58 protein-coding genes, 2 pseudogenes and 1 riboswitch (2 of these 61 running past the window's edge) are annotated in these 55,442 nt (G+C 67.8%); of the genes and pseudogenes, 35 read left to right on the top strand and 25 right to left on the bottom strand.

Going from position 1 to position 55,442, the window contains the following annotated elements:
• The 5 genes and pseudogenes from ABZV58_RS18300 to ABZV58_RS18280 all read left to right on the top strand — a co-directional run.
• A protein-coding gene (locus ABZV58_RS18300; RefSeq protein WP_355001313.1) for a hypothetical protein crosses the window boundary here: on the top strand, window positions 1-712 show its 3' portion. Its footprint begins 32 nt before the window's first position; 712 of the gene's 744 nt are visible here — the last part of the coding sequence; its start codon lies beyond the left edge, outside the window; the stop codon is at window positions 710-712.
• A gap of 22 nt (window positions 713-734) precedes the next feature.
• Window positions 735-1,037 (top strand): hypothetical protein, encoded by a 303-nt coding sequence (locus ABZV58_RS18295; RefSeq protein WP_355001312.1) that lies wholly within the window; start codon window positions 735-737, stop codon window positions 1,035-1,037.
• Window positions 1,038-1,137: 100 nt separating this feature from the next.
• Window positions 1,138-1,449, top strand: a complete 312-nt coding sequence (locus ABZV58_RS18290; protein ID WP_355001311.1) for a type II toxin-antitoxin system Phd/YefM family antitoxin — start codon at window positions 1,138-1,140, stop codon at window positions 1,447-1,449.
• Entirely contained in the window at window positions 1,446-1,820 is a 375-nt protein-coding gene (locus ABZV58_RS18285; RefSeq protein ID WP_355001310.1) for a hypothetical protein, read from the top strand. The genes ABZV58_RS18290 and ABZV58_RS18285 overlap by 4 nt, the downstream gene beginning before the upstream one ends.
• 153 nt (window positions 1,821-1,973) lie before the next feature.
• Window positions 1,974-2,278: pseudogene (locus ABZV58_RS18280) on the top strand (transposase); the annotation flags it as partial.
• A gap of 137 nt (window positions 2,279-2,415) precedes the next feature.
• Here ABZV58_RS18280 and ABZV58_RS18275 read toward each other — a convergent pair.
• Window positions 2,416-3,687 (bottom strand): annotated as a pseudogene (locus tag ABZV58_RS18275) (molybdopterin-dependent oxidoreductase); the annotation flags it as partial.
• Between the two features lie 141 nt (window positions 3,688-3,828).
• Window positions 3,829-4,611 carry a GTP-binding protein gene (locus tag ABZV58_RS18270; RefSeq protein WP_355001309.1) on the bottom strand — a complete coding sequence of 261 codons (783 nt, stop codon included), beginning with the start codon at window positions 4,609-4,611 and terminating at the stop codon, window positions 3,829-3,831.
• A 184-nt stretch (window positions 4,612-4,795) separates the two neighbouring features.
• Here ABZV58_RS18270 and ABZV58_RS18265 point away from each other — a divergent pair, with 184 nt between their 5' ends.
• The 3 genes from ABZV58_RS18265 to ABZV58_RS18255 all read left to right on the top strand — a co-directional run bounded on the left by ABZV58_RS18265 (window position 4,796) and on the right by ABZV58_RS18255 (window position 8,284).
• Complete coding sequence (locus ABZV58_RS18265) at window positions 4,796-5,188, top strand: OB-fold domain-containing protein (RefSeq protein ID WP_355001308.1); 393 nt, start codon at window positions 4,796-4,798, stop codon at window positions 5,186-5,188.
• Window positions 5,181-6,383 carry a lipid-transfer protein gene (locus ABZV58_RS18260; protein ID WP_355001307.1) on the top strand — a complete coding sequence of 401 codons (1,203 nt, stop codon included), beginning with the start codon at window positions 5,181-5,183 and terminating at the stop codon, window positions 6,381-6,383. Before ABZV58_RS18265 ends, ABZV58_RS18260 begins: the two co-directional genes overlap by 8 nt.
• 107 nt (window positions 6,384-6,490) lie before the next feature.
• A complete protein-coding gene (locus ABZV58_RS18255) occupies window positions 6,491-8,284 on the top strand; it encodes an ATP-binding cassette domain-containing protein (protein WP_355001306.1) in 1,794 nt (597 codons plus the stop codon).
• A 22-nt stretch (window positions 8,285-8,306) separates the two neighbouring features.
• On the opposite strand, the gene ABZV58_RS18250 is transcribed toward ABZV58_RS18255, so the two are convergent.
• From ABZV58_RS18250 to ABZV58_RS18230, 5 genes are all read right to left on the bottom strand, one after another.
• On the bottom strand, window positions 8,307-9,899 hold the full coding sequence (locus ABZV58_RS18250) for an HD domain-containing phosphohydrolase (protein WP_355001305.1): 1,593 nt from the start codon (window positions 9,897-9,899) through the stop codon (window positions 8,307-8,309).
• Between the two features lie 59 nt (window positions 9,900-9,958).
• On the bottom strand, window positions 9,959-10,135 hold the full coding sequence (locus tag ABZV58_RS18245; RefSeq protein WP_355001304.1) for a hypothetical protein: 177 nt from the start codon (window positions 10,133-10,135) through the stop codon (window positions 9,959-9,961).
• 260 nt (window positions 10,136-10,395) lie between these two features.
• On the bottom strand, window positions 10,396-10,830 hold the full coding sequence (locus tag ABZV58_RS18240) for a nuclear transport factor 2 family protein (protein WP_355001303.1): 435 nt from the start codon (window positions 10,828-10,830) through the stop codon (window positions 10,396-10,398).
• A 169-nt stretch (window positions 10,831-10,999) separates the two neighbouring features.
• Window positions 11,000-12,106, bottom strand: coding sequence for a 3-oxoacyl-[acyl-carrier-protein] synthase III C-terminal domain-containing protein (locus ABZV58_RS18235; RefSeq protein WP_355001703.1), 1,107 nt, complete (start codon window positions 12,104-12,106; stop codon window positions 11,000-11,002).
• A gap of 195 nt (window positions 12,107-12,301) precedes the next feature.
• A complete protein-coding gene (locus tag ABZV58_RS18230; protein ID WP_355001702.1) occupies window positions 12,302-12,907 on the bottom strand; it encodes a phosphoribosylanthranilate isomerase in 606 nt (201 codons plus the stop codon).
• Window positions 12,908-13,075: 168 nt separating this feature from the next.
• On the opposite strand from ABZV58_RS18230, the gene ABZV58_RS18225 reads away from it, so the two are divergent.
• On the top strand, window positions 13,076-14,710 hold the full coding sequence (locus ABZV58_RS18225) for an MFS transporter (RefSeq protein WP_355001302.1): 1,635 nt from the start codon (window positions 13,076-13,078) through the stop codon (window positions 14,708-14,710).
• Window positions 14,711-15,224: 514 nt separating this feature from the next.
• Here ABZV58_RS18225 and ABZV58_RS18220 read toward each other — a convergent pair.
• Entirely contained in the window at window positions 15,225-16,118 is an 894-nt protein-coding gene (locus ABZV58_RS18220; RefSeq protein WP_355001301.1) for an NAD(P)H-binding protein, read from the bottom strand.
• A gap of 67 nt (window positions 16,119-16,185) precedes the next feature.
• Here ABZV58_RS18220 and ABZV58_RS18215 point away from each other — a divergent pair, with 67 nt between their 5' ends.
• Entirely contained in the window at window positions 16,186-16,992 is an 807-nt protein-coding gene (locus tag ABZV58_RS18215; RefSeq protein ID WP_355001300.1) for a LysR substrate-binding domain-containing protein, read from the top strand.
• Here ABZV58_RS18215 and ABZV58_RS18210 read toward each other — a convergent pair.
• Entirely contained in the window at window positions 16,973-17,377 is a 405-nt protein-coding gene (locus ABZV58_RS18210; RefSeq protein WP_355001299.1) for a DUF6463 family protein, read from the bottom strand. The two genes, ABZV58_RS18215 and ABZV58_RS18210, sit on opposite strands and share 20 nt — an antisense overlap.
• Before the next feature lie 427 nt (window positions 17,378-17,804).
• On the opposite strand from ABZV58_RS18210, the gene ABZV58_RS18205 reads away from it, so the two are divergent.
• The 3 genes from ABZV58_RS18205 (at window position 17,805) to ABZV58_RS18195 (ending at window position 21,551) form a co-directional block, all read left to right on the top strand.
• Window positions 17,805-18,521, top strand: a complete 717-nt coding sequence (locus ABZV58_RS18205) for a metal-dependent hydrolase (protein WP_355001298.1) — start codon at window positions 17,805-17,807, stop codon at window positions 18,519-18,521.
• A 699-nt stretch (window positions 18,522-19,220) separates the two neighbouring features.
• Complete coding sequence (locus ABZV58_RS18200; protein ID WP_355001297.1) at window positions 19,221-20,225, top strand: SMP-30/gluconolactonase/LRE family protein; 1,005 nt, start codon at window positions 19,221-19,223, stop codon at window positions 20,223-20,225.
• A 45-nt stretch (window positions 20,226-20,270) separates the two neighbouring features.
• Entirely contained in the window at window positions 20,271-21,551 is a 1,281-nt protein-coding gene (locus tag ABZV58_RS18195) for an alpha/beta hydrolase (protein WP_355001296.1), read from the top strand.
• On the opposite strand, the gene ABZV58_RS18190 is transcribed toward ABZV58_RS18195, so the two are convergent.
• Window positions 21,530-22,621: a hypothetical protein gene (locus ABZV58_RS18190; protein WP_355001295.1), complete on the bottom strand. Its 1,092-nt coding sequence runs from the start codon at window positions 22,619-22,621 to the stop codon at window positions 21,530-21,532. The two genes, ABZV58_RS18195 and ABZV58_RS18190, sit on opposite strands and share 22 nt — an antisense overlap.
• 94 nt (window positions 22,622-22,715) lie before the next feature.
• On the opposite strand from ABZV58_RS18190, the gene ABZV58_RS18185 reads away from it, so the two are divergent.
• Complete coding sequence (locus tag ABZV58_RS18185) at window positions 22,716-23,513, top strand: DUF2470 domain-containing protein (RefSeq protein WP_355001294.1); 798 nt, start codon at window positions 22,716-22,718, stop codon at window positions 23,511-23,513.
• 519 nt (window positions 23,514-24,032) lie between these two features.
• Here ABZV58_RS18185 and ABZV58_RS18180 read toward each other — a convergent pair.
• Complete coding sequence (locus ABZV58_RS18180) at window positions 24,033-24,656, bottom strand: TetR family transcriptional regulator (RefSeq protein WP_355001293.1); 624 nt, start codon at window positions 24,654-24,656, stop codon at window positions 24,033-24,035.
• Window positions 24,657-24,803: 147 nt separating this feature from the next.
• Here ABZV58_RS18180 and ABZV58_RS18175 point away from each other — a divergent pair, with 147 nt between their 5' ends.
• The gene (locus ABZV58_RS18175; protein ID WP_067783268.1) at window positions 24,804-25,679 is read left to right on the top strand and encodes a TIGR03619 family F420-dependent LLM class oxidoreductase; all 876 of its coding nucleotides are present in this window, start codon (window positions 24,804-24,806) and stop codon (window positions 25,677-25,679) included.
• 196 nt (window positions 25,680-25,875) lie between these two features.
• Window positions 25,876-26,721, top strand: coding sequence for a fructosamine kinase family protein (locus tag ABZV58_RS18170; RefSeq protein ID WP_355001292.1), 846 nt, complete (start codon window positions 25,876-25,878; stop codon window positions 26,719-26,721).
• Between the two features lies 1 nt (window position 26,722).
• Here ABZV58_RS18170 and ABZV58_RS18165 read toward each other — a convergent pair whose 3' ends face one another.
• The 3 genes from ABZV58_RS18165 to ABZV58_RS18155 form a co-directional block, all read right to left on the bottom strand.
• Entirely contained in the window at window positions 26,723-27,502 is a 780-nt protein-coding gene (locus ABZV58_RS18165) for a helix-turn-helix transcriptional regulator (protein WP_355001291.1), read from the bottom strand.
• Between the two features lie 61 nt (window positions 27,503-27,563).
• Window positions 27,564-27,923, bottom strand: coding sequence for a hypothetical protein (locus ABZV58_RS18160; protein ID WP_355001290.1), 360 nt, complete (start codon window positions 27,921-27,923; stop codon window positions 27,564-27,566).
• Between the two features lie 350 nt (window positions 27,924-28,273).
• A complete protein-coding gene (locus ABZV58_RS18155) occupies window positions 28,274-28,897 on the bottom strand; it encodes a S1 family peptidase (protein ID WP_355001701.1) in 624 nt (207 codons plus the stop codon).
• A 254-nt stretch (window positions 28,898-29,151) separates the two neighbouring features.
• Between ABZV58_RS18155 and ABZV58_RS18150 the strand changes: the two genes are divergently transcribed.
• Window positions 29,152-30,729, top strand: coding sequence for a serine hydrolase (locus ABZV58_RS18150; protein ID WP_355001289.1), 1,578 nt, complete (start codon window positions 29,152-29,154; stop codon window positions 30,727-30,729).
• A gap of 6 nt (window positions 30,730-30,735) precedes the next feature.
• Here ABZV58_RS18150 and ABZV58_RS18145 read toward each other — a convergent pair whose 3' ends face one another.
• Window positions 30,736-31,245 (bottom strand): DUF664 domain-containing protein, encoded by a 510-nt coding sequence (locus ABZV58_RS18145; RefSeq protein ID WP_355001288.1) that lies wholly within the window; start codon window positions 31,243-31,245, stop codon window positions 30,736-30,738.
• Window positions 31,246-31,413: 168 nt separating this feature from the next.
• On the opposite strand from ABZV58_RS18145, the gene ABZV58_RS18140 reads away from it, so the two are divergent.
• Window positions 31,414-31,791: a hypothetical protein gene (locus ABZV58_RS18140; protein WP_355001287.1), complete on the top strand. Its 378-nt coding sequence runs from the start codon at window positions 31,414-31,416 to the stop codon at window positions 31,789-31,791.
• 39 nt (window positions 31,792-31,830) lie between these two features.
• On the opposite strand, the gene ABZV58_RS18135 is transcribed toward ABZV58_RS18140, so the two are convergent.
• Window positions 31,831-31,992: a hypothetical protein gene (locus ABZV58_RS18135; protein ID WP_355001286.1), complete on the bottom strand. Its 162-nt coding sequence runs from the start codon at window positions 31,990-31,992 to the stop codon at window positions 31,831-31,833.
• Window positions 31,993-32,167: 175 nt separating this feature from the next.
• Here ABZV58_RS18135 and ABZV58_RS18130 point away from each other — a divergent pair, with 175 nt between their 5' ends.
• The 4 genes from ABZV58_RS18130 (at window position 32,168) to ABZV58_RS18115 (ending at window position 34,491) form a co-directional block, all read left to right on the top strand.
• Entirely contained in the window at window positions 32,168-32,977 is an 810-nt protein-coding gene (locus ABZV58_RS18130; protein WP_355001285.1) for a DUF72 domain-containing protein, read from the top strand.
• Window positions 32,978-32,985: 8 nt separating this feature from the next.
• Window positions 32,986-33,049, top strand: a riboswitch (guanidine-III (ykkC-III) riboswitch).
• Window positions 33,050-33,059: 10 nt separating this feature from the next.
• Window positions 33,060-33,374: a multidrug efflux SMR transporter gene (locus tag ABZV58_RS18125; RefSeq protein WP_355001284.1), complete on the top strand. Its 315-nt coding sequence runs from the start codon at window positions 33,060-33,062 to the stop codon at window positions 33,372-33,374.
• A gap of 1 nt (window position 33,375) precedes the next feature.
• The gene (locus ABZV58_RS18120; protein ID WP_355001283.1) at window positions 33,376-33,690 is read left to right on the top strand and encodes a multidrug efflux SMR transporter; all 315 of its coding nucleotides are present in this window, start codon (window positions 33,376-33,378) and stop codon (window positions 33,688-33,690) included.
• Between the two features lie 294 nt (window positions 33,691-33,984).
• The gene (locus ABZV58_RS18115; protein ID WP_355001282.1) at window positions 33,985-34,491 is read left to right on the top strand and encodes an LOG family protein; all 507 of its coding nucleotides are present in this window, start codon (window positions 33,985-33,987) and stop codon (window positions 34,489-34,491) included.
• A gap of 16 nt (window positions 34,492-34,507) precedes the next feature.
• Here the strand turns inward: ABZV58_RS18115 and ABZV58_RS18110 are convergent, their stop codons facing one another.
• The 6 genes from ABZV58_RS18110 to ABZV58_RS18085 form a co-directional block, all read right to left on the bottom strand.
• Entirely contained in the window at window positions 34,508-35,995 is a 1,488-nt protein-coding gene (locus ABZV58_RS18110) for a DUF4173 domain-containing protein (RefSeq protein ID WP_355001281.1), read from the bottom strand.
• A 742-nt stretch (window positions 35,996-36,737) separates the two neighbouring features.
• The gene (locus ABZV58_RS18105; protein WP_355001280.1) at window positions 36,738-37,811 is read right to left on the bottom strand and encodes an ATP-binding protein; all 1,074 of its coding nucleotides are present in this window, start codon (window positions 37,809-37,811) and stop codon (window positions 36,738-36,740) included.
• Entirely contained in the window at window positions 37,808-38,521 is a 714-nt protein-coding gene (locus ABZV58_RS18100; protein WP_355001279.1) for a response regulator transcription factor, read from the bottom strand. Before ABZV58_RS18100 ends, ABZV58_RS18105 begins: the two co-directional genes overlap by 4 nt.
• Before the next feature lie 527 nt (window positions 38,522-39,048).
• On the bottom strand, window positions 39,049-39,429 hold the full coding sequence (locus ABZV58_RS18095) for a hypothetical protein (RefSeq protein ID WP_355001278.1): 381 nt from the start codon (window positions 39,427-39,429) through the stop codon (window positions 39,049-39,051).
• 733 nt (window positions 39,430-40,162) lie between these two features.
• Window positions 40,163-40,780, bottom strand: a complete 618-nt coding sequence (locus tag ABZV58_RS18090) for a helix-turn-helix domain-containing protein (RefSeq protein ID WP_355001277.1) — start codon at window positions 40,778-40,780, stop codon at window positions 40,163-40,165.
• A gap of 537 nt (window positions 40,781-41,317) precedes the next feature.
• Window positions 41,318-42,016 (bottom strand): TetR/AcrR family transcriptional regulator, encoded by a 699-nt coding sequence (locus tag ABZV58_RS18085; RefSeq protein ID WP_355001276.1) that lies wholly within the window; start codon window positions 42,014-42,016, stop codon window positions 41,318-41,320.
• Window positions 42,017-42,128: 112 nt separating this feature from the next.
• On the opposite strand from ABZV58_RS18085, the gene ABZV58_RS18080 reads away from it, so the two are divergent.
• From ABZV58_RS18080 to ABZV58_RS18020, 13 genes are all read left to right on the top strand, one after another.
• On the top strand, window positions 42,129-42,257 hold the full coding sequence (locus tag ABZV58_RS18080) for a hypothetical protein (protein WP_355001275.1): 129 nt from the start codon (window positions 42,129-42,131) through the stop codon (window positions 42,255-42,257).
• Window positions 42,258-42,301: 44 nt separating this feature from the next.
• Entirely contained in the window at window positions 42,302-42,976 is a 675-nt protein-coding gene (locus ABZV58_RS18075) for an SDR family oxidoreductase (protein ID WP_355001274.1), read from the top strand.
• 87 nt (window positions 42,977-43,063) lie between these two features.
• Window positions 43,064-43,435 (top strand): DoxX family protein, encoded by a 372-nt coding sequence (locus ABZV58_RS18070; protein WP_355001273.1) that lies wholly within the window; start codon window positions 43,064-43,066, stop codon window positions 43,433-43,435.
• Between the two features lie 363 nt (window positions 43,436-43,798).
• Window positions 43,799-43,951 carry a hypothetical protein gene (locus tag ABZV58_RS18065; RefSeq protein ID WP_355001272.1) on the top strand — a complete coding sequence of 51 codons (153 nt, stop codon included), beginning with the start codon at window positions 43,799-43,801 and terminating at the stop codon, window positions 43,949-43,951.
• A gap of 222 nt (window positions 43,952-44,173) precedes the next feature.
• Window positions 44,174-45,643, top strand: a complete 1,470-nt coding sequence (locus ABZV58_RS18060) for an aldehyde dehydrogenase (RefSeq protein WP_355001700.1) — start codon at window positions 44,174-44,176, stop codon at window positions 45,641-45,643.
• Window positions 45,644-45,694: 51 nt separating this feature from the next.
• Window positions 45,695-46,444, top strand: coding sequence for an SDR family oxidoreductase (locus tag ABZV58_RS18055; protein WP_355001271.1), 750 nt, complete (start codon window positions 45,695-45,697; stop codon window positions 46,442-46,444).
• A complete protein-coding gene (locus ABZV58_RS18050) occupies window positions 46,441-47,355 on the top strand; it encodes an NAD(P)-dependent oxidoreductase (protein WP_355001270.1) in 915 nt (304 codons plus the stop codon). The genes ABZV58_RS18055 and ABZV58_RS18050 overlap by 4 nt, the downstream gene beginning before the upstream one ends.
• Entirely contained in the window at window positions 47,352-47,738 is a 387-nt protein-coding gene (locus tag ABZV58_RS18045; protein WP_355001269.1) for a carboxymuconolactone decarboxylase family protein, read from the top strand. The genes ABZV58_RS18050 and ABZV58_RS18045 overlap by 4 nt, the downstream gene beginning before the upstream one ends.
• A gap of 21 nt (window positions 47,739-47,759) precedes the next feature.
• The gene (locus ABZV58_RS18040; RefSeq protein WP_355001268.1) at window positions 47,760-48,734 is read left to right on the top strand and encodes an FAD-dependent oxidoreductase; all 975 of its coding nucleotides are present in this window, start codon (window positions 47,760-47,762) and stop codon (window positions 48,732-48,734) included.
• A 3-nt stretch (window positions 48,735-48,737) separates the two neighbouring features.
• Window positions 48,738-49,610, top strand: coding sequence for an LLM class F420-dependent oxidoreductase (locus tag ABZV58_RS18035; RefSeq protein WP_355001267.1), 873 nt, complete (start codon window positions 48,738-48,740; stop codon window positions 49,608-49,610).
• Window positions 49,611-49,821: 211 nt separating this feature from the next.
• Window positions 49,822-50,388 carry a TetR family transcriptional regulator gene (locus ABZV58_RS18030; protein ID WP_355001699.1) on the top strand — a complete coding sequence of 189 codons (567 nt, stop codon included), beginning with the start codon at window positions 49,822-49,824 and terminating at the stop codon, window positions 50,386-50,388.
• 189 nt (window positions 50,389-50,577) lie between these two features.
• Window positions 50,578-51,930 (top strand): cytochrome P450, encoded by a 1,353-nt coding sequence (locus ABZV58_RS18025; protein ID WP_355001266.1) that lies wholly within the window; start codon window positions 50,578-50,580, stop codon window positions 51,928-51,930.
• 355 nt (window positions 51,931-52,285) lie between these two features.
• Window positions 52,286-53,959, top strand: a complete 1,674-nt coding sequence (locus tag ABZV58_RS18020) for an FAD-dependent oxidoreductase (RefSeq protein WP_355001265.1) — start codon at window positions 52,286-52,288, stop codon at window positions 53,957-53,959.
• 20 nt (window positions 53,960-53,979) lie between these two features.
• Here ABZV58_RS18020 and ABZV58_RS18015 read toward each other — a convergent pair whose 3' ends face one another.
• The 3 genes in view from ABZV58_RS18015 to ABZV58_RS18005 are tightly spaced (at most 19 nt apart) and all read right to left on the bottom strand, a layout consistent with a single transcriptional unit that may run on beyond the window.
• Window positions 53,980-54,780 carry an SDR family oxidoreductase gene (locus tag ABZV58_RS18015; protein ID WP_355001264.1) on the bottom strand — a complete coding sequence of 267 codons (801 nt, stop codon included), beginning with the start codon at window positions 54,778-54,780 and terminating at the stop codon, window positions 53,980-53,982.
• 19 nt (window positions 54,781-54,799) lie between these two features.
• Entirely contained in the window at window positions 54,800-54,952 is a 153-nt protein-coding gene (locus ABZV58_RS18010) for a hypothetical protein (RefSeq protein ID WP_355001263.1), read from the bottom strand.
• 11 nt (window positions 54,953-54,963) lie between these two features.
• Window positions 54,964-55,442: the end of an aldehyde dehydrogenase family protein gene (locus ABZV58_RS18005; protein ID WP_355001262.1), read on the bottom strand. Its footprint extends 1,063 nt past the window's final position; 479 of the gene's 1,542 nt are visible here — the last part of the coding sequence; its start codon lies off the right edge, out of view; it ends in the stop codon at window positions 54,964-54,966.

The following is a 55,442-nucleotide window of genomic DNA, read 5'->3' as shown; positions in this document are numbered from 1 at the left end:
GGATTGCAGGAGGAATACCATGCCTGTCCTATCGCAGTACTGGTTCCGCCGCACTGATTTCCGCGGTGACACCGAATTTCTGAGCATCCGGCACGGTGCCGGCGTATGGGCCTGGATTAATGATGCGGGCATCACACAACGCAGCACGCTGGTGTGGGAACGCGAAGACCGCGAACTGCTCATCGACCTTCACGCGCAGGCCAACACCGCCGCGGTCACCGGCGCGATTGACCAGATGCTCGGAGGCGCGGCCAGCCGCAGGTCTGAGGTCCGAGCGGGTTGGATCCCATGGCTGCACGTGCCCTACCACGATGACGAACCGGGCCGCCATGGCGAACTGGACCTGTTGGTACGGATCGCCTTCGACTTCCACATCGGCACGCCGTGGTTCTGCACCGACGCCGATGGCGACATCAGTTACTACGTGCTGTTCTTCACCGACCGTGGTGGGCGGCTCCGCTCAGCTGTCGACGGCTGGAGCTACGACTACGACGGTGGCGGCCCGTTCTGCACTGGTGGGATCAATGACGCGCTCGACGACGCTGTCTCTGGCGGAGTGACCACTTTGCAGGGACTGCTCGACGCCGCGCTCGCCCAGTTCGCCGAGCGCCGCTTCGACCTGGTCTACCTGCTACCCGGCGCCGCCGACACCGATGGACAGGGGAGTGTGGACGTCGGTTCGCACGTGTCCCTTGCCCTGCTCCCCCGCTGACCACTCCCGAAAGACCTTCATCATGACCGAGAACAAGCACACCGTCGACTCCTTGCTCGCGCGCCTGAAGCGTGTACTGGAAGAAGAAGGCATCGAACCTGAAGTCACGCAGCGCGAAGGACAAGCCATTCTGGCCGCCCGGCCCTATGGAGAGGACTCGCCCCTGACCGTGCTGGTGCAGATTAGTACCCGCACCGATCGGCCTGGACACGCCCGCCCGGTCGAGCGTCTCATTGCCCCTGCTCGGGCCGCTGACGAAATCGCCAGCTGGCCTAGCCTGGACCGCCGTGCCAGTTCCGCCACCATCCGAACAGCGGCGGACTGAGACTGCGATCGGCGGACCGCGCAAACCTGAAGCAGAGCCCAACGTTTTGCCCACAGCACAACGGTTTCGTGACTGTACAGTGCGGCGTACAGTCGTGAGTATGTCCGACTACGAAAGCGTGCCGCTGACCGAACTGCGCGACCGACTGGGCAAGGTCGTCAAGGAGGTCTCCGACTCCGGCCGCCCGGTCGTGGTCACCCGCGAGGGCAAGGACGCCGTAGTGATGGTTCCGGCCGCAGTCCTCGAGGCCGGCGCGCTGCCCCCGGCCTACTTCGACGAAGCAGTTCGCCGCGAGACCATCGCCCGGCTGGATGCCAAGTTGGCCGACAGCTCCCCTGAGGACCGTGCGCGGGCCGAAGAGTGGTTGCGCAAGCTTAACCAGGCCGGTGGTAGCGCGGCGGGCGCGGCGTGAGCGTCGCCGATGACTCCGCACTGATCACTCTCGCCGAAACCCCGACCTACGGCTACGTGCTGCTGCGGCAGCTAGCCGTGCAGCGCCATATTTTGGTGGTCCCGTCGATGTCGCTGATGGCCGCTAGGCGGTTTGCAGTGGACGGGGACTTCTCCGAGCTGTTCGCCGCCCGCGGAGTGGTGCGCTGGGTGGAGCTCGACATCGAGACCGCGGACCGCATCGCTGCCGACGTACCGATCGGAGCAGACCCGACCGATTGGCCACTCATCGCGCCAGTCGTCTGGTCCGCTCGCCAGCTCCAACGCAGCGTGATGACGCAGCGGCCAGAACGCTATACCGGCTACGACGTGGAGATCGAGGCCTTGCCGTAAGGGGGCGCCGTAGCCGGGGGGTGTCCCTATGTTTTTGTCAACGCGGTGGGCCCGGTGTTGTCAAGTGTTTGGCGGTAGGTGAGGGAATCGCGTGGTGTGAAGCCTGCTCGCTGGTAGAGCCGGTTCGCGGCTTCGCGTGATCGGGTCCTGGCCGACAAGGCGTATTCCTCGGCGGCGAATCGAGAGCTGTTGCGAGGCAGGCGGATCAAAGCGGTGATCCCGCAACGATCCGATCAGGTCGCCAACAGGAAACGTCGTGGACGTGCTGGTGGACGCCCGCCGGGGGTTCGATTCCGATGCCTACAAGGGTCGCAAATGTGGTCGAGCGGGCGTTCAACAGGATCAAGCACTGGCGTGGTGTCGCCACTCGCTACGACAAGCTGGCCTGCACCTTCCGAGCTGGGATCGTCATGACACTCGCGGTCGAATGGCTGAGGCTATTGGGAGATATAACCTAGTCGCAGATCATCGTCGGCCCGAATGTCTCTGACCGGAATCAATGCTGATTCATGAGAACTGTCGAGCACGGCCGGTTCGCGAAAGATGTTGTTGCGCTGATATGTCGGCTTTTCGGCGCGAATTCGCGGCAAAAACTAGAGATCTCGGTGACGTACATGTCCACGGCCACATAGAAATCCAGCGATTCCAGCGCCGCGTCCAGCCGCCCGCGTTGCGGTGTGGACAACACCGGGTTACCCGCGTAGGTGATCATCGCCCGGATCCGGCCGCGACCTTCGGTGAGGATCTCGTCCGCCAACGCCGCCACGGGCAACTCCGAACGGAACGACTTGTAGGCGCCGGAGCGATCCGTCCAGGCCCCGTAGCCCATCGGCAGATACTTCGCGTACCGCGCGGCGTCGATCGGCGGGGTGGCGAACATCTGCCCACCGGGCCGGTCCAGATTCCCGGTGACGGCGTTGATCGTGTTCACCAGCCAATGCGTGAGCGTGCCCGTCACCTGCTGACAGACCCCGATCCGCGCGTACAGCACCGCGGACGGCGCGCTCGCGTGCTCGCGGGCCAGACTGCGGATCGTCTCGGCGTCCACTCCGGCGTGCGGCGCCATCGCCTCCGGCGTCACCCCGGCCACCAGGGACTTCAACTCCGGCCACCCCGAGCACTGCGCACGAACCGAGACCTGATCGCACAGCCCCTCGGTGACCAGCACGTGCAGCATGCCCAGCAGCAGATACACGTCACCGCCGGGGGCCACGGCCACGTGCTCGTCGGCCAGGCGGGCGGTCTCGGTGCGCCGCGGGTCGATCACCACGACCGTGCCGCCGCGCTTGCGCACTTCCTTGATCCGCAGTTTCGCCCCCGGCATGGTGGTGATCGACCCGTTGGACACCGCGGGATTCGCGCCGAGGATCACCAGCCGGTCGGTGCGGTCGATATCGGTCACCGGCATCAGCACATTCGACCCGAACATCCGCCACGCGGCGAATTCCTGCGGGAACTGGTCGATCGAGGACGCGGTGTAGAAGTTGCGGGTCAACAGCACCGCCCGCAGCAGTGCGCCGTAGAGCACCGACGAGCTGTGCGCCGCGGGATTGCCGAGGTACATGCCGATCGCGCTGGGTCCGTGCTCGGCGCGCACCGCTCGCAGCCGCCTGCCGATCTCGGCGAACGCCTCGTCCCAGCCGATCGGCTCGAACGACGCGCCGACCCGCCGCACCGGGGCGCGCAAACGGTCCGGGTCGTGGTGCAACCCACCCATCGCCGTCGCCTTGGGGCAGATGTATCCCTTCGACAGCACGTCTTCGGGATTCCCTTCGATCCGCGTGACCCGCTCGTCCTCGACGGTGACCAGGATTCCGCAGTGGGCTTCGCACAACGTGCACTGCCGGGCAATGGTGGTAGCGCTCATGGGTTTTCGACACCTTCCGCCGGTCGCTGGCCCCAGGCTACCGCGCACCCCCGCCGCCGTAGATCCACTTACGGTCGGAATTCGGTCTCCTGCCCAGGTCGGATTCCGGTGACCTGCGAGCACCGATCCGGCGCGAATACGTCAATAGTCGAGGGCGTGTTCGGGTTGGCAGACATCCATGGGGGAGGGCAGGTAGCGGGCGATGGCGTCCAGGAGCGTGGCGCTGTCATCGCTCGTGGGCGCCGCACCGCACAGGACGGGTACGACCTCACCGATGCGGGTGAGGGAGCGGATGCGGTGATGCAACCAGTCGAGCGGGATGTCAGGGAAGACGTTCGGATCCGAAGGGGCTTGTTCGATCACCGTTTTCACGAGCTTGCCGTACCACCGCTCGCCGACTGCCCACTGGCCGCCGTAGAGTTCGGCGGCCAGTGGTTCGTGGGCCCACAGCGAGAGCAGGTCGATGACGCCTTCGAACGGGGGGTGAGCGCCGAGGGGGATCTGCAGCGCCAGTGGGACCGCGCCGCGGGTGTCGGCGATCGTGCGGACACAGCGGTCGAAATCCGCGGCGGGGTGGTCGAGTCCGTTGATCAAGCACAGGCGCGCGACCTGGTAGTCGTCGGCGACCCGCAACATCGTCTCGAGGCGCGAGGTGGGGTGCGCGGCGGCGTTCACGACCGCGATCACACCGTCGGCTACCCGGATGGACCGCTCCAGCTCCGCGACGGGCGCATGGCTTGTCAGCGCGGCGATACGGATCGTGTGCTCGACGCGGCCCGTCGTCCAACCGACCGTGACCCGGGCGCCGGAGCCGGGCTGTCCGCAGCGGCGGCGCAGAAGGTGGGCCACCCGGATGGTCTCGTCGGGGTCGCCGACGAGGGTGACGTTGCGGATTGTCTGTGGATCAATGGCTTTGGCGCCCATCGCGTTGCGGTACTCCAGATCGACTCGAGGTGTCGGGACGTCCTCGATCCAGACCGACCGTACCTCCGCCGGCGGATCGCCGGAGCGGAATTCGACCCCAAAGTAGAACGTGTTCCTATACGGTCGGGCTGTGCAGAAAGAACAACGGCCCGCCGTGCCAGACTGGTTCACTGCGGACGACGGCGTGGTGCGCCTGAAGGGAAGTCGCTGCGAGGTTTGCGCCACCCCGTATTTCCCGCGGAACACGCTGGCCTGCCGCAACCCGCAGTGTCCCGGTCCGAAGGATGGCTCCGAGCTCGTCGAGCATCTGTTTTCCAGACGCGGGCGGATCTGGTCGTACGCGGACGCTCGGTACAAACCTCCGGCGCCCTATGTCTCGCCCGATCCATTCGAGCCGTATGTCGTTGCGGCAGTGGAACTCGAGGCCGAGCAGATGGTGATTCTCGGGCAGGTCGTGCGCGGCCTCACGGTGGACGACCTGGCCGTCGGCATGCCGGTCGAATTGACCCTCGGCACGCTGTACGCCGACGAGGAAGCGGAGCACACGGTGTGGATGTGGAGGCCGATCGATGACTGACACGAACGATCGCGACATCGCCGTCCTCGGTGCGGGCATGCACCAATGGGGCAAGTGGGGGCGCAACTTCGTCGAATACGGGCTGGTCGCCGCCCGCGCGGCGCTGGCCGATGCCGGAGTGAACCACCTCGACGTCGGCTATATCGCCGGCGCGGACACCATCCGCAATGGATACCCCGGTTTCGTCTCGGGCGCGACTTTCGCTCAGGCGCTGGGGTGGTCGGGTGCGCGGATCTCGAGCAGCTACGCCGCCTGCGCCTCCGGTGCGCAAGCCATCGCCAACGCACGCGCCCAGATCCTGGCGGGATTGTGCGACGTGGCACTGGTGGTGGGCGCGGATGCCGCCCCGAAAGGCTTCTTCCAGCCCGTCGGCGGTGAGCGACGCGATGATCCGGACTGGTTGCGTTTCCACCTGCTCGGCGCTACCAATCCCATCTATTTCGCGCTGTACGCCCGCCGCCGAATGGCGCTGCACGGCGCCACGCTCGACGATTTCGCCGCGGTCAAGGTGAAGAACGCCAGGCACGGCCTGAACAACCCGCATGCCCGCTATCGCAAGGAGGTTTCGGTCGAGGAGGTCGCCGCCTCGGCGATCGTCTCGGACCCGTTGCGGCTGCTCGACATCTGCGCGACCAGCGACGGCGGGGCCGCACTGGTGTTGACCTCGATGGAGTACGCGCGCCGGCACGGCGTCGCCGACCCGGTCCGCATCCGGGCGCTGTCGACCGTCACGCCGACGTTCCCGAAAACCGTTCTCGACCTGCCGGATTTCGCGACGGACTCCGCGGTGGCCGTCGAAGCCCCGCCCCGCCCGTTCCGTTCCGCCCTCGCCCACGCCGCGTACGAGGAGGCCGGGCTCGGTCCCGCCGATCTGTCCCTCGCGGAGGTCTACGACCTGTCCACCGCACTGGAGCTGGACTGGTACGAGGACATCGGGCTCTGCGAGACGGGCGGCGCGGAGGCACTGTTGCGCAGCGGCGCGACGACCTTGGGCGGACGTGTGCCCGTGAACCCCAGCGGCGGGCTGGCCTGTTTCGGTGAGGCGATCCCCGCGCAGGCCATCGCCCAAGTCTGTGAGCTCACGTGGCAGCTGCGCGGCCAGGCCGACGGCCGCCAGGTGGACAATGCCCGCGCGGGTATCGCGGTGAACCAGGGCCTGTTCGGCCACGGCTCGGCCATCATCGCCACCCGCTGACATCGCGGGGTCTTTCCAGGTCACCGTCACCGAACCCCGACCATGTCCGGGTTCGGTGACGGTGCGCTGTTTCGCCGACGGTGGGCGCGATTTGAGGCAAACGCCTCATGCGACCACGGTGGCGGCGGACCGATGATCAGGGCATGACGAAGCGAGTTCGGGAAGCACAGAGATCACCGGTCATGACCGAATCGACATTCGAATCGGCGACCGTCGAGCGGTTCGATACACCCACTTCAGTGGGAACGCCGGTCGGCGGGCGAGTCGATGCGGTCGAGGTCAGCCGTCGTGTCGGGGCGCGACAGATTCTCCAGAAGCTGTCGTTGTCGGTCGAACCAGGCGAGTTGGTCGCCATCGCCGGCGGCAGCGGCGCGGGAAAGAGCACCTTGCTGGAGATCCTCGCGGGACTGCGACCACCCTCTGCCGGGGAGGTTCGGCACGACGGCGTCGTCCGCGGGGTCCGGGTCAGCGCCGATTCCCGTATCGGCTACGTGCCCCAGGAGGACATCATCCACCTCGAGATGCCCCTGCGCCGCACGCTTCGCTACGCGGCGCGGCTGCGGCTGCCCGCGGGCACCTCGGCGGCCGAGGCGGACCGGGTGGTCGACGAGACGATGCGTGACCTCGACCTGGCCGATCGGGCGGAGGTGCCGGTCCGCGCGCTCTCCGGCGGCCAACGCAAGCGGGCCAGTATCGCCGTGGAGCTGCTGACCAGGCCACACCTGTTCTTCCTCGACGAACCCACCTCCGGGCTCGATCCGTCGACCGCGGCCGATGTGATGCGTCTGCTGCGCCGACTCAGCCAGCGCGGGGTCACCGTCGTCCTCACGACGCATGAGCCGACCGGCATCGACCGCTGTGACCGGGTGGTGTTCCTGGCGCGCGACGGTCACCTGGCGTTCACCGGCAGCCCGACCGAGGCTCGGCGCTACTTCGGCGTCGAGGATCTCGCCGAGGTGTACGAGCGGCTGGCTCACGAGGACACCCCACAGATCTGGGCGCAGCGATTCGCGGACAGCGGTGGGAACCGGCCTGGCTCGGCTCTCCCGCCCATCCCCGCCACCCGTTCCGACGTCGAGCGCACGGACATGGTCCGGCAATGGTGGCTACTCAGCCGACGCAATGTCGATGTTCTCCTTCGCAACCGGCTGACCCTGGCGGTCCTGCTCGGCTCACCGGTGCTCGTCACGGCGATGATGGCGACGCTGTTCCAGCGAGACGCGTTCGATCCGCGCAACGCGGCCGACCTCGGCCCGGCCCAGATCGTGTTCTGGATCGCGTTCGCGGGCTTCTTCTTCGGCCTTACCTACGGCCTGCTCCAGATCGTCGGGGAGATGGCCGTCTTCCGGCGCGAGCGCCTGGCCGGACTCAGCGTGGGCGCCTACGTGGCGTCCAAGGTGACAGCGCTGCTTCCGGTGCTTGCCGGAGTGAGCGCGGTGCTGCTCGGTGTGCTGCGGGCGCTCGGTCGGCTCCCCGCCGTCGGCTGGGACGTCTCCGCCTTGCTGTTCGTGACGATCGTGATCGAGGCGACCTCGGCACTGGCCCTTGGATTGCTCGCCTCGGCCGCGGTCTCCAACGCCGCGCAGGCCGCCCTCGCCTTGCCGATGCTCTGCTTCCCTCAGGTGTTGTTCGGTGGCGCCATAGTCCCCGTCGACGAAATGGCCCTCCCGGGACGCTTGATGAGTCTTGGCCTGTCCAACCGTCACGCATTCGAAGCGCTGGGTCGCGACCTGGATCTCGAGCGCTACACCGCCACGCTGCCTGCCATGTCCGCCTACGGCGACACCTTCCACGGAGGCACCGGCGCCAGTCTCCTCGCGCTCGCATCGTTCGCCGTCGGCCTCGTGCTGGCCACGATATGGGTCTTGGATCGGCGGTCCCGGCCCGGCGCATCCCGCTGAAGTACCTGGGGCAGCGGATGTTTCACTGTCCGACGGCCGTATGGACCGGGAAGCCCGCCAGCCCCCGGTCGATCGCGGCGAGACTGGCCTGCGTGCGGTTGTTCACGCCGAGTTTGACGTAGACCCGTTCGACGTGGTTGCGCGCCGTCTTCTCGGCGATGAACAGTTCGGCGGCGATTTCTCTGTTCGATCGGCCCTGCGCGACGAGTCGCAGGATCTCGACCTCTCGGTCGGTCAGCCCGGCCGGCCAGGGCGTGCGCCGCGAGTTCCGCGAACCGGCCACCGCGAGCACGGCCGCAGTCGACTCGGCGTCGAGGCGTCCGGCGCGCGCCTGCTCTCGTATCCGATCGGCAGCGCCGCGAGGATCGAGCGACGCCCGGTAGGGACGCGGCTCGAGCAATCGCTGATAAGCGTCCGCCGTGGCGAGCAGCCGGTCCTGCGCGGTCAACTCCGCGCCGGCGATCCCCCGGGGAAAGCCGGACCCGTCGATCCGTTCCCGGTGCTTCATCGCGAGGGGCACCACCGGCTCCAAGCCGTTGACCCGACTCAGTATCCGGCCGGTCAGATCCGGATACATCCGTACCCGTTCCCATTCGGCCGTGGTGAGCGGCCCCTTCTTCTCCCAGATCCGGTTGGACACGCCCATTTTGCCGAGACCGTGCACCAGACCGGCACGGTAGAGATGGGTGATGTCCGACGGCGACATGCCCAGATGCCGGGCCGCCCCGGCCACCAGGTTCGCGACGCCACGCGAATGCCCCAGAGCGAACGGAGATTTGAGATCGGCGAAATCGGCCATGGCCTCGAGCAACTCGTCGCTCTCCTCGGCCGTCAGGGTTCGGTCACGATCCGGTGCTCGGGCCAACGCCGCTGTCCAGACGTCGATTTCGAGCAACCCGTCCACGATCGCCGCCGCGTCGCCCTCGAACACCGCCGCCACGGCCGGGCTGAACTGACTGCCGCGCCGAGAACGGACGACATCCTTGGCGTGCTCGAGCCCGCCCGTGCGCAGGTGCACCTCGACGACGTCCGCGACGTGCGCGATGTGGATCTCGACCGGGATATCGTCTCCGCGGGAACCGTTGGGCAACCCCCGGCCGTCCCAGCGTTCGAAGGCGTGGGCCAGCGCCTTCGCGACCTGCTCGTCCAGACCCATCCGATCGGAGAGAACCCCGGCGGAACTGCAATGGGACTGGATCAGTGTGGCGACTTGGCTGCGGGCGGTGACCAGAAAGGACGTGGCACGGATGCCGCGCTCCCAGCCCGGCAGTCCCCGTCCGACATGACTCGTCATCAGCCGCAGAAACGCGAGGCCGGTCATGTCCACCGTGTAGGTGTCGGCCCGGAAGGCGATGTCGTCGCCGAAGAGCGCCGAGAGTTCGTGGGAGTCGGCGTGACAACCGATCCACCCGACCAGATTGGCGTAGTACACCGTCGCCCGCTGTTGCGGGTCGAGACTCATCCGCTCGGCGATCCGTGCCGCGATCAAGGACGAGCGAAGCATGTGTTCCATCGGCTGACCCAGACCGAGGTCGATCGCCAGCGATATCGCGGCGAGCAGTTCGGCTCTGCTCAGACCCTTTCCCGAGCCGGGCGGCATCCCGTGCGGGTGCATCTTCCCATTGTCCTAGACCTGGCCACCCAGGAAGCCAGGTCTCATCCGAAGAAGTCGGCTCAGATGCAGAAGCTCAGCGACACCGATCCGAGCGGAATGTTGAGGCAGATGACCACCGGGCCGAGTGCGGGGGTGGTCTCGGGCGAGGGCGCGGCCGACGCGGTGGGCGCGGCGATGGTGCAGACGGACAACGGGATCACAATCGCGGCGAGCGCCGCGGCAGCCTTGGCGAGCATTTCCATGGTTCCTTTGCTGAGAGACGATAACGACTTACAACCGTGACTCTCCTCGATGGTCCGCCGACGCGGTGACGGGGACAAGGCTTGCCGCCACATCGCCCGGTCACCGGGGGTTTGTTGTGTGAAAAAGATACTCACGGTTCGATGTGTCCGGTTTCCACGAGCTTCGAACAGGTCGCGGACGTTGTTTCGGACCGCAGACATGGGAAATCGGCCCGTCCCGAATCGAATCGCCCAGCGGGGGAGTCGCGCCGACTTCACTCGCCGCCTACCGCGCCCGGCGGGGGACCAATCGGCTCGAGCACTCGCTCGACCAAGGCGGTGTTGCAGTATTCGACGACCTCGACCAGGCGCCCGTCAGCGACGCGGAAGATCATGCAGTAGGTCTGCTCGTACGTCTCGCCTCGCGTGGTGATGCCGTGGCCGCGCGCCTGCACCACGACACGATCGCCTTCGCCGACGATACTGTCCGCCTCCAGCCGATAGCTGCTGAACTGCGCCATCAACGGCCGCAACATCTCGTGCAGCACAACCGATTTCGGCGCCCAGGTACCCGCCCAGGACCAGTCGCCGGGAAAGATCCACGCGAAATCGTCGGCCATCGCCTCGCCGAGCGCGCGCATATCGCCGCGGGCCATCCGATCGAAGATCTCGCGCACCAGTTCCTTGTTCGCGTTCTGCACAGTCGCCATGATCGTCACCACATTCCGCATTCGGTCGCACACCAATCTAGCCCTCGCGCAAACGTTTTCGAGACCCGGATTCTCGGGCGTGCACGGCGGGCGGGGCCTGCGCCTCGGCGGCCCCGGCATCGGCCGGTGCGGTCATCGGCCAATGCGGGTCTGCGACAAAACCGCATGATCAGCGGCGAACGACGTCGAAGAGAAATCCCTCCATCGTGACTCCTGGCGCGAACGAGAACGCGACGCCCGTCGAAATCGGCTTGGTCGTCACTGCCTGACCGGCGATCCGCTCCAGCACGAAGATCAGCGAGACGCTCGACATGTTCCCGTACTCACTCAGCACATCCCAGCTCGTCGACGCGGCTTCCGGCGGCAGGCCGAGCGATCGCGCGGATTCGAGCAGGATCTTCGGCCCGCCCGGATGGATCGCCCACACATCGATGTCCTGCTGCCGCAACCCATTGCGGCGCAGAACGTCTCCGACGACGGGAGCGACGCCGTTGTAGATGTACTCGGGTACGTTCTCGGACAGCTCACAGCTGATGCCGTCGTGGTTGACGCCGACCGCGATGCCGTCGTCGGTTCCCTCGAACAGGTGAGTGAATTTGTCCCGGATGACGATCGTCCCGGATTCGGCCTGCTCCGCCCCTCGCCGTGCCCCGATGACGACCGCACCGCACCCGTCGCCGAACAGGCTGTGAGTCACCGCGTCGTCGATGTCTTCGACGGGGACGGCATGCACCGAGTTCAGCTCGATACACAGGACCATCGCCTTCTTGTCCGGGTTGGCCCGCACGAAGTCCGAGGCAGTGCGAATTCCGTTCATCGCTGCCGCACAGCCCATGAAGTTGACCACCAGGCGAGCGACCGACCGAGGCAGTCCGAGATCTTCGACGACCGCGACATCCACGCCGGGCGCGATAACACCGGTGCTCGTGGCGAACACCAAAAGGCCGAGGTCAGCCGGGTCGACACCATCGAGCGCGCGCCGAGCCACATCGATCGCCAATGGAACGGCATGGCGGTAGAACAGGTGCATGCGATCCTGGATCTTCCTCGTTTCGCCACCAGGCGCATGCAGTCGAGGATCCAGCGGGTCGACCGCGAATCGCCGGCTGTCGATCATGGTCTTGCCGAAGATGCGCCTGACCCGGGTTCGCTGCTCCGGATCGGTGAACTGTCCAGCCATCCAGTCCGCTGCCTCCGATTGGTCGAGGACCAGGCTGGGCGCGCCGGTCGCAATCGCCTCGATGACGGGTGCGGTCGTCGGCGGCGCCAACAGCATCGTGTGCTGACGCGCGTGCACAGCCGTGCGGGTGAGCAGTGCCTGATCGAGAACAATGGACATAGCGCCGGTTCTTCCTCGCGTGGGCGATCGGGGATGGGTACTCCCATCGTCGAGGAGCAAATGTTCGGCAAATAGACCCCCAAGGGGGCGCGTGCACCCACCCCCGGTGTTGCTCAGAGCGCGCCGGCGCAGTCAGTCCTCGCTGGTACTGCGTGCCGCGGCGAGGAAGTCACGAACCTTCCGCAGGTCCTTGACGCCAGGGCTCGCCTCGACACCGCTCGACACATCAACGCCCCACGGCTGAACCGAGCGAATCGCCTCGACGACGTTGTCGGGGCTCAGCCCGCCCGCGAGCATCCACTTGCCCTCGGGTTTGCGAGCCTCGAGCTCCGAGAGGTCCCATCGTTCACCGGACCCCGGCTTCGGCGCGTCGAGAAGAAGCGCCTCCTCACCGAACGCGCCAACGGTGAGATCGGGGTCCGCCTTCAGAGACGTCGCCCGCCAGACTCGCGGGACGATCGCCAACGCATCGGTGAAGTCGTCGCGCGTGTACGCACCATGCAACTGCAACACCGTCACACCGAGCTTCGCGGCGGTTTCCGCGGCCTCCACGGCGGGCATGTCGTTGACGACCAGGACCGTGTCGACCCGGCCAAAGGCCGCCGCCACGATCTCGGCAGCCGCGCCGAACTCCAACCGCCGGGGGCTGGTCCGATTCATCACCACACCGATCGCGTCGGCTCCAGCCTCGACCGCCGCGTCCACCGCGGTAACGGAAGTCAGTCCGCAAATCTTCACGTACACGACAACGAACCTACCGCGCCCCGGAAGAGCTATTCCGTTCCATGCGTCGCGCGGCCGAACTCGTCGCGCGACGGACCTGACCGCGCTCATATGGGACGATGACGCCGAGTGCGGTGAGACCGTCAGCCGACGCCATCCACATTGCCAGTGAAGGAGCGCCTCATGGCACCGGTGCCGACAGAAAGATCCAGCACCACCCTCGTACTCATGGTGCTGGCGTCGGGCCAGTTCCTGATGACTCTCGACAGCTCCGTGATGAATGTGTCGATGGCTACTGTCGCCCAGGACGTCGGCACCACGATCACCGGAATTCAGACCGCCATCACCCTGTACACCCTGGTGATGGCGTCACTGATGATCACGGGCGGCCGAGTGGGCACCATTCTCGGTCGGCGCCGGGCTTTCGGGGTCGGCCTCGTGATCTACGGCGCGGGCTCGTTCACCACCGGGCTGGCACCGAACCTGCCGATCCTCCTAGTGGGTTGGTCGCTGCTCGAAGGCATCGGCGCCGCACTGATCATGCCCGCGATCGTCGCCCTCGTCGCGGGCAACTTTCCTCCCGAACGCCGGTCCGCCGCCTACGGACTGGTGGCGGCGGCGGGAGCGATGGCAGTCGCGGTAGGCCCTCTTCTCGGCGGTGCCGTGACCACGTTCGCATCGTGGCGGTACGTCTTCTTCGGCGAGGTGGTCGTCGTCGTGCTGATTCTGCTCGTTCTGCGCCGGGTCGAGGACGCTCCCGCGGAACGTGTCCGGCTGGATCTCGTCGGATCCGTCCTCTCCGTGATCGGGCTCGGCATGGTCGTCTACGGTGTGCTGCGGTCCAGCGAATGGGGCTGGGTACGTACAGAGGCAGAAGGCCCTGCCGTGCTGGGCTTGTCGCCAGTCATCTGGCTACTGATCGGTGGCCTACTGCTGTTGTACTTGTTCTGGCGGCGGCAAATCTATTTGACGAAGCACGGACGCGACGCGCTGGTTGATCCGGACCTGCTGGCGAACCGACAGCTCGCCGGGGGCCTGAGCATGTTCTTCGCGCAGTTCGCGGTGCAGGCCGGGGTGTTCTTCTCCGTGCCGCTGTTTCTGTCGGTGGTGCTCGAGCTCAGCGCGCTCGAGACCGGGGTGCGGATCCTGCCACTGTCGATTGCGCTGGTTCTTGCCGCCGCGGGCATCCCTCGGCTCTTGCCGCGTGCCAATCCACGCCGCGTCGTTCGCGTGGGTCTGGGCGCGATGATCGTCGGCATTCTCATCCTCGCTGCCGGTATGGACCCGGGCGCCCATGCGGGTGTCGTGTCGATTCCGATGCTGTTGATGGGAGTGGGCTTGGGCGCCTTGGCTTCTCAACTCGGGGCCGTCACGGTATCCGCCGTTCCCGATTCGGAGAGTGCCGAGGTCGGGGGACTGCAGAACACCGCAAGCACTCTCGGTGCGTCCCTGGGCACCGCACTGATCGGGTCGGTCCTGATCGCCACGCTCACGTCGTCCGTGATCGAAGGCATCGAGAACAATCCGGCAATTCCGGCGACCGTACAGGAGCAGGCCACGACGGATTTGGCTGACGGAGTGCCGTTCCTGTCCAACACCCAGTTGACGGACGCTCTCGACACTGCAGGAGTCGGCGACACCACAGGTGACGCCATCCTCGCGGTCAACTCCGCCGCCCGTCTCGAGGCCTTGCAGGTGGCATTCGCCGTGACCGCTCTGCTCGCGATCGCCGCGCTGTTCGGCACCGGCCTGTTACCTCGCCGACCGGTCGGCCCACCGAGCACGAAGATCCCTGGCACGTCAGGCCGAGATGGATAGGCCTGGGATTTCACCAAGCGATACGTCACAGTGACGTTTTGCTTGGTGATCGTCCCAAGCGCGGGGAAGTGGCGCCAAGTCGAATCTTGGCCAAACCATAGATATTCGGATGAAATCCGAGGAACGCCGGAAAATTTCCGACAGCGTAATCTGCGGCCAAGGGGACACCGCGTCGACGTTCCGCGCAGCACGGGAACCCGCGAGCGTGGTCGCCGAACGGAAGATCCCGAATAGGCCGACGCAGCGCCACAGCACGCAAACCGGCAGCGCCGCAAGCAGATCCAACCCCTTCCAGCGGCGCCGTTCTCGCGCCGATAATCGACATTATGTCAAGTAATGGTTCGCCTGCACTCCCCGCGACTCGGGCCTGGCCCGCATCCCCGGCGATGTCGCGAACGACGCACCATCGTCCGTCCCCTCGGGCTGCAATGACGTGCCAGCCACGTCGCGCATTAGGCGAACACGGCGAGACTGACGTCGCGCGACACCCCGACGACGCGGACGGCCTTGGTGCTCAGGCCCTGACCGCTGGCACCAGAATCTGCTCGCACCACTCGCGGAAGCTCGTCGGGCTCGCGGTCGCGTCGGTGCGCGGCACGCCGTGGTCGAGGCCGTTCTCCTTGGCGCGCATCATGTCGACGTAGGCGGTCGCGATCGGATCGCTGACGCCTCGCGCGGTCAGTGCGGTGCGGAAGTCGTCGAGAGACTGTCGCTGATAGCGGATGGGGCGGCCGAGCACCTCGGACATGATGTGCGCCATGTCGTTCGGCGCCAGATCCTCCGGTCCCAGCAACGCGACCTCGCCACTCCCCGACCAGGAGCGGTCGAGCAGCAGGCGGGCGGCCGCCGCGGCGATATCGCGGGTGGCTACCATCGGCGCCTTGCGGTCGGCGGCCGCGGTGCCGGTGAAAACGCCGTCGTCGCGGATCGAAATCGCCTGCCACAGCAGGTTGTCCATGAACGACGGGTTCGCCAGCGCCCGATAAGCCACGCCCGAACTCGCGATGAGATCGTCCATGGCCAGCGATGCCGTCACCTGCCCGGCGCGACCCGCGACGGGAGTATCACGCCCGAGCGCCGAGACACCAACGACGCGGCCGACGTCGTGGGTGGTGAACGCCTTCACGGCGGCGCGCGTGAATCCGGAGAACGCGGCGTCCAGATCCGGCGCGTAGAGGTCGGGCGGAACCAGCCAGAAGACCGCGTCCGCGCCGGCGAAGGCCCGGTCCAGGACGTCGGCGTCGCCGTGCGATCCGGTGACGATATCGACGCGGGAGCGGATCGCCTCGGGCAGCTTTCCGGGATCGCGCACAACGACGCGCAATTCCTCACTCCGATGGGGTGTTTCGAGCAGGATGTCCAGCAGTCTGCTGCCGATGTGACCTGTGGGAGCGGTGATTACGATCATGCTTCGAGTCTCGTGACAGTTCATCGCCGCGTCCAAGACCCTTTCCGCAGATTGATACCGTGAAGGTATGGATCTGGATCTGCGCAAGCTCCGCTACTTCGCCGCAGTGGCAGAGCACCGGCACTTCGGCCGGGCGGCGGAAAAGCTCTACATCGCCCAGCCAGTACTGAGCCGTCAGATCAAGGCTTTCGAGCAAGAATTGGATTGCACACTGCTCGTGCGAACCACCCGCAACGTGGAACTGACCGCCGCCGGGAAGCAGCTCTACGAGGAGGCGCAGGGGATCCTCGCGGCGGTCGACGCGGCAGTGCGGCGCGTACACGATGTCGACCGCGGCGTGCGACGGCTGGTGGTCGCCTTCTCCCCCGGATTGCGTGTGTCGGAGGCGATCCGGGAATTCGTGAGGCGTCACCCGGAGGTCGAGACCGATGTCGTCCCGGCGCGCCGGTGGGAGCCGGACGCGCCGCTGCGCGACGGACGAGCTCAGATCGGTTACCTGCGAAGGCCTTTCGATGAATCCGGCATGCGCGCCATCCCCGTCGGTCACGAACCAAGGGTTGCCTGCATGCCCGCGGCCCATCCGCTCGCGTCGCGCCGGGAACTCACCCTGGCCGATCTCGATGGTGAGCGGATGCTCGACATCCGGAACAGGCGGACGTTGTCACTGGAAGAGAAGTTCGAGCTCATCGCCTCCGGGCACGGTCTGGCGCTCGTCCCTGTGAGTGTGGCGCGCGCCTACGTCCGCCCCGACCTCGTCCACCGCCCCGTCACCGACGCCCCCGGGGCTGAGACATGCCTGGTCGTCGCCGTGGACCACCACGACAAGCTCCTGCGCGAATTCCTCGACATCGCCATCACGACGCTGCGGCACTGATTCGGCTGTCGCGACGGGCGGCGCGTCGGGAGCCGACCAGCAATAGGCCAGCGGCGATCAAGAGGACCAGCAAGGGTGACGGGCCGCCGACCGCGACGGTGACCAGGGTCCAACCAGCCACAACCCACGCGAGGAACGCTGGCGGCGTGATGCCTCGACGGTCCAGCCACAGCACCATCAGGCCGATCAGGAGGAAGGGCACGCCGAAGCTGAATACGGTGTACCACAACGTGGCCTCGGCATAGTTCATCGCGGTGGCATCGACCTTCCACCCCTCTCCGTTGAACCAGTCCGTGGCGTAGTCCGGGGCCGTCTCCACGAGCGCACCCACCGTGTGCCCGACTCCTGGAAACAACACAATGAGCCAGCCTGCCCACTTGATCATGCGAACTCCCTTCTCCGTGCGTGGAACCGTGTGACTCCACTCCGCAGCTGCGGCCTCGCGACATGCGTTCGCCTGGCCGCGACGCCCGGGCCCTGTTCTTGTATACGGCTGCGTATAGCTGAGGCTAGCCATGAAATACGGTGGCGTATAGATGGGGAACGCATGCGAGGAGTCACATCGCCGCGCCCTGAGGGGCATACCCGCCGGTCCCCTGTTCCGCGGTGAGAACATGGTCGACTTCTACGGCGACCGGGCAGCGCGTCGGCCATCTCGCGCCACAGCGATCGGCACGCACGGCCAGTTCGGACCGCTCGGCGACCAGAGGCCAACTCCCCCAAAGCGATTCGAGAGCGGCACGGAGTGGTTGACATAATCCGCAAGGCTGGGATTATGTCGAATGGTCGGGTGTTCAACTAATCTCGAAGTAGTGCTTGGACATTCACATGCGACCAGCGGCGCGTTCGCCTGGTCGGTGGCGGCGGCGACGCTGCCTCTCGCGGCGTTGACCTATCCGGTATTGCAGAGCAGCGAGGCCCGATTGGGGCCGGTGGACGTCGTTCTCGGCGTCTTTCTCACGGCGGGCGCGGCGCTGCTCCCCGATGCCGATCACCCCAAAGGAACGATCGCGCATGTGCTCGGCCCGCTCACCTATTTCCTCTGCAAAGTCATATCGAAAGTCGCCGGTGGACACCGGCAAGCCACGCATTCGTTCGCGTTCGTGATCGCGGCCGCGTACGGCACGTGGGCCGGAATGCATTGGATCGGCCGGGGATTCACTCTCGCGCTCGTGTTCTTCCTGCTTGCCCTGGCGGTGCGCGCGCTGCACCTGTACCCGCCGGGCGACGGGATCCGATCCTGGGGCACCATCGTCGTGCTCGCCACGGCGGGCACCTTCGCCATGGACCACTGGATCAGCGATCGACCCGCCTGGCTGCCGTTCTGCGTCGGCCTCGGCGCCTTCGCCCACCTCATCGGCGACTGCCTCACCGACCGCGGCTGCCGCCTCTTCTGGCCCTTCAAGCTCCGCACCTGCCTGCCGATCATCGAACGAACCGGGAACAAGGTCGAAACCTGGATCCTCACACCGCTGTTCGCCGTTGCCACACTCGGCGTGCTGTGGCACGTCTTCACCACGACTCCGTAGCGGACGAGGTGGGCCACTGCGTCGGCCCACCTCCTCTCCCCTTGTCTGTGCTTCTTTCATCGGTAGATCGTGAGAAGTGTCAGCTAGTTGAGAGTTGGTAGGTAGTTAGATATGCATATCTCGATATCGGGATTCCCAATGAAGGAGCGATTGGCCACATGCGGCCGAGGTCCGCCGAAGCCCCATCGAATGCGAGCGCCCCCCTCGACGGTCTCAACTCTTCAGCCGTCGCGTGCGCTGCCTCGCAAGACGTTGCGCCACTCCCCTGTTCACGAGCCCGACAGCCACCACCGAGCGCCGATGCCGAACGCAATCAGCTCGGCTTCGCTGCGCTCGCCGACCTCATGTCCGCACCGGAACTGTTCCGCCCTCCTAGCGTCTCCCCTGCGAGTTCACCGATCCACTAGCAGCTCACGGGATGCCGCCGGGCCGCGGCTGCGCCAGCAGAACCACAGCGATGTTCCCGGTAAGCACCTGCCGCGCCGCAGCCCACCACCGCAAGGCACCAATCGCACCCCATCGTTTCCCGGCATGGCGTGCCGCTTCCCTCCCCCTGTCCTTGCTTCGCCCGGCTCGCCGGGCGTTGGGGTTCTATATAAAGGAAACATGGTTAGATGCGCATATCTACATAGCGGGATGTTAAATTTTCTGCCGTCGGTTTTCGCCGAGACCAACCCCACCCACGGATACGCTGACCGCATGCTCGCAGGCTGGACCATGCAACCGCACCGCTGGACGCCCCCACCCGCCCCGGAACGGGCCCGCGCGAAGCGCAGCACTCCCCCGCTACCGCCGGTCACCCGCATCGAACTCCCCGGCGAGGGACCCGAGGACGTGGTGCGCACGCCGGACGGGAAGGTGATCGCGGGACTCGCGAACGGCGCGATCGTGAGCGTCGACCCCGTCGACGGATCGGTGCGCGAACTGGCGAACACCGGCGGCCGCCCGCTCGGGCTGCACGCCGATGCCGATGGCTCCCTGCTGATCTGCGATTTCGCGCGCGGGCTGCTGCGCTTGGACCCGGACGGCACACTCGAGGTGCTGGTCGACGAGGTGGACGGCGAGCGACTCGCGTTCGCCAGCAACGTGGTTCGCGATCTCGACGGCACCATCTACTTCTCCGCGTCCTCGGCCCGTTACCCGCTGGACCAGTGGATGGGTGACCTGCTGGAACATTCCGGCACCGGCCGCCTGTTCCGGCGCGACCTTTCCGGAAAGGTCGAAACCCTCCTGGGCGGACTGCAATTCGCCAACGGCGTGGTGCTCGCCCACGATCGCTCGTGCGTGCTGGTGGCCGAGACCGGCGCGTATCGGGTGACCCGCTACTGGCTGACCGGGCCGCGAGCCGGTACGCACGATCGGCTGATCGAGAACCTGCCGGGATTTCCGGACAATATGGCGCTCGGCAGCGACGGCTTGGTCTGGATCACGTTGCCCGCGCCGCGAGATGCCTTGCTGGACCGCCTACTCCCCCGCCCCGGCGCGCTGCGCCGTGTGGTGTGGTCGCTGCCCGCGTGGGCGCGTCCGAAGCCGCCGCGGACGGTGTGGGTGCTCGCGGTCGATTTCGATGGCACGGTCGTGCACGATTTGCAGACCGAGGGCACGGAGTACTCGATGGTCACCGGGATGGTCGAGCACGAGGGCATGTTGTATCTGGGCAGCTTGACCGAGTCGGCGATCGCCACGACCCGCGTGCCTCGCTGAGCCTTCCACCAAACAATCTCAGTGCACAGTTGTACACTGAATGCCATGTCGGAGAGTGTCCCGCAACGCCGGGCGGAGGTGCGCGCCCTGGCCCGTTTGGCGGGTGATGAGCTGGGCGGCGCGGTGGATGGCATCGCGACGATCCATCGGGCGGTGTCGGATCGTGTGTTCGCCGCGGTGCGCTGGGGCGTCGGTCCCGCTGCCGAGCCGGTCAAGGTGGTGCACGATGCGATCAGCGACGGCGTGTACCGGATCGTCGGCACCGCCGCGATCACCGCGGGGGCGGTGGGCGAACGGGCGGCGGATATCCCGGGCGCGCCACCGTCCCGCACCGTGTGGGGGTCGGGATTCCTCGCGGCGCTGCAAGGTCTGATCGGCGACCGCCTCGAGGACGGCATGCCGATTCTCGCGGCTCCGATGTCGCTGCGGGTGGATGGGAATCCCGTTGCGCCGGAGTCGATTACCGCGCACCTCGCGCCGAGCGGACACCTGGTGGTGTTCCTGCACGGCCTGGTCGAGACGGAGCACGCGTGGCGATTGGGTGGGCGCGCGACGTACGGCGAGCGCTTGGCGACCGATCTGGGGTGCGCGTGCGTTCAGGTGCGGTACAACAGCGGGCTGCACATCTCCGAGAACGCGCGGGAGCTGTCCGATCTGATGGAGCGGCTGGTCGAGCATTGGCCGGTGCCGGTGCGGCGCATCTCGTTGGTGGGGCATTCGATGGGCGGGCTGGTGGCGCGGGCGGCGTGTTTCGGTGCGGCGCAAGAGGATCGGGTGTGGGTGCGGTCGGTGCGCCAGGTGGTGTGTCTCGGCTCGCCGCATCTGGGAGCGCCATTGGAGCAGGTTGTGCATCGGTTGTCGGCGGCGCTGGTCCGGTTGCCGGAGACCCGGCCGGTGGGCCGGATGCTGCGGCGGCGCAGCGCGGGGATCCGGGATCTTCGGCACGGTTCGCTGGTGGACGAGGATTGGCGCGGGGTGGACGCCGACGCGTTGGAGCGGCGTGCGGTGCGAGAGGTTCCGCTGTTGGAGGGTGCGGACCACTATTTCGTCACCGCCACGTTCACCAGGAGTGCGCGTCATCCGCTTGGCCGGGTCTTCGGTGACGGTCTGGTGCTGAGCCCGAGCGGTTCGGGTCGCGGACGGGCGCGGCGGCTCGGTTTTCTGGAGGAGAACGGTCTGCATCTGCCGGGCGCGAATCATTTCACGCTGCTGAACCACGAGGCCGTGTACGAGGCGTTGCGTGGGTGGTTGGGCGGTGAGCCCGCCGCGGCCCTCGGTGCGGGCCGGGCGGGTCGAGGTTCGCCTCAGAAGAGTCGTTCGGAGTGATTGTCGGCGGCGAAACGGACGTCGGCGGCGAAACGCTCCTCGATGTCGGTGTCGTCGTCGTGGTGCGCGGCGTAGAGCAGCAGGCAGCCGCGGATGCCGTCCAGGAGGTCTTCCAGCAGGTCGAGTGCGGGGCGGGCGGGGTCGAGTCGGCTGACCCGGAATTCGGCGAGCAGCGCGGCGCGGGTGGCTTTGTCGAAGTCGTAGCGGCGGGCGTGCTCTTCGAGTTCGGCGACCCGGGCGACCACGGCCCACGGCGCGGGTAGGTGGCCTTCGGAGACCGAGACGGCTTCGGCGATGAGGTCGGTGACGATGTCGGTGGCGGTCTCGCCGCTGTCGAGGCGTTCAAGGACGAGGCTGGGCGTTTCGACGGGGATGGCTTCGATGTCGTCGGCTTCGGCGATGACGTCGGTGATGGGGAGGTCGGCGAATTCGCCGGCGACCTCGGCGGCGGCGTGCAGCCAGTGGGCGGCGGCGACGGAGGCGGAGGCGGGGTCGAGGTCGGTGAACAGTTCGGGCGCGCCGAGTGGGTCGGTGCGCAGCAGAGTGTCCGCGGCGTGGACCTGGGCGGGTGAGACGTCGGGGCGGGAGAGTTCGACGGCTTGGCGGGCGCGGCCGGAGAGGTCGCCGAGTTCGGCGGCTTCGATGGCGGCCTGCTCGCGGCGGATTTCGGCGACGATGGTCTCGGTGAGTTCGTCGGTGTCGATGCTGTGCAGGCAGCGGCCGACGCGGTGGGCGGATTCGACGACGCCGCTGTAGGAGACGAGCAGTCCGGCTTCGGTGGGCAGGTTGGGGTCGCGCAGGCCGTTCTCGACTTCGGTGAAGTTGCGGCGTTCTTCGGCGCGGCGCCAGGCTTCGCTGTCGGGGATGTCGGGGTCGCCCGCGGCGGCCGCGGGGTGGGTGTAGGTGCGCCAGTGGAAGCGCGACAGCGTGGTCAGATTCGACGCCAGATCCGTTGCCAGCTCGGGTGTTGTCGGCGGCAGCAGGGCCACCGTCTCCGCCAGGTCGCCGCGTCCGGTCGCCCAGATGGCGACGAGTGCGTTGCGGTCGGCGTCGAATGCGTATCGGGTCACGTGGCACATCCTCACGCATCGGGTGGCGGCGTGGGGGTATTGGGTTGCATTGGTTGTGGCTCCGGCGGCGTTTCGGCGTGGCACGCTGGTGGTCATGACTCTCGATCACGGTGATCCCGGTGACGTGCCGTCGGTGCCCGGTCCGCTCGGTGCGGTGGTGAACGCGGCGCGGCCTTCGGCGGCGGAGGAGGCGAGAACCGTTGCGGCGGCGACGAATATCGCGACTTTGGCGAGCCTTAGCGAGGACGGGTCGCCGTGGGCGTCGTTCGTGACGTACGGGTTGTTGGACGGTGCGCCGGTGTTGTGTGTGTCGCGGATGGCCGAGCACGGCCGGAATCTGGCGGGCGATGCGCGGGCCAGTCTGTCGATCGTGGCGCCGGAGCGGCCCGCGGATCCGTTGGCGGGTTCGCGGATCACGCTGGCAGGGGTGGTGGAGCGTCCAGTGGGCGCGGAGTTGGCGGCGGCGCGGGAGGCGCATGTGGCTGCGGTGCCCGCGGCGCGGATGTATGTCGAGTACAGCGATTTCTCGCTGTGGGTGTTGCGGGTCGGCCGGGTGCGGTGGGTCGGCGGGTACGGGCGGATGGATTCGGCGACGGCCGAGGAGTATCTGGCGGCCGAGGCGGATCCGGTGGCGCCGGTGGCGGCGCGGGCGGTCGCGCATCTGAACGACGATCACGCGGACGCGCTGTTGTCGATGGCGCGGGTGCTCGGTGGTTATCCGGATGCGACGGCGGCGCTGTGCGAGCGGGCGGATCGGTACGGGCTGGACCTGCGGGTGGAGACGCCGCGCGGGGTGGCGCGGACCCGGGTGGGTTATGCGGAGCGGCTGGATGGTGTCGACGGATTGCGTGCGGCGACAGTGGAATTGGCGCGGCGGGCGCGGGAGGGCTGAGGTCGCGGTCGGCTGAGTAGTCCTACGCTTCCGGTCACGTGTGGGCTCGGTGATGCTGGCTGTCATGGAGCGGTATCGGGGGTGGCGGACGGCATGTCCGCCGGTCGTGGCGGATTCACTGATCATCGTCCGCGAGGGTGGTGCGTGATGCGGCCGCGAATGCTGGGGCGAGTATGCGGCGGTCGCTGTGCGAGGCCGGACTCGTCGTCGGAGGTGCCGGATCCTCGGCGCGATAATCACTCGCCGAGGCGGCGCCGCTCGATGATCGCGCGGGCCGCTTCCTGCCCTGAGGCTCAGTCGCAGTAGGAGTTTTATGATCCCGCGTGGCAGCGGGATGATCGGGCAGAACGGCGCAGAGCCACCGGATCCTCGGCGGGATAATCACTCGCCGAGGCGGCGCCGCTCGATGATCGCGCGGATCGCTTCCTGTTCTCAGGCTCAGGCGCAGTAGGAGCGTTACGCGCCCGCGAGGCAGCCCGGCAAGCACGCCGATCAGCGATCGCGGCGAGGTCGCATGGTTCAGGCCGGGTCACGGGCGGGCACGGTGAGCATCGCGACGAGCATGTCGGCGATCTCGGCGGTGTCGGTGTCGAGGTGCGGAGTGCGGCTGCCATCTTGGAGTGCGCGTTCGTAGTCGGCGACGAGTGCGAACAGCACGGTGGTCATGGTTTCGAGGCGTCGGCGGCGGTGGCGGGGCGACAGCTGCGGGAGCGCGGCGCCGAGGCGGGTGGCGATGATGCGGACCGCGGCGCGGTCGGCGCCGGCGAGGCGGCGGGCGTCGGCGATGACGGGGTGGGTGCGGACGACTTCGAGGAAGCGGCCGTAGTGGCTGGTGCGGTCTTGGCCGACGAGTTCGAGCATGGGTCCGACGAGCATGCCGACCAGTGCGTGCGGGTCGGCGCCGGTGCCGTCGGCTTCGTGGGCGGCGAGCAGTTCCATGCGGCGCTGTTCGAGGCGGTTCATCCGGCGCTCGACGATGGCTTCGACGAGTCCGTTGCGGGAGTCGAAGTAGTAGTGCACCGCGGAGTTGTTGCGTTGGCCCGCGGCGGCGGCGATGTCGCGCAGCGGGACGTCGACGCCGCGTTCGGCGATGAGTCGCTCCCCCGCGTCGAGCAGGGCGGCGCGCGAGTCGTCGGCTTGCATAGGCACCCACTGTACTGAACCCGAGTCTTGACCAAGTTAATCACCAGTGATTAATTGGCTGGGAGATGTTCGCCATGGCGATGCCGTGGGCGTGCCGCCCACCGACGAGCTGTTGTCCGGCGACGACCGAGCAGGAAGGCTGATTCCATGCGGTTCACGTACGCGGAGACGATGACCGACCCGTCCTACTACGTGCCTTTGGCGCAGGCCGCCGAGGCGGCCGGGTACACCTCGATGGCGGTGGCCGACAGCGTCGCCTATCCCCGCGACTCCGACGCCACCTACCCCTACACCCCCGACGGCAGCCGGGAGTTCCTGGAGGACAAGCCCTTCATCGAGGCGTTCGTGCTCTCGGCGGCGATGGCGGCCGCGACGACGAAGCTGCGGTTCACCCCCTTCGTGCTGAAGCTGCCCATCCGCCCGCCGGTGCTGGTGGCCAAGCAGGCCGCGTCGGTGGCGGCGCTGAGCGGCAACCGGTTCGGCCTCGGTGTCGGGATCAGCCCGTGGCCGGACGACTTCGAGATCATGGACGTGCCGTTCGAGAAGCGCGGCGCGCGCATGGACGAGTGCGTCGACATCGTGCGCGGCCTCACCGCGGGCGGCTATTTCGAGTACCACGGCGAGTTCTACGACCTGCCGCCGATCAAGATCAATCCGGTGCCCACCGAGCCGATCCCGATTCTCATCGGGGGGCACAGCGGTCCGGCGCTGCGGCGTGCCGCCCAGCGCGGCGACGGATGGATGCACGCGGGCGGCGATCCCGCCGAGCTCGATCGGCTGCTGGCCAAGCTGGACAAACTGCGGGCCGAGTACGGCACCCGCAAGGATTTCGAGGTGCACGTCATCTCGCTGGACGGTTTCACCGTCGACGGCGTGAAGCGGCTGGAGGACAAGGGCGTCACCGACGTCATCGTCGGCTTCCGCAATCCGTACACCCGCGATCAGGACACCGAGAGTCTGGAGACCAAGATCGCGAACCTGTCCCGGTTCGCCGAGCACGTCATCGCGCGCACCGCGTCCTGAGATCGGCGCGGTCGGCCGCACACCCGCCCGCAGACTCGCGCACGGCCGAGCGAGGGGCAGCCGGACGAAGTCGGGCCTCGAACCGCACGTGGCCGTAGCGAAGGCACAGGTACGCACCAGGGGCGCAGTCGGACGAAGTCCGTTCGCGAGCCGCGCACGGCCATAGCGAAGGCGGAGGTACGCATACGGTGGTGCGGTGAGCATCGCCGACCGATTGAGCGCATCGCTGGGTGTCGCCGTCCACGCGGTGACCGACCTCGGGACGAGCCACGACTGGACGCTGCACCGGGCGGAGCTTTCCGACGGTCGCGTCGTCGTCGTCAAGGCCGCCGCGGACCGGGATGGGGTGTTCGCGGCGGAGGCGGCGGGTCTGTGCTGGCTCGGGGCGGGCCATTCCGCGCTGGTTCCGCCGGTGCTGGCCGCCGAGGACGGGATGCTGGTGCTGCCGTGGTTGCCCGACGTCGCGCCCTCGCCTGCCGCGGCGGCGCGCTTCGGCCGGGATCTCGCTGTGCTGCACGCGGATTCGCCGGGGGTCTTCGGCGCGCCGTGGCCCGGCTGGATCGCCGAACTCCCGCTGGACAACACGCCGAGCGAGGGTCCGTGGGCGCGCTGGTACGCCGAACGCAGGTTGCGCCCGTTCGTGTCCCGCACCGCGGACGTGCTCGGCGCGGACGGGGTGCGGCTGCTGGAGCGAGTGATGGGGTCCATCGGGGAGTTGGCGGGTCCGCCCGAGCCACCGGCGCGCCTCCACGGTGATCTGTGGTCGGGCAATCTGCGCTGGACGGAGGCGGGCGTGGTGCTCATCGACCCGGCGGCGCACGGCGGGCACCGGGAGACCGATCTGGCGATGCTCGCATTGTTCGGCGCACCGCACCTGGATCGGGTCGTCGCCGCCTACGAGCGGACTCGCCCGCTGGCGGCGGGGTGGCGTTCCCGGGTTCCGCTGCATCAGCTGCATCCGCTGCTGGTGCACGTCGCTCTGTTCGGTTCCGGGTATCGCGCGCAGACTCTCGCCGCCGCCCGCGCCGCACTCTCGGCATGACTCAGGAACTCGACGCGTTCAAGTACTTTCGCGTTTCGGCGTCGGCAGGGAAGAACGATTCGATGGCGAGCTCGGCGACGGTGACGTTCATCGGCGTGCCGAACACGGTGGTGACCGACAGAAACGACAGTTCCGCGCCGTCGTGGCGCAGCCGCAGCGGGACGGTGACCTGCTCCGGCTCCGGTAGCGCGACCTCGGTTTCCCCGCCCGGGTAGGCGCGCAGTTCCGCGCGCAGCGCGATCAGTTCCGGGGCGCCGGTGATCTCGATCTGGCGCGACAGCCGGGCGAACAGGTGTCCGCGCCATTCGGGGAGGTTGGCGATCCGCGGCGCGAGGCCGCCGGGATGCAGGCTCAGCCGCAGCGCGTTGACCGGCGCGGTGAGCAGCCCCGCGTCGATACCGGTGAGCATGACGGCTACACCGGCGTTGGCTTCCACCATGTTCCAGTTCCGGTCGATGGCCAGCGCCGGGTAGGGCTCGTGGCCGACCAGGATCTGGCGCATCGCCTGCCGCACCGCGTCCATCTCGGGGGTGTCGAGGGTCGGTTCGGTGTAGGCGGGCGCGTAGCCCGCCGCCAGCAGCAGACGGTTGCGTTCGCGCAGCGGGATGTCGAGGTGGTCGCACAGGTGCGCGAGCATCGTGCGGCTCGGGGTGGCGCGGCCGGTCTCGATGAAACTGAGGTGGCGCGCGGAGGTTTCGGCGCGGCCGGCCAGCTCCAGCTGACTCAGTCGACGCTCGAGCCGCCAGTGCCGCAGCAGATCGCCCGCTGTTCGAGTACTCACTTCGCCGATCCTACGAATCCGGCGGGCGCCGCACGATTACCCGCGAGGTAATGAGCGCGGCTCAGGGCGCGGTGCCGCGCACGGTGCGGTCGGCCGCCACGTACGCGCGCGACACCGCCGAGGTCATGACGTCGAGCAGATCCACGACGAGTACGCAGTCGAGGTCCGGTTCCGCGTCGTCACGCAGCTGGGCGAGCCCGGATCTGACGCCGTCGTGGACCGCGTGCTGGATCTCGTCGATGGGTACACCGTCCAGCGCCCACCGGGTGGTGTGACGCTCGAGGGTGCGCAGCATGCCGTCCAGCGAGGTGTCGGTGTCCTCCACCAACGCCAGCGCGAGGTCGAGGCCCATGCGGATCGCCGTGCCGAAGTCCCGCACCGGAGCAGACATGCCGTCGTCCTCGGCGTCGTTGGGGCCCATGTGGATTCCGCTTCCTCCCGATGTGCCCCCACGGTATCCACCAGCAACCTCGAAAGCGATTCGGCGGCGCGAATTCGGCAAACACCCTCGCCGGGCGATCTGGTCGTTGTGACCAACCCCAAACCGGGACGCCTCGTGTTGAGATTCGAGCACCACTTGACTAATGCGACGCACACGGAATCCATTGGCATTTGGTGAAATAGGAGAACCGGCGCGCGCAGGATGAAGAGACGCACGATTCACATGATGGACCGGCGATCGCACCGACGCGCACCTCGATCGAACCGCCCGGCAATCGCTCACCTGCGGCAACCCGCGAGCACCCGCCGAGCTTTCGCGAACGGCGCCGATCAGATCGGCCGGAAACCCGCCCCCACGAGGTCACGTCCGTCCAGATCCGCGACCACCGCATGGATGTCGGTACCCACTTCCGGCCCGAAGCAACCCACCCCGAGGTAGGCGTTCACCATGCCGACGAGCGTCGTGCCGACCACCACGGGCGCGCCGGAGTCGCCTTCGAGCACGCACAACTGGGTCCAGGTCTCGGCGGCCGGGCCCACACCGCCCCACGCGACGCCGCAGGTGGTTCCGGTGGTGCGGCCCTTCTTGCAGACGACCGCCGGGAACCGTGCCGGTGCGCCGAGGCCGGTGATCGCGAGGTCGCCGAGCTGACGCACCGGCGTGACCCGCTCCGGGTCGAATTCGATGACTGCGTAGTCCAGTACGGGATCGGTATGGGCGAACCTGCCGATCACGCCGTAGTTGGGATCGGATTCGGCGAGCACTGTCGCTCCCGCGTTCCCGCAGTGTCCCGCGGTGAGGCCGACCAGACGCCCGGCGCGATCATTGCCGATCGCGGTGAGCGTGCATTCGGCCTGGTTGGCGATGACGATGCCCGAGCCGCCGCCGAGTACCGGCGGATCGGCGGCGGTCGCGGTGCCCGCGACCGGAGCGAGGAATACCGTGGCCGCCATCGCCAAGGCGGAAGCGCCGCGCGTCACTACGGTGTGCCGTCTGACGTCGCGGCCTTTCGGCAGCTGACTCATCGAAGCTCCTCTCCGCGGGTCGGCGACCGGAGGTGTCCGCCGACGGTCAGTGGTTCGTTGGTGAGGACTACCGCGAAACCCGTGCGGCAAACACCACCGCCCTCCGCCGAGCCTTTCGTCGCAAGATCGGTTGCTCTACGCTCGAGGAGGGTTTGTGTCGACAACGAGCCCCGGGAGTGGCCGTGCGCGGAGATCGGCGGAGAATTCCGGGTCTCGCGGCGCTACTGGCCGCGGGACTGCTCGTCGGCGGCTGCGTCGACGCGCCCGCTCCGCAGTCGCCCGCGCCCAGCACCTCCGTCGAGTCGCCGAACCAGGTCGCCGGGGTGACGATCCCCGACGGACAGGTCGGCCAGGCGGTGGATCGGCTCGACGAACTCGCCCAGAGCCTGCTGGCGACCTCGCATGTCCCCGGACTCGCCGTCGCCGTCGTGCACGACGGAAAAGTGGTGTACCGCAAGGGTTTCGGCGTGCGCGCGGTGGGCTCGGACGCCAAGGTCGGTCCGGAGACGGTGTTCCAGCTGGCGTCGGTGTCGAAATCGCTCGCGGCGACGGTCGTCGCACGGCAGGTCGCCACGGGCGCCGTGCGATGGGATACCCCGGTGCGCCAGCTGCTGCCCACGTTCGCGTTGAGCGATCCGTACGTCACCGAGAAGGTCACCGTCGGTGATCTGTTCGCGCATCGGTCCGGGCTCCCCGATCACGCAGGCGATCTGCTCGAGGATCTCGGCTACGACCGCGACCAGGTGCTGGAGCGGTTGCGGGAGTTGCCGCTGGACGCCTTCCGCGACTCCTACGCCTACACCAATTTCGGTCTCACCGCCGCCGCCGTCGCGGTCGCCACCGCGGCGGGCACCGACTGGGAGACGCTGTCGGACAAGGAGATCTACCAGCCGCTCGGCATGACCTCGACGAGCTCGCGGTACAGCGACTTCCGCGCACGCACCGACCGCGCCGACGGTCACGTGCTCGTCGACGGCACGTATCGGGTCGCGGACCCGCCGCGCGATCCCGACGCCCAGTCCCCGGCGGGCGGGGTCAGTTCGTCGGTGGACGATCTCACCAAATGGATGACGATGATGCTCGCCGAGGGCCGACCGTTCCTCGCGGCGGACGCGTTACGCCCCGCGGTTTCGCCGCAAGCGGTGTCCGCCCCGCCGACGGCCTTCGACGCGCGCGCCGGGTTCTACGGCTACGGCTTCAACGTCGGCGTCTCCCCGGCGGGACGGGTCGTGCTCGGCCATTCGGGTGCCTTCGACCTCGGCGCCGCCACCGCGTTCACCCTGATCCCCTCGGTGAACGTCGGCATCGTGACGCTCACCAACGCCGCGCCGATCGGGGTGCCCGAGACGCTCAACGCGGAATTCGCCGACCTCGTCCAGTTCGGCACCGTCCGCGAGGACTGGCGCGCGCTCTATCGGGAGGCGTTCGCGCCGTTCAGCGCGCCGAGCGGCAGCCTGGCCGGTGCGTCACCACCCGCGCGGCCCGCCCCTGCGCAACCGCTGCCGTCCTACGCGGGTCGCTACGACAACGCCTACTACGGTCCGGCCACCGTCGCCGTCGAGGACGACGCGCTCACTCTCACTTTGGGGCCGCGGAACATGCGTTTCGCGCTGCGTCACTGGGACGGCGACACCTTCGTGTTCACCCCGACCGGCGAGAACGCCACCACCGGCTCGGTCTCCCGCGCCACCTTCTCCGGGAATACCCTCACCCTCGAATACTTCGACGCCGACGGTCTCGGCGTCTTCACCCGAACCTGACGCCGTTCACCTCGTACGGTCGAACACCCCGCGCACGTACGCCGCCTGGCCCGCGTGCTGGAGATCGTCGGAGATCACGCTCACCAGTCGCACGGCGAGGGTGACCGGCGGGTCCCAGCGGGTGTCGATCACCTTCGCCAGATCCGCGTCGGTCAGCTCGCGCACGAAGCCCAGGGTCCGCTCGTGCACGGCGTCGTAGTAGCCCGACAGCGAGTCGGCGGACGCGCGCACCAACGCGACCTCCTCGGGGCCGTCGCCGTAGCCGGTCGCTTGTTCGTCCAGCGGCAGGCCGAAACGGCCGTACCAATCCTGTGCGGTCCACACCTGCTCGGTGCCCGCGACGTCCGCGACATGATCGTCCTGCACCCGGGTCAGGTGCCAGATCAGCCAGGCGATCGTGTTGGCGCCCGGGTCGATCCGGAAGGTCAGCGCGTCCTCGTCCAAGCCGTCCACGGCCTCGTACACCGCTTCCCTCACCCGCTCGTACCCGTCGGTGAGCAGCTGCGCGCTCGTCATCGCCATCGCCTCCTCGCGTCGTCGATGTGCTCCCGTCCTCGGGACCTACCCACTGCCGGGCGATCCACGCGACAGTGTCACGGCGCGGGGTACACCGGCGATATGCACTGCACCGCGTAGAGCACACAACCGGACCACCCGTTGCCACAGGTACCCAGTGAGGACATCGTGACGTCACCCGGATCTCGCCATCTCGACGTTCGCCTCGGCGACATCGAGGCCCTGCGCACTCAGGAACAGCTGTCGGTCCGCCGCCGCGACGCCGCGGGCGCGGTGCGCGATCTCCACCGGGCCGGGGCGATCGCCGAGGAATTGGTTCGTGATGCGGAAACGTGGAGGCCGCGCGATGCGGAGGTGCTGCGCGTCCTGGTGCGTGTGATCGAGCTGGAAAGCGAGATCGCCCGTGCGATCGACGCTCGCACCCTCGCCTTCGGCGACGTCAGCGCGTTGAGCGAGGCGTTGGCCAGGTTTTCGGCGAGGTCGCGCGGGGACGGTGCGCTCCACGTCAGCGGCGACTGCGGCCGCGTCGATCACCGCAACCGATAGAAGCCCGAGCCGACCTGCGTTCGGCTCGGACGACGCGCCTCAGGCGCCGTGGCGCCTGCGCTGCGCGGCCTCGGCGATCAGACGCAGGCACGTGTCGTGCTCGTTCTCGCCGGGATACCGTTCGTTGCGCAGCCGCAGCATCGCCTGCGCCACATCGATGCCCAGCACGCTCGACAGCCGCACGGCATCGACCTTCGACATGTGATTCCTCCGATTGAACTCAGTTGAAAAGCGAATGATCCGACCATGACGTACCCGAACCGCGGGCCGTCGAACCCTCGAAGATCCTGCCGCGCCTCGTTTTCCGGGGTTCACCCACCCCCGCCACTCGCCCGCGAACTCGTCTCCCGCTGCCCCGCCTGCCACCATGGGATCCATGGGCGACATCCGGATCGGCACCTCGGGATGGTTGTACCGAGGCTGGCGCGGCGTGTTCTACCCGGTGGGACTGACCCAGCGGCTCGAGCTCGGCTACCTGTCCGAGCGAATGGACAGCGTGGAGATCAACGGATCGTTCTACTCGTTGCAGCGACCGTCGAGCTACCTGCGCTGGGCCGAACAGACACCGGAGGACTTCGTGTTCGCCGTGAAGGGCAGCCGTTTCATCACCCACATGAAACGGCTGCGCGACGGCGACACGCTGCTGGCGAATTTCCTCGCCTCCGGCGTTCTCGCTCTCGGCCCCAAACTCGGGCCGATCCTGTGGCAGCTGCCGCCGACCATGCCGTTCGACCCGGACCTGCTCACCGGCTTCTTCGCCCACCTGCCGCGCAGCACCGCGCAGGCCGCCGAGATCGCGAGCAGACACGATCACCGCGTCGACCCCGCCCACACCACCGCCGACGCGGACCGGCCGCTGCGCCACGCGCTGGAGATCCGGCATCCCAGCTTCGTCACGCCGGAATTCCCGGAGCTGTTGCGCGAGCACGGAATCGCACTCGTGGTCGCGGACGCGGCGGGCAAGTATCCGCTGCTCGAGGACGTCACCGCGGATTTCGTGTACGTCCGGCTGCACGGGCACGACGAGCTCTACGTCAGCGGGTACACCGACGAGGGGCTGGACATGTGGGCCGAGAAGATCCGGTCCTGGGCGCGCGACGGCGACGTGTACGTCTACTTCGACAACGACGCCAAGGTGATGGCCCCGCGCGACGCGCTGGCGTTGCGGGCCCGCGTCGCGTGCTAGCGTCGAAGACAAGGTCCGCGGCGGGCCTCCGGACGAGGGCTCAGTACCCGGACAGCGACAAGACTGACCATGGAGGTCGGTCGTGGCTTGGGTCGTTCTTCTCGTCGCCGGGGTGTTGGAGGCCGTATGGGCCACGGCGCTCGCCGAATCCCGCGGTTTCCGGCGTCTCGTTCCCACCCTCGTGTTCGCGGCGGCGCTCGTCGCCAGCATGATCGGACTGGCGTTCGCCATGCGCAGCCTGCCCACCGGCACCGCCTATGCGGTGTGGGTCGGCGTCGGCGCGGTGCTCACCGCGGTGTGGGCGGTGTCGACCGGCAAAGAGCGGACGAGCCTGGCGCGGACGCTGCTGCTGTGCGGGCTGGTCGCCTGTGTGGCCGGACTGAAGGCGGTGAGCTGAGATGGCGTGGCCGCTGCTGATCGTCAGCGCGGTGTTCGAGGCCGTGTGGGCGACCGCGCTCGGCATGTCGGACGGGTTCTCTCGGCCGGTGCCCACGGCGGTGTTCGGAATCGCGTTGGCGGTGAGCATGATCGGGTTGGCGCTGGCCACCCGGCGCATACCGATCGGCGTGGCTTACGCCGTGTGGATCGGCATCGGTGCGGCGCTCACCGTCGGGTACGCCATGGCGACCGGCGCCGAGACCGTCTCGGCGGCCAGGATCGCCTTCCTCGGCGGCATCATCGCCTGCGTCATCGGACTGAAGTTCGTGCAATAGGGTGCGAAGACACCGGCGTGGCGTGCGCCGAAGCCGCGGGCATCGGGCTGGTCGACCACTGCGTGCCCGACGCCGAACTCGATCGGTATGTCATCGATCTCGCCGAGGGCATCGCCGCGAATTCGCCCGGCTCGCACCGCATCTACAAGGCGCTCTACGCCAACACTCGGTCGATGGAACGGACCGCCGCGTTGCGCGCGGAGACCGAGATGGCGTTCGGCTTCCCTGACGACGCCGCGGCGCGACTCGCCGGAGGAACCCGCGGCTGCCCCCTCGACCCGGCACACTGTCGATATGGCAGCGCTGACCACCCGACGCACCTACGCCAAGCAGGTCGCCGTGTGCGGGCCCACCGCGTGCACCCGCGCCGACGCCGCGAACGCCACCGAGGTCGGCCGACTGCTCGCCACCGCGGGGGCGACCGTGCTGTGCGGTGGCGGCTTCGGTGTGATGGCCGCCGTCGCCGAAGGCGCGTCGCGGGCGGGCGGACTGGTGATCGGGGTGCGGCCCGACATCGACCGCGACGCCGCCTGCGCGGGACTTTCCGCCGTGCTGTTCACGAACATGGGCGAGGCGCGCAACGCGATCCTGGTGCGCTCCGCCGACGCCGTCATCGTCATCGGCGGGTCCTGGGGCACGCTGTCCGAACTGGCGCTGGCACGGCACCGCGGCGATATCCCGGTCGTCTCGCTCGGCGGTTGGCAGATCCTCGACGCCGCGGGTGAGCCGTTGCAGGCCACACTCACCGCCGCCGACCCCGCTGAAGCGGTGCGGCTCGCGATCGGGTCACGCCGGGGTTGAGTGTGGCGCGCCGGGTTCAGCGGGCGGCGGCGCGGGAGAGGTTCCAGCTCTGCCAGGTGTCTTCGGGCAGGTCGTCGCGGATCGGTTCGAGCACCTCGGCGCGCATCGGTTCCGGGAGCCGGTCCAGTGCGGGGACGACGTCGGGCGAGAGGGTGCTCAGATAGTCCGTGTCGAGCGTCTTCCCGTTCGTCCAGCGGTCGATGTTGCGCTCGGCGACCAGGCGTTCCGGATTCAGGATCGCGAGCATCAGCAGCGTCGCCAACGCCGTGCCGAGCGCGGCGCGCGGCAGCCAGGCGCGGCGCAACCGGACCACCGCCGCGAGCACCAGCACGTAGATCAGTCCGAGCCAGAGCTCGAACGCCTCCACGAGCACGCGCAGCACCGTGAAGCCGTAGGCCTGCTGATAGGTCCACATGCGGCCGAGCGCGGAGGCGACGAGCACCAGCGACAGCGCGGTCACCGAGCCGAGCAGCGCGCGTAGCCACGTTCGGTCGCGTGCCGAATCCTGGTCGGCGAACCGCAGCACCGTGAGGATCACCGCCAGCGCCAGCATGGTGACGATGGACAACTGCCCGAAACCGCTGCGCGCGTACTGCGCGTAGGTGAGGCCCGCGGTCTTCTGCACGTAGTCGTCGCCGCCGAACAGCGCCGCGAACTGAGCGGCGACGAACGCGGCGAACAGCGCCGTCAAAGCGCCCACCGGCAGCGCCCACTCCCACCGGCTCACCGTGCGGCCCGAAACTTTCTCGCGCGGCATCGAATCCGCCGACCTCGGCGGACCGGCCAGCAGGAACATCGCGCCGAGGCACCCCAGCGCCACCGCGCCGGACACCAGCGTCCATCGCACGAGCGACCCCGTGTCGACGGCGGGGACCAGCCGGTTCAATATCGAACCGAAGGTGGCGTCGGCGCTGCCGAGCAGCGGCGCGAAGACGGCGAGCAGCGCGACGGTCGCGCCCACCGAGAGTCCGGCCCGCCACGTGCGCGTCTTTCGCGCGTCGCGCGCCCGGCGCGCACCCTCGGACACCCACAGCACCGCGGCGGACGCTTCCAGCGGCACGGCGATCGCGTCGTACCAGATGCCGTGCACCGAGCGGCGCGACACCACGGCGAGCGAACTGGCGAAGACCGCCGCCAGGACGCACAGCACGAACAGCCACCCCGCCGCCCGCACCGCGCCCACCGCCAGCAGCGCCAGGGCGAGCGCGGTCCACCACAGTCGCGCCGGGTTGTGCCGCAGCAGTGCGCGAATCGAACGGTCGCCGGTCGACTCGCCCTGCTCGACTGACGCGCGCGCCCGTCGATCGACGACGAACACCGCGCCCGCGGCGACCAAGGCGGCGAGCACCCAGCCGATGCCGGGGCGGTCCCACGGAACCAGTACCGCGGCCGCGACTCCGGCGACCAAGGCGGCGGGCAATGCCGCGGGCGGATAGGCGACCCTGCGCCACTTGGGTATCGGCGCCATGGTCAGTAGGCCGGATCGTCCGGGTACTGGACTCATCGGCTGGAGTGCGCCTGGGGTCGAATTCACCTGACTGTCAGGGTCTTTCGCGGTGGCATCCGCGGTCTTCACGAGCTTCGTCCCGGATTCGGTGGGCTGTTCAGCGGTCTTGTCGGAGGAAATCGACGTCTTGCTGGTAGCCGGAGCGTCCGACGATGCCGCCGCTTTGCCGTCTACCGGAGCATCCGCGGACTCTGCGGCGGCCGTGGCGCGCGCAGCTTGCTCGCCTGCCTCAGGCGAGACCGTGCCGGACCCCCGCGAAGCCGTGCCGCGGTCCGAGGATTCGCCAGCACCCGGCGACTCGGGCGAGCGAGTACGTTTCGCGGCGGCGTCATGCGAGGACGAACCCGCCGTCGCGCCGTCCACCGTCTTGCCGCTTCCGTCGGTGGACGCGACGGTCGCCGTGTCGGGGGCGGCGGCCGACTGGTCGGCTCCACCCGCCGAACCTTTCCGCGTTTCGGCGGCCGCCGGGCTCGTCGCCATCTCGAGGCCGGTCGATCCTGCTCCACCATCGGAGCCTTCGCGAGTCTCAGCGGCCGCCGTCTCCAGGGCGGTCGACCGCGTGGCACTCTCGCCGGCGCTTTCCGGGGCCGCCGCCGTCGCGTCCGGCGGTTCAGGCGTCGAATCATTCCATCCGGTCGGTTCTTTACTCATGAGCCCCTCCGATTTCGGGTGTGCGTGATCGCCCCGGCACCTCTGGCGGTCCGGGTTGCGGTGGGTTGTTTCGGTCGGATCCGGCCCGTCAGGGGGCGGGCAGGACCACGCGGATGCGGGAGCCGGGGTCGGCCACGGCGATGGTGCCGCCGTGCAGGTCGACCAGCCAGCGGGAGATGGCGAGGCCGAGTCCGGTGCCGCCGCCGTTGGTGCGTCCGCCGCGGGTGAAGCGGTCGAAGACAGTGGCGCGTTCGGCGGCCGGGATGCCGGGACCCTCGTCCTGGACATCGATGACGAGTTCGCCGTGCTGCGCGTGGGCGGTGATCCGCACCTCGCCGCCCGCCGGGCCGTGCCGCGCGGCGTTGTCGAGCAGGTTGATCAGCACTTGGTGCAAGCGTGCACGGTCGGCGTCGACGCACGCGGTGTCGGGCCGCACGTCGGTGCTGAATCGCACGCCGCGGCCCTGCGCCGCCGCCATCACCTCGGCCTCGGCGACCACCTCGGCGAGCAACGGCGCGACCGGGATGTTCTCGCGATCCAACGCCAAGGCGCCCGCCTCGATGCTGGACAGGTCGAGCAGTTCGGAGACCAGCAGCCCGAGCCGTTCGGTCTGGGCCAGCGCGGTGCGCAGCGTGCTCGGATCGGGTTCGGACACACCGTCGACCAGGTTCTCCAGCACGGCGTGCAGCGCGGTGATCGGTGTGCGCAGTTCGTGCGAGACGTTGGCGATGAGGTCGCGGCGCTGCTGGTCGACGGCGGCGAGGTCGGCGGCCATCCGGTTGAACGCCTCGGCGAGCTGCCCCACCTCATCGCGCGAACTCGCCCGCACCCGGCGGGTGTAGTCGCCCTGGGCCATGCGCTGAGCGGCCGCGGTCATATCCCGCAACGGCCTGGTGATGCCGTGCGCGAGGATCTGAGAGGTGATCAGGGCGATCAACACCGCGGTCAGGGTGGTTCGCGGCGGCAGCCAGCCGATCTGGAAACGGAAGAACCCGAACGCGAGACCACCCGAGACCACCATCAGGATCGCCAGCTTGAGTTTCACCGACCGCACCGGATCCAGCGGCCGGGGAAGCGCCTCGGCCACCGTGTCGGCGAGCGCGCGGCATCGGCGCGTGAACTCCGACGGTGTGGCGTCCTTCGTGCGCGCGTCGGTGGTCATCGCGCCTCCAACGCGTAACCCACGCCGTGCACCGTGCGGATCAGATCCGCGCCGAGCTTGCGCCGCAACGCTTTCACGTGACTGTCGACCGCGCGGGTGCCCGCGGCGTCGGCCCAATCCCAGACCTCCTCGAGCAGACGTTCCCTGGCCAGCACCACCCGCGGCCGCCGCGCCAGCCGGGCGAGCAGCTCGAATTCCAGTGGCGTCAGCTTGGCTTCGGTGTCACCGCGCCAGACGCGATGCTGCTCCAGATCGATGCGCAGATCGCCGACGACGATCGCGGCGCCCTCCCGGTCGGCGGCGCGCTCGACCCGGCGCAGCAGCGCGTGCACCCGGGCCGCGAGCACGCGCATCGAGAACGGCTTGGTCAGGTAGTCGTCCGCGCCGACGCCGAGCCCGACGAGCTGGTCGGTCTCGTCGGTGCGCGCGGTGAGCATGAGCACCGGCACGCCGCGCCCGGCCTGGATGCGCCTGCACACCTCGAGGCCGTCGAAGCCGGGCAGCATCACATCCAGCACGACCAAGTCGGGCTCGTTCGCCTCGACCGCGGCCACCGCGCCGGGCCCGTCGTGCGCCAGCTCGACGGCGAACCCCTCCGCCCGCAACCGCGCGGCCACGGATTCGGCGATGGTGACCTCGTCGTCGACCACCAGAATCCGCCGCGCCTGCCCGTTGGCCGCCGCGGCGCGCTCCCCATTCCGAAGCTCCATGCCCGGAACCCTAACCACCCGCTGTGGAGAGCAGCGTCGGCAATTGTGAAGATTCCGTGTGCATAATCAAATGCCGGCTGCCCTGATTCCATCGAGCCAGGTCAGCAGCGTTTTCACACTCCACGCCGAGCGCCGAGCACTGCCAGTGCTGCCAACAGTGTGCCAACGCGTGGAAAGCCGCCACCTTCCTCCGTCGCGCCGGCGCTCGACGTCGCCGGTCCGGATTCGCCACCGACCCCCTCGGTTTCGACCACCGAACCGACGCATACCTCCGGTCACGTCCCGCGGTGCTCCTTCGTGTCGATGTCGGCCTCTGCCGCCGAGTCGCTCGACCCGTCCGTCGAGGCGGGGTCACCGCGCGCCATGACTCGACGCCGTATGCGGACTCAGGACAGGAAGGAACGGGAGGCGAGGTGAACAACGAGGCGATGCGTCCTGCGCCCGGCTGCTGTGGATCAGGATTGAGGCACTCGTCCCCAAGTCGACTCATCGGACTCGGCGCGAATGGCCCATAGCGAACGCGTGGGCTACCCCGCTTTCCACCACGCAGCCTCGATCTCGGCCATCACCATCACCCCCGAATCCACCTTCCACCCACGCCTTTTGGTTCCGCCGATCAGCTCGCCGACCACCGCTGCGGCCGCTCCGACGGGCGCACCAGCAGCGACCGCTCCTAGCGCGCCGCCGATGCCGGCACCGGCCACTGTGGCGCCCGACACCCGGTCCGAACGACCGGCCGGGATGCCGATCGAGTCCAACGCGGTCGCGACCTGCGCCTCGAGCCCGGCCGCTGTGTCGTTGATCAGGTCTCGGCACCCCGGCGGCAACCATTCCGGACTCGGCGTCTGCCATTGCCCGATCCGGACCACATCCGGAGTCATCGACGCCCCGGCCAAGTCAGTCGCCACGACCAGCCGCGGCAGCACTGACGCTCCTGAGCCATGTACTCCACCACACGGCCCGACCAAGGGCCGCCCCGAACAGTAGACCGGACACCTGTCCGACATAATCCTTCAGCCAAATCCAAGCCTCGGCGACCGCGGCTACCCGCGGGCACATCCCAGCGACAACTTCAAACACCTCCCTCTGCAACATTGCAACCTCATATGTTGCCGTATAGCGTTGGGGCCGAGTTACCGCCCGATGGCACGACCGGTACCCCCGACTGGGAGATCTCATGCCACTGACAGCGCGAACCAGCGCCCCTCTGGCCTGCTCCACGTCCGCGCCTGGCGGGGGAAGGTCCACCCCGCCTCGAGGGCAGACCGAGTCACCTGCGCAGGATTCACACTGCCGCTGCGAGAAGCCGGCGTTTGGGCTCGAAGATGCCCGGCGCCGGGCTTCGTCGGAGCGGGCCTGTCGGTCGCGCGAGTGCGGGTCGGCACCTGGTGGTGATGTGTATCTGCGGCTGTGGCTGGCCGGGATCGCCTTCGACTACACGGTCGCGGCGGCGGCAATGGACAACCTGCTCCACGATTGGATGAAATCGCCATGGTGCACGATCGAATTGGTCCGCAATCCGGGCGCTGGGCGCCGAGCGCCGCGTCTGCCGTGTGAACGGCTATTCCTCGGACCCTGATCGACGACATTCACCGAGCCCGTGACCGGCTAGCCGGACCCGGCAGTGCTCCGCGGTGGTGATCACTCCGAAGTGAGGATTGGGGCCAGGTAGCGCCGCGCGTAGTCGGCAAGTTCGCCCTCGGTGAGCAGGCGATCCACGCCGTGCGGAGCCAAAATCATGGAGTGCACGACGCGGCAGACGACCTCGGCGCGAGCCGACAGATCCGGCACAGACGGCAGCAGCCCACGTGCGGCCGCGCCCTCGAGCATGAGCGTGGTAGCCGCGACGGTCATAGCGAAGGTTTGCTCGCCCCCGTCGAAAGTCAGTTTCGACACGACCCGCTCGGGTTCGACGCTGAGCATCGTCGCCACCAGGGGGTGAGTGCGCCAGCGAGTGATCACTGTGACGAAGACCGCGGCGACCAGTTCCTCGATCCGGTCGTGACCCTCGGCGAGTGTGGTGATCTCGGTGAGCACCGCGGCCACTTCACGACTGATGACGGCTTGGACGAGATCGTCGCGCGAACCCATGCGCCGATAGACGGTGACCCGGTCCAATCCCGCCTGGCGAGCGATGTCTTCGATGGTGGTCTTCTTGACACCGACCTTCTCGAAGCGCGCCAGTGCCGCGTCCAGAATCCGCGCCTCCATGCTCTCGGCAACGGTGCGGATCCCAGCATTTCCGGAGGCGGCGGGCACAGTGTCACGCTAGCAGAACCGACCACTACTGCTACATTTCCACAGCTTTTGTTGCCGCAACCTCGCAATGCGATCCGTTGCTGTCCAGTTCGATGGCATGGCTACACGATGGAGCGACGAGGCGCCCCGTATTTGCGTTCCAATCCCGCTTCGACACCCGCGCCGAGAATCACGGCGGACCGCCGCATACAGCTCAACCTTGGAAACGCCGGCACCGGCGCACTTCTCGACCGGTCGAAGATAGGGGACTGAAATCCTGAGCACAATGGTCGTGATCATGCGAGTGCGATGCCGACACCAGGCCGGCCCGAATCGCGCGGGCACGTGGTCGAGGCCGCGTGCGCTGGGCGTGTCGAAGAACAGGGCATGTACGACGCGCTCGTGCTGTTGTCAGAGTCCTTGTCCGGCAACGAGTCCCGCGTGAGGAGCAGCGATCACGGCTGAGACCGGCGCGGTCGGGGTTGCCGGGTGGTAGTCCCGATTCGCCTCTGTCGGTTCCGCCGCTCAGGAAGCGCATTCGGGCTCACGTGGGGCCTTTCAGCCCTCCTCTTGCCTTCCCGACGGGGGGCAGTACGCCTGGTTGGCGCGGAGCATGGCCTGGTAGAGGGCGCGCGGCTCAGGGGGGTCGGGCAGCGCGCCGCGGGCGGGGGCCTCGAAGGACTGGAGCATCAGGGCGACGACGCGTTTCCAGGCGTCGGGAGCGGCGTCGCCGGTGGCGTTGACGACACCGGCGTTGGCCATGTGCACCAACACCAGGTCCTCGGGGGTGAAGTCCTCACGCAGGCGCCCTGTGGCCTTGGCTCGGCCGATGAGCTTCACAACGCCCTCGTACGCCTGGTTACGGCGCTCCTCCAGGGCCTCGGCTGTGGGAAAGGTCATGGTCAGCACATCAGCGAAGCCGTAATCGGCGGCCTGCATCGCGCAGACGGTTTCGATGAACCCCGCGAGACCATGCCAGGGGTCGGGGTCGTCGAGGGCGACGCCGACTGCGTCGACGTAGGCGTCCATCCGGTCGGAGAAGACCGCGGCGACCAGTTCCTCCTTCGCCGGGAATCGGCGGAACAGGGTGGCGATACCCACCCCAGCCTCGCGGGCGACCGAAGCCATGGAGGCGTTCAGGCCGTCACGCCTGAACACCGTGCGCGCGGCGGCCACGATCCGCGCACGGTTGCGCTCGGCATCGCTGCGCAGCGGCTGGGCGGCAGGGTCATCGCCGAAGCGATCGCGAGGGTTCATAACATCAACCTACCGAACTGGAACACCCTCTCCACTTCAGCTGTTACAGTGCATGCGGAGAACCGGATAGGGCTTTCCGGATTACGAACCGGATAACCCTTTCCGAATCGAGGTGACCACCATCGAAAGGAGTTCGCGGTCGGCGACGCCGTGTTCGGCGTGGTCCCTGGAAAGTGCCCCCGAGGCATTCGCCGCGTTCGGCGGCGGCACCCTCGGCAAGATCGCGATCACCGTCGCCTGATCCATCCCGTATCCCATCCCTCTGTAAAGCAAAGGATTTCCACCATGCCCAGCATCGCCATTGTCGGAGCCGGTCCCGGAATGGGCCTGGCCATCGCCCGCACCTTCGGCTCCCGGGGCTACGACGTCGCTCTCATCGCTCGCAACCGGGCCAAGCTCGACGGCCTCGTAGGCCGACTCACCGCCGAGGGCATCACCGCCGCCGCGTTCCCTGCGGACGTGCTCGACCGCGACGCGCTCACCCAAGCGCTGAAGGACGCCGCCGCCCGCTTCGGCGGCATCGACGTCTTGGAGTACTCACCGGCCCCGAGTATCGAGTCCATGACCCTCACCACCCCATCCCAGACCAGCCCGTCCGATGTGGAGGAACTGATGGGCTTCAACCTCTACGGCGCCATCACCGCCACTCAGGCCGTCCTCCCCGCGATGCGTGAAGCCGGCGCGGGCACCCTGCTCTTCACCAACGGCGGCGGCTCCATCGACCCCCAGCCAATGCTCGGCAACATAAACGCCGCCCAGGCGGCGCTGCGCAACTGGGTGCTCAACCTGCACAAGGAGCTGGCCGGCACCGGGATCCACGCCGCCCACGTCGGCATCGGCGTGTGGATCGGCGCCGGTGGCCCTCCCGGAGCCCCGACGGCCGAGGCCGAGAACATCGCCCCCCTCTACTGGGACCTGCACACCCAGCGCGACCAAGCAGAGCGCGTCTTCACCGTCTGACGCCTCCCGGCCCTACCCATCGAATCCTGACCCGTCGCGGCACTCCCCGCCGCGACGCAACAGCAGAAGAAAAAGGTTTCCGCTCCAATGAACGTGTTCCTGTGGATCTTGCAGGGGGTCCTCGCCGCACTGTTCGCGGCCGCCGGCGTCACCAAGACGATTCAGCCCCGCGAAAAGCTCATATCCCAGCTGCCATGGGTCAGCGACGTCTCGACACCCGTGGTGCGTCTGATCGGCGTCGCGGAACTCGCCGACGCTCTCGGGCTGATTCTGCCGGGAGCTTTCGACATCGCCACCGTGCTCACCCCGCTGGCCGCCACCGGCCTGGCTGTGATCATGGTCCCTGCCATGGGCCTCCATGCCCGCCGCAAGGAGCCGCAGGCAATCGGGTTCAACGCGATCCTGCTCATCGTCGCCGCGGTCATCATGTGGGGCCGGTTCGGGCCCTACTCGTTCTGACCACCCGGCCCCTCCCCGGCACAGCCGTCCGGCCCGACCGATCACCGTGGGATCCCAGCGGCATGCGCCGTGACTGGTTGGAAACGAGTTCAGTGGCTCCACCGGCATGATCGCGAAATCGTGGACAGGTGATTCGGCCCCACCGGCGGAGCTCGTGGAGGTCGACGCCGAGCACTGGCATGGGGCCTACGAACCTGTTCCAGCTCGGGCTGCTTCGCGACCCGGGTGGAGATCTTCTCCGAGAAGACGCAGGTTCACCCCGGCCTCGGCGAGAGAGTCGAGCTGCGCGTCCGGGGACTGCCGGGCGTTGGAGGCGCGGGCCAGCCGAGGCGGACGTGCCCTGCCGGCTCGGCGCCACCGCGGATGGGCCGAATAGGCGATCCACTGGTCACCTCATTGGCCTGGATCAGCGGAACGCGCGGCATTCTCTCGGAACAGACGTTGGGCACCTACAGCAACCTCGACGACGCCATCGAGGCGTTGGTCGGCGCGATTGTCGCCTACCTGGAGCGCTGACAAGCACGCCGGAACAGCGTCCGCACCACAGGCGACGCCGAATATCGCGCGGCGACGGCATCGATGCGCCATCGCCGAACTCACCCTTTCGCAGCGCCAGACCGCCCACCCAGCCCGCCTACGAACACTGGGCCATGGCCGCGGATGCCACAGCCTCTTGCGATGAACTCCTTGCTGAAATATAGTCCGGACACCTGTCCGGACATTAAGGGAGACACCGGAATGAGTGATCTGCGTCCCGTCGGCGGCACAAAACTGCTGATCGGCGGCAAGCTGCTGGATGGATCGGGCGGCGTCTTCGAGACGGTCGACCCGGCGTCCGGGGAGCGCCTCGGCACGGCGGCCGACGGGACGTCCGTGGATATGAGCGCGGCGATCGCCGCAGCCCGGACGGCGTTCGACGAAACGGACTGGTCGAACGATCCGGCGTTTCGCGCGCGGTGTATACGCCAGCTGCGCGATGCGATGCGCGACCACATCGAGGAACTGCGCGAGATCACCATCGCCGAGGTCGGGGCACCGCGCATGCTGACCGCCGGTCCACATCTGGAAGGGCCGGTGGACGATCTCGGCTTCTTCGCCGACCTCGCCGAAGCCTATTCGTGGCGAACCGATCTGCCGATCGCCGAACCGCTCGGCATGCGGACCAGAAGGCAGCTGCGCCGGGAGGCCGTCGGCGTGGTCGGTGCGATCACGCCGTGGAACTTCCCCCACCAGATCAATCTCGCCAAGGTCGGGCCCGCGCTCGCGGCGGGCAATACGGTGGTACTCAAGCCCGCGCCCGAGACACCGTGGTGCGCTGCGGCTCTCGGCACGTTGGCCGCCGAGCACACCGACATCCCGGCCGGCGTGTTCAATGTCGTCACCTCCTCCGACCACCAGGTCGGCGCGCTGCTGGCCGAGGACCCGCGCGTGGACCTGGTGTCGTTCACCGGCTCCACCAGCACGGGCAAGGCGGTCATGGCCGCCGCGTCCACCACGATCAAGAAGGTGTTTCTCGAACTCGGCGGCAAATCCGCGTTCGTGGTTCTCGACGACGCCGATATCAGGGCGGCGTGCGGCATGGCGGCCTTCTCGGTCTCGGTGCACGCCGGCCAAGGGTGCGCACTGTGTACCCGTCTACTCGTGCCACGGTCGCGGTACGACGAAGCCGTCGAGGCGACCGCGAAGACGCTGGGAGGAATCCGGGCTGGCGACCCGAACGACCCCCGCACGGTGTGCGGTCCGCTGATCTCCGAACGGCAGCGCGAACGCGTCGAACGCTACATCGCTCTCGCCGGTGAAGAGGGCGGCGAGATCGTGGTGGGTGGCGGACGCCCCACCGACGGCGGCGCCGGGTTCTTCATCGAGCCGACGCTGATCGCCGGCGTCACCAACTCCTCGACCGTCGCGCAGGAGGAGATCTTCGGCCCGGTGCTGGTAATCCTGCCCTACGAGGACGACGACGACGCGATCCGCATCGCCAACGACTCGCCGTACGGCTTGTCGGGATCGGTGTGGGGCACCGATCCGGATCGAATCGACAAGGTCGTGTCCGGCATCCGCACCGGCACTCTCGGCGTGAACGGCGGCACCTGGTACTCGGCGGACGCGCCGTTCGGCGGCTACAAGCAGTCCGGCATCGGCCGGGAGATGGGGGTCGCAGGCTTCGAGGAGTACTTGGAGACCAAGCTCGTCGCCTACCCGGCCTGACCGGATACATCAGACATTCACGGGACCAATGCTTTTCGAGGAGAAGTGGACATGACACGATTCACCGACCGCACCGCGATCGTCACCGGCGCCGCACAGGGCATCGGCGCGGAATACGCCAAGGCGCTCGCGGCCGAGGGCGCCCGCGTGGTGGTGGCCGACATCAACGCCGAGGCGGGCGAGTCGGTCGTCAAGGAGATCACTGCGGCCGGCGACACCGCCGTCTTCCACGTGGTCGACGTCGCCGACCCGGACTCGGCCGCCGCGCTGGCGGCCTTCACCGCCGAGAAGTTCGGCGGCATCGACCATCTGGTGAACAACGCCGCGATCTACGGAACCATGAAGCTGGACCTGCTGCTGACCGTGCCGTGGGACTACTACAAACGCTTCATGAGCGTGAATCTCGACGGCGCACTGAACGTCACCCGCGCGGTGTGGCCGGTCATGTCCAAGAGTGGCGGCTCGATCGTCAACCAGTCCTCCACCGCCGCCTGGGTGTACTCCGGCTTCTACGGCCTGGCGAAGGTGGGCGTCAACGGCCTCACCCAGCAGCTCGCGCACGAGCTCGGCGGCTCCAACATCCGCATCAACGCCATCGCGCCCGGCCCGATCGACACCGAGGCGACCAAGTCGGTCACCCCGTCGAACATGGTCGAGGACATGGTGAAGCGGTTGCCGCTCAAGCGGATGGGCACACCGCAGGATCTGGTGGGCGCGTGCCTTTTCCTTCTCTCCGACGAGGCGGGCTGGGTCACCGGCCAGATCTTCAACATCGACGGTGGACAGGTCATCCGGTCATGAGCGCCGGATCCGCTGCCGCGGCCGACGTGCGAGTCGGCTTCATCGGCCTCGGCAACATGGGCGCGCCGATGGCGCAGCGGCTGATCGACTGGCCCGGTGGTCTCGTGGTCTGCGACGCGCGACCCAGCGCGACCGAGAAATTCGCGGCAGCGGGCGCCACCGTCGCGGCGACGGCGGCCGAGGTCGCGCGAACGGCCTCGGTGATATCGGTGACCGTCCTCGATGACGCGCAGGTACGCGATGTCGTCGAGGGCCCCCATGGCATCCTGCGCACCGCGCGCGCGGGCACGGTCATCGCCGTCCACTCCACGATTTCCGACAGCACCGCGGTCGAACTCGCCGAGCGTTGCCGTGCGAGCGACGTCGACCTGGTCGACGCCCCGGTCAGCGGCGGCGCCCCTGGCGCGACGCAAGGGCGGCTCGCGGTGATGGTCGGCGGCAACGACGAAGCCTTCGCCGCGGTGCGCGACCCGTTCCGGCTGTGGGCCGATCTCGTCGTACACGCCGGACCCGTGGGCGCGGGCACCCGAATGAAGCTGGCGCGCAACCTGTTGCACTTCGTGGCGTTCGCCGCGGCGACCGAAGCCTGCCGCCTCGCCGAGGCCGCGGGTCTGGACATCCGCCGCCTCGGCGAAGTCGTCCGGCACTCCGACGCGGTGACCGGCGGCGCCGGCGCGATCCTGTGGCGCGACACCACCGCCGCGCTCCCGCCCGGCGATCCCTGGTTGCCGATCATGTCCCACGTCCGCGATCTCGGTGAGAAGGATCTCGGCCTGGCGCTGGCGCTGGGTGACCGGCTCGATCTCGAACTGCCGCTGGCCCGGCTCGGGCTCGAACGCCTCGCTGAGGGGCTCGGACTCGAACGATCCGCCGTGACCGCATCCATCGAACAGAACGGAGCACACCGATGACCGACGACGCCCGTGCACGCGGCCTGGCCCGGATGAAAGAGGTCTACGGCTGGCAACCCCCGGAGATCGACAGCGCGTTCTTCGCGACCACCGTCGACCACCTCTTCGCCGAGATCTGGTCCCGGCCCGGTCTGACCGACCGGGACCGCAGGCTGCTGCTGCTCGGCGTGCTCACCGCCCAGGGGCGGATGGAAACCGCCGAAATCCAGATCCATGCCGCGCTGCACAACGAGGAGATGACCGAGGAGCAACTCCGGGAGATCGCGCTGTTCCTGTGCCACTACGTCGGCTGGCCGAACGGCACGCGCCTGGACACCGCCGTCGGCGCCGTCGTCGACCGCGTCCGCAAAGGCGGACAACCGCAGATGCGACGCCCGAAGTAGCGAAGGCAGGCAGACAACGACATGTCCGATCATTGGACCCCGCGACCAGCGCCGAGCACCATCGCCCAGTGGGACCTCGGAGCCGACGTCGTCATCGCGGGTTACGGCATCGCCGGCGTCGCCGCGGCGATCGAGGCCGCGCGAGCAGGCGCCGACGTCCTCGTGCTGGAACGCACCGGCGGCTGGGGCGGTGCCGCGTCACAAGCGGGCGGCTTCATCTACCTCGGCGGCGGTACACCACTGCAGCGCGCGCTCGGCTTCGAGGACTCCCCCGAGAACATGGAGCGTTTTCTCGTCGCGGCGCTCGGGCGCGGGATCGCCATCCAACTCGCGCGTTCGCTCGGCGCCGACGTGGCCCATATGGATGCCACCGAGGTCGCATTCTTCGGCGACCCGCAGTTGCTCGCCCGCGGCATTCTGGTCAACGGTCGCGGCCAGCGGTTCGTCCCCGAAGACACCTATCCCGGACGTATCGGCCAGGAAGTGTTGCTGCGCAACGAGAATCAGGCGTACCTGATCATCGACGAGGAAGCGCTGGAAGCGGCCTCCGCGACCGAGACCGCAACGGCGTTCTTCCGCGTCCCACCGAAATGGGCGGCCGAATCCATCGCCGAACTCGAGTCCGATATGGGGCTGCCCGAATTGGCTCTGCAATCCACCGTGCAGACCTACAACCACCATGCCGCCAAGGGATCCGACCCACTGCTCGGCAAGAAGCCCGAATGGGTGCGGCCGCTCGGAACCCCTGTCGCCGGATTCGATCTGCGTTCACACACCGCGGGATTCACCCTCGGCGGTCTGCGCACCGACCTGGACTCGCGGGTGCTGCACGTCAGCGGCGAACCCATCCCAGGGCTGTTCGCCGCCGGTCGATGCACGGCGGGGTTGTGCGCGGGCGGCTACGTCTCCGGCGCTTCGCTCGGCGACGGCAGCTTCTACGGCAGGCGAGCGGGAATCTCCGCCGCGAAGTCCGACGAATCCAACTCCGGGAAGTGAACCATGCGATTCGGAACCGTCCTATTCACCAGTGACCGTGGCATCGCCCCGGCTGTCGCGGCACGCGCCGCCGAGCAAGCGGGTTTCCGGTCGTTCTTCGTCCCGGAACACACCCACATCCCGGTCCGCCGCGACGCCGCGCATCCACTGACCGGCGGCGCCGAGCTCCCCGACGACCGCTACCTGCGCACCCTCGACCCGTGGGTGGCGCTCGCGATGGCCGCCGCGGTCACCGAGACCATCGAATTGGCCACGGCGGTGGCACTTCCGGTGGAGCACGACCCCATTTCCCTGGCCAAGACCATCGCCACCCTCGACCACCTCTCCGGCGGACGAGTCACCCTGGGCGTCGGATACGGCTGGAACACCGACGAGCTCACCGACCACGGTGTCCCGCCCGGTCGCAGGCGCACGATGCTGCGGGAATACCTCGAGGCGATGCGCGCACTGTGGTCGACCGAGGAAGCCTCCTACGACGGCGAATTCGTCAGGTTCGGCCCGAGCTGGGCGTGGCCGAAAACCGCGCAGCAGCCAGGCGTGCCGGTGTTGGTCGGGGCGGCGGGCAACGAACGAAACTTCCGCTGGATCAGCCGCTCGGCGGACGGCTGGATCACCACCCCCGGCGAGGCCGACGTGGTGGCCCGCGTCGAACTGCTGCACAAGATCTGGAAGGACACCGGCCGCACCGGGACACCCCGCGTCGTGGCCCTCGACATGAAGCCCGAGGCCGAACGCCTGCATGCCTGGGCGGCAGCCGGCGTCACCGACGTACTGTACGGAATCCCCGACAATTCAGAACAGACCCTGATCGCATACCTCGAACGCCTCAGAGGCAAACTCGACAAAGTGGGACCGACGGCGACCAGCACCCCGTAGCCAACACACCCCGTAGCCAACACACAGGGAGTCCGCCAACAATTCGAGCAACGAAGTCGCCTGTGATGTTCGTCCGCGCCGATCGCGCCAGGACGAACATCACCGTGTCAATTCTCACAATTGCCCAAGAATCGACACGAAAAAGACCGTGTTGCCGATTTACAGCCCATCCGACTAACATGTAATGGTGTCCGAAAACAGTTCTGATTCCGTGATTCTCGAAGCCACGCGCCGGCGCCTGACCGAGAAGCAGGCCGACACCGTCGATCGGCTGACGCAGGCCGCCATCGAAGTTCTCGAGCGCGAGGGCTACGCCGGACTCACGGTACGAATGGTCGCCGCAGCCGCCGGCGTGGGCACCGCCACGGCTTACACCTATTTCTCCTCCAAGGAACACCTTGTCGCCGAGGTGTTCTGGCGACGGCTCTTGCAGTCGCCACATCTCGAGTACACCGACGACCAAGCGATCACGGAGCGTGTCGTCGCCGCGCTCCGGCAGATCTCACTGATCGTCGGCGGAGAGACCGAACTGGCCGGCGCGGTGACGAGCGCACTACTCGGCCAGGACCCGGATGTCGCTCATTTGCGCGTGCGCATCGGCCTGGAGATACGCCATCGAATCGCCGAAGCCATGGGTAAGGAATCCGACAACGACGTCCTCGAAGCAATGGAAATGCTGTACGCGGGTGCATTGGTCCGAGCCGGCATGGGATACGGTACGTACAACGAAATGGCCGATCGGATCGAGACGACGATACGCCTGCTGCTCGATCGATAACCGAATATTTCGACCCAATAATAGTAAACCGCCCCACGGGGCGGTTTTTGTGTGCCGCAAGAACCCGACACGACGGACATTGCGATGGCCTCAAGTTTGTAGTACTGTCTGGACAGGTGTCTATATGGCCTCCGGCCGTTCAGCCGCGGCTGCGGGTCGCTTGATCGACAAAGAGTGAGAGGGTCTTCGATGACGCTTCTGAAGCCACAGCGCGTGTCCGGTGGCGACCACGAGCACGGCCATCTGGAGGAGATGCGCGTCGATCCGATCGGCCTGATGTGGCGGGTCAGGAAAGAGTGCGGCGATGTCGGCGTATTCGAGCTGGCAGGGCGCGACGTGGTCCTGCTGTCGGGTTCCGAAGCCAATGAGTTCTTCTTCCGCTCCACCGACGACGACCTGGATCAGCAGGCCGCCTACCCCTTCATGAAGCCGATCTTCGGCGAAGGCGTCGTCTTCGACGCCAGCCCCGAACGCCGCAAGGAGATGTTGCACAACCAGGCGCTGCGCGCGGACTTCATGCGCGGACACGCCGAGACGATCTCCCGCGAGGTCGACCGGATGATCGAGGGATGGGGCGAGTCGGGCGAGATCGACCTGCTGGAATTCTTCGCGGAGCTGACGATCTACACGTCCTCGGCCTGCTTGATCGGCACGAAGTTCCGCAATCAGCTCGACGCCCGATTCGCCCACCTCTACCACGATCTCGAACGTGGTACCGACGCGCTGGCCTACGTGGATCCGTATATGCCGATCGAGAGCTTCCGCAAGCGCGACGAGTCGCGCGAGGCGCTCGTCGCGCTGGTACAGGAGATCATGGACGATCGGGTCGCCAATCCGCCGCAGGGCAAGCAGGACCGTGATCTGCTCGACGTGCTCGTGTCGATCAAGGACGAGGACGGCGAACCCAGGTTCTCCGCTTCGGAAGTCACCGGGATCTTCATCTCGATGATGTTCGCCGGTCATCACACGACCTCGGGCACGTCGGCATGGACGGTAATCGAACTGCTTCGCAACCCACAGACGATGCTTCGCGTCGTGGCGGAGCTGGATACCCTGTTCGCCGACGACACCGAAGTGAATTTCCGCGCGTTGCGCCAGATTCCGCAACTCGAGGCGGCGCTCAAGGAAACCCTACGGCTGCATCCGCCGCTCATCATCCTGATGCGTGTCGCGCAAGGCGAATTCGAGGTGTGCGGCCATCGAATCTCGCCCGGAGACCTGGTCGCCGCGACCCCGGCGATCTCCAATCGACTCCCCGAGGACTTCCCCGATCCGGACGCCTTCGACATCGATCGCTACATCGACCCCAACCAGGCCGACGTCCTCAATCGCTGGACATGGATCCCGTTCGGCGCGGGGCGGCATCGCTGCGTCGGCGCCGCGTTCGCGCTGATGCAGATGAAGGCGATCTTCTGCATTCTGTTGCGCGACTGGGAATTCGAGATGGCGCAGCCCGCGGACACCTACCGCAACGATCACTCGAAGATGGTGGTGCAGTTGCAGCAGCCGTGCCGGGTCCGCTACCGCAGGCGGCAGCGATAGCCACTGGCAGCGCCCCGGACCGGGTGATAGCTACTCGGATCTCAATTCTCGGCCGGCTACCCGGAACGCCCGGCAACGAATCGCCTCTGATCACCGAACCGCCCACCGGATTGCAGTCATTCCGGTGGGTGGTGCCATTTCGGCGCCCGCTCCACCCCAGCTGCCCGCAGCGCGCCATCGCACAATCCCTTTCGGCCTCCAACCACGGGGCGGCATGTTGCCGAAATGGTCAATTTGTAGTACTGTCCAGACAGCTGTCTATATATCTGACCGACAGCTTGCCGAGAGGTTTCCGAGAGAGTCCGGGCCCGGCCGATCCGGGCAGGCTCGATCGCCGGATCCGTCAGGAATATCGATGGCTTATGTCATAACTCAGCGGTGCTGTAACGACGCGAGCTGCGTAGCCGAGTGCCCCGTCGACTGCATCCGTCCCCGACCGGAAGACCCCGAATTCCAGTCGGCGGAAATGCTCTACATCGACCCGCAGACGTGCATCGACTGCGGCGCGTGCTTCGAAGCGTGCCCGGTGGAGGCGATCTACGCCGAGGACGACCTGCCGACGAATCTCACCGCGTTCGCCGACATCAACGCCTCCTACTTCGACAAGCATCCGCTCGATACTGATGTCTTGCCGATGGTCAAGCCGCCGAAGCTGGCCGAGGGGAAGGGTCCGCTGCGTGTCGCGATCGTCGGAACCGGCCCCGCGGCGTGCTACGCCGCCGAAGACCTGCTCTCCTACGGCGCCGTCGAGGTCGAGATGTTCGACCGCCTACCGTCGCCGTGGGGGTTGCTGCGTTACGGCGTCGCGCCCGACCACGCCAAGACCAGGGGCGTCGCCGATGCCTTTCTGGCCGCCTTCAAACGAGACGCGCTGCAATTCCATCTCAATGTCGAAGTCGGCAGGCACATCTCGCACGCGGAGCTGTTGAGCAGCTGCCATGCCGTCGTCTATGCCGTCGGCGCGTCGAGGGATCGCACGCTGAACATCCCCGGCGAGGACCTCGCGGGAAGCCACTCGGCGACCGAATTCGTCGCCTGGTACAACGGCCACCCCGACTACGCCGACCGCGCATTCGATCTGCGTTGCGAACGGGCCGTCGTGATCGGCAACGGCAATGTCGCGCTGGACGTCGCCAGAGTGCTCACCCTGCCCCCGGACGAGCTCGCCAAGACCGATATCGCCGATCACGCGTTGGAAACGCTGCGCTCCAGCAGCATTCGCGAGGTGGTCGTCCTCGGACGGCGCGGTCCGTTGCAGGCCGGATACACCAGTGCCGAGCTTCTCGCGCTCGGCCGCCTGCCCGGCGTCGACGTCGTCGTGGACCCCGCTGTCCTCGAACTCGATCCGGCCGACGTGGTGACCCTCGACTCGCCCGACGTCTCCCACGCGGTCCAGACGAAGTGGCAGTTGCTGAACGAGCACGCGAATCGACCACTGCGCGAAGGCAATCGCCGTATCATCCTGGGCTTCTGGTCGGCGCCCACCGCGCTGATCGGGTCCGAGCACGTCGAGGCCGTCGAATTCGTCCATACCGAACCGGTGCGCACCCCCGAGCGCGTGACCGCGCGACCGACCGAACGATCCGGGACCATTGCCGCGGGCTTGGTTTTGCGCGCTGTGGGGTACCGAGGCGAACCTGTGCCCGGCCTTCCGTTCGACGAGTCCCGCGCGGTCGTGCCCAACGTAGGTGGCCGTGTCGTGGACGGCGATGGAATTCCTTTGACCGGTGTGTACACCAGCGGGTGGATCAAACGTGGACCTCGCGGGGTCATCGGTTCGAATCGCGTTGACGCCGCCGAGACCGTGCGTGCCATCGTCGAGGACTTCCACGCGGGTCGGCTACTCGACCCGGTCCTGGACCGGGCGGCTTTGACCGAGCTCGTGCACGAACGGCAGCCCGATGTCGTGGACCGCACCGGCTGGCAGGCGATCGACAGCGCGGAACGAGCGGCAGGGGCGACCCAGGGGCGACCCAGGAAGAAGTTCACTGCCCTCGACGACTTCCTGAGTGCCGCCCGGGGCCGCTGACTCGCCCCGGGCGGTCGCCCTCAACTCTGCGAAGTATCCGCGGCCGGCTTGCGCAACGGCGCTTCCGGCTGCACTTCGCTCACGATCACGTGCGCACCACGTGGGGCGGCCACCGCTGTTGTCACCGCCGCGGCCATGTCCGCGGCGCGTAGCTGGTAGGGGTGGCGGGCGAATCCCCACGCACTCCAGTCCGCGATCAGATCATCGATGACCTCGGCAGGCGCGTCCAGACCCATCTCGGTTGCCGTCGGCCCCGGACGCACCATCGATACTCGGACACCGGTGCCCTCGAGTTCCATACGCAGCTGGATGGACAACGCCTCCAATCCCGCTTTGGCCGCGTTGTAAGCTCCCATCCTTGGTCGCGGGCTCACCGCGCAGTCCGAACCGATGAGCGCGACATCGCCGCGTTGCCGCTCGATCATGCCGGGCACGATTCGATGCAGCATTCGTTGCGGCCCGGCCAGGTGCACGTCGAGCTGGCGTACGAAGTCCGCGGGGGACATCTCGTGCGCCAAGCCGAATCGCATCGCGCCCGCCGCGGAAACCAATATCTCGATAACACCCAGCTCCTGCTCCGCCGCGGTGACGAACTCGTCGACCGAATCGGGGTCGGTGACATCGAGCCGGTGGACGAACGCCACGCCGCCCTTCTCTCGGATGGTGTGCGCGACCGCTTCGCATTCCTCCAGCCTCCTGGCACCCAGAGCGACCGGATGCCCGAGCTCGGCGAGGGCTCGCGCGGTCGCGGCGCCGATGCCGGACGACGCTCCGGTGATCACTGTCGGCCGGATCACCGGGTGCGGGTCGAAACGTGGCATTGCTGATTCCTTTCATCCGTCAAAACATGCCCCCCGGCCCACCGAGGATCCGGATCAACACAGCGGCGAACTCGACCGCCGCCACTCCGATCAGCAGAACGAGACCGCCGATCACCGCGAGGTCGTTGTCGAGTAGCAGCCCACCGAGCACGAGCGCGGACCCGATTCCCATCCACCGAGTTCTCACGTCAGCAGCCGACGCAGAATGCGGGTGCCGAAACCGAACCGCACCAGAAAGTTCAGTTGCCGTTCGGTGGCGTCGTCGTACGGGTACCACACATGCTCTTTCTGCGAAGAACGGCGTGTGATCAGGATGGGCTGCTGGTGGGTGTAGCCGCGCAGTCCGTCGGAGCCGTTGTTGATGTGCCCGAGGCCGCTGTTCTTGCGGCCGCCGAACGGCGCCTCCGTGACCCCGTAGATCACCGCGGCGTCGTTGTGCACTACCGACCCGGTGACGAGCCGGGTGGCGATACGCCGCGCCTTGTCCGTGTCTTCGGTGAACACCGAACCACTCAGTCCGTAGGGGCTGTCGTTGGCGAGCCGGACGGCCTCGTCTTCGTCGCGTACCCGCATGATCGCGACCACCGGCCCGAACGTCTCCTCGGTCATCACTGCCATGTCGTGGGTGACGTCGACCAGTACTGTCGGCTCGAAATGCAGGC

The organism is Nocardia sp. NPDC004654, assembly GCF_040609595.1.
Classification (GTDB): domain Bacteria; phylum Actinomycetota; class Actinomycetes; order Mycobacteriales; family Mycobacteriaceae; genus Nocardia.
This window is presented reverse-complemented; position numbering and strand designations above follow the sequence as displayed.

Coding starts and splice junctions, on each gene's coding strand:
- ABZV58_RS18295 (WP_355001312.1), top strand. CDS start 735: ATGACCGAGAACAAGCACACCGTCGACTCCTTGCTCGCGCGCCTGAAG.
- ABZV58_RS18290 (WP_355001311.1), top strand. CDS start 1,138: ATGTCCGACTACGAAAGCGTGCCGCTGACCGAACTGCGCGACCGACTG.
- ABZV58_RS18270 (WP_355001309.1), bottom strand. CDS start 4,611: ATGGGCGCCAAAGCCATTGATCCACAGACAATCCGCAACGTCACCCTC.
- ABZV58_RS18260 (WP_355001307.1), top strand. CDS start 5,181: ATGACTGACACGAACGATCGCGACATCGCCGTCCTCGGTGCGGGCATG.
- ABZV58_RS18255 (WP_355001306.1), top strand. CDS start 6,491: ATGCGACCACGGTGGCGGCGGACCGATGATCAGGGCATGACGAAGCGA.
- ABZV58_RS18250 (WP_355001305.1), bottom strand. CDS start 9,899: ATGCACCCGCACGGGATGCCGCCCGGCTCGGGAAAGGGTCTGAGCAGA.
- ABZV58_RS18245 (WP_355001304.1), bottom strand. CDS start 10,135: ATGCTCGCCAAGGCTGCCGCGGCGCTCGCCGCGATTGTGATCCCGTTG.
- ABZV58_RS18240 (WP_355001303.1), bottom strand. CDS start 10,830: ATGGCGACTGTGCAGAACGCGAACAAGGAACTGGTGCGCGAGATCTTC.
- ABZV58_RS18235 (WP_355001703.1), bottom strand. CDS start 12,106: ATGCTGTTGGCGCCGCCGACGACCGCACCCGTCATCGAGGCGATTGCG.
- ABZV58_RS18225 (WP_355001302.1), top strand. CDS start 13,076: ATGGCACCGGTGCCGACAGAAAGATCCAGCACCACCCTCGTACTCATG.
- ABZV58_RS18220 (WP_355001301.1), bottom strand. CDS start 16,118: ATGATCGTAATCACCGCTCCCACAGGTCACATCGGCAGCAGACTGCTG.
- ABZV58_RS18215 (WP_355001300.1), top strand. CDS start 16,186: ATGGATCTGGATCTGCGCAAGCTCCGCTACTTCGCCGCAGTGGCAGAG.
- ABZV58_RS18210 (WP_355001299.1), bottom strand. CDS start 17,377: ATGATCAAGTGGGCAGGCTGGCTCATTGTGTTGTTTCCAGGAGTCGGG.
- ABZV58_RS18200 (WP_355001297.1), top strand. CDS start 19,221: ATGCTCGCAGGCTGGACCATGCAACCGCACCGCTGGACGCCCCCACCC.
- ABZV58_RS18195 (WP_355001296.1), top strand. CDS start 20,271: ATGTCGGAGAGTGTCCCGCAACGCCGGGCGGAGGTGCGCGCCCTGGCC.
- ABZV58_RS18185 (WP_355001294.1), top strand. CDS start 22,716: ATGACTCTCGATCACGGTGATCCCGGTGACGTGCCGTCGGTGCCCGGT.
- ABZV58_RS18180 (WP_355001293.1), bottom strand. CDS start 24,656: ATGCAAGCCGACGACTCGCGCGCCGCCCTGCTCGACGCGGGGGAGCGA.
- ABZV58_RS18175 (WP_067783268.1), top strand. CDS start 24,804: ATGCGGTTCACGTACGCGGAGACGATGACCGACCCGTCCTACTACGTG.
- ABZV58_RS18160 (WP_355001290.1), bottom strand. CDS start 27,923: ATGGGCCCCAACGACGCCGAGGACGACGGCATGTCTGCTCCGGTGCGG.
- ABZV58_RS18155 (WP_355001701.1), bottom strand. CDS start 28,897: ATGGCGGCCACGGTATTCCTCGCTCCGGTCGCGGGCACCGCGACCGCC.
- ABZV58_RS18145 (WP_355001288.1), bottom strand. CDS start 31,245: ATGACGAGCGCGCAGCTGCTCACCGACGGGTACGAGCGGGTGAGGGAA.
- ABZV58_RS18135 (WP_355001286.1), bottom strand. CDS start 31,992: ATGTCGAAGGTCGATGCCGTGCGGCTGTCGAGCGTGCTGGGCATCGAT.
- ABZV58_RS18130 (WP_355001285.1), top strand. CDS start 32,168: ATGGGCGACATCCGGATCGGCACCTCGGGATGGTTGTACCGAGGCTGG.
- ABZV58_RS18120 (WP_355001283.1), top strand. CDS start 33,376: ATGGCGTGGCCGCTGCTGATCGTCAGCGCGGTGTTCGAGGCCGTGTGG.
- ABZV58_RS18115 (WP_355001282.1), top strand. CDS start 33,985: ATGGCAGCGCTGACCACCCGACGCACCTACGCCAAGCAGGTCGCCGTG.
- ABZV58_RS18110 (WP_355001281.1), bottom strand. CDS start 35,995: ATGAGTCCAGTACCCGGACGATCCGGCCTACTGACCATGGCGCCGATA.
- ABZV58_RS18105 (WP_355001280.1), bottom strand. CDS start 37,811: ATGACCACCGACGCGCGCACGAAGGACGCCACACCGTCGGAGTTCACG.
- ABZV58_RS18100 (WP_355001279.1), bottom strand. CDS start 38,521: ATGGAGCTTCGGAATGGGGAGCGCGCCGCGGCGGCCAACGGGCAGGCG.
- ABZV58_RS18085 (WP_355001276.1), bottom strand. CDS start 42,016: ATGAACCCTCGCGATCGCTTCGGCGATGACCCTGCCGCCCAGCCGCTG.
- ABZV58_RS18075 (WP_355001274.1), top strand. CDS start 42,302: ATGCCCAGCATCGCCATTGTCGGAGCCGGTCCCGGAATGGGCCTGGCC.
- ABZV58_RS18070 (WP_355001273.1), top strand. CDS start 43,064: ATGAACGTGTTCCTGTGGATCTTGCAGGGGGTCCTCGCCGCACTGTTC.
- ABZV58_RS18065 (WP_355001272.1), top strand. CDS start 43,799: ATGGGCCGAATAGGCGATCCACTGGTCACCTCATTGGCCTGGATCAGC.
- ABZV58_RS18060 (WP_355001700.1), top strand. CDS start 44,174: ATGAGTGATCTGCGTCCCGTCGGCGGCACAAAACTGCTGATCGGCGGC.
- ABZV58_RS18055 (WP_355001271.1), top strand. CDS start 45,695: ATGACACGATTCACCGACCGCACCGCGATCGTCACCGGCGCCGCACAG.
- ABZV58_RS18050 (WP_355001270.1), top strand. CDS start 46,441: ATGAGCGCCGGATCCGCTGCCGCGGCCGACGTGCGAGTCGGCTTCATC.
- ABZV58_RS18045 (WP_355001269.1), top strand. CDS start 47,352: ATGACCGACGACGCCCGTGCACGCGGCCTGGCCCGGATGAAAGAGGTC.
- ABZV58_RS18040 (WP_355001268.1), top strand. CDS start 47,760: ATGTCCGATCATTGGACCCCGCGACCAGCGCCGAGCACCATCGCCCAG.
- ABZV58_RS18035 (WP_355001267.1), top strand. CDS start 48,738: ATGCGATTCGGAACCGTCCTATTCACCAGTGACCGTGGCATCGCCCCG.
- ABZV58_RS18025 (WP_355001266.1), top strand. CDS start 50,578: ATGACGCTTCTGAAGCCACAGCGCGTGTCCGGTGGCGACCACGAGCAC.
- ABZV58_RS18020 (WP_355001265.1), top strand. CDS start 52,286: ATGGCTTATGTCATAACTCAGCGGTGCTGTAACGACGCGAGCTGCGTA.
- ABZV58_RS18015 (WP_355001264.1), bottom strand. CDS start 54,780: ATGCCACGTTTCGACCCGCACCCGGTGATCCGGCCGACAGTGATCACC.
- ABZV58_RS18010 (WP_355001263.1), bottom strand. CDS start 54,952: ATGGGAATCGGGTCCGCGCTCGTGCTCGGTGGGCTGCTACTCGACAAC.